Genomic DNA, 52,189 nt, shown 5'->3' on the forward strand with positions numbered 1-52,189 from the left:
ACTCCACCGGCATCGACGCCGGCGACGACGTGATCGTCTACCTCCCCGGCGACGCCGAGGACCTCGCCGTCGCCCTCCACGAGCTGCTGGGCGAGAAGGGCGCCAACCCCCTGCTGCTCACCTACTCCGAGCGCGCCGACCGCGCGTTCCTCCGCAACAGCGACGAGTTCGACACGCCCGACCACGAGCTCGCGATGTACGAGAACGCCGACGCCACCATCATCGCCCGCAGCGGCCCGAACCCCAGCGAGATGGCCGACGTGGACCCCGAGACCACGGCCGCGTACAACCGCGCCCACGACCCCGTGAAGAAGGCGCGACTCGACACCACGTGGTGTCTCACGCAGTACCCCAGCCCGGGCTTCGCCCAGCTTGCGGGCATGAGCACCGAGGCGTACGAGGAGTTCGTCTACGACGCCGTGAGCCTCGACTGGGAGGCCCAGCGGGAGTTCCAGGCGAACCTCGTCGAGATCCTCGACGACGCCAGCGAGGTGCGCATCCGCGCGGGCGAGGAGACCGACGTGACGATGTCGATCGAGGGGAACACCGCCGAGAACGACTACGGGGAGGCGAACCTCCCCGGCGGCGAGGTGTTCACCGCGCCGGTCAAACACAGCGTCGAGGGCGAGGTCCACTTCGACATGCCGCTGTACCGCCAGGGCCGCGAGGTCGAGGGCGTCCGGCTGACGTTCGAGAACGGCAAAGTGACCGAGTTCTCCGCCGAGCGCAACGAGGACGTGCTCCAGGGCGTGTTCGACACCGACGAGGAGGCGCGCTACCTCGGCGAGCTGGGGATCGGGATGAACGACGCCATCGACCAGTTCACCTACAACATGCTGTTCGACGAGAAGATGGGCGAGACGGTCCACATGGCCGTCGGCAGCGCCTACCCCATGTGCGTCGGCGAGGGGAACGAGGTCAACGACAGCGCCGAGCACGTCGACATGATCCTCAACATGAGCGAGGACTCGGTGATCGAGGTCGACGGCGAGGTCGTGCAGGAGGACGGGGAGTTCATCTTCGAGTAATCCGGCCGTCGTGTGGTTTCTGTTGGAGGGCGATATCGCCGTGAAGTTTCGGTGTTTGCCTCGGACAGCGACCGCATCAGCATCTCGTTCGTTGGCAACTTGTGACCGCTGTTTCCAGTCCCCACTCCTCCCCCGCGCTCGCGTCAGTGCGAGCGCGAGGCGTCCACCGCAACTGCACCGTGGCGCGCGACGTGAGCGCGACGGCGCGAACGAGCGTGCGAGGGACGACTGACTGAACGCAGTGAAGGAAGGAGTCGGCTGGGGAGGCTGTGGCCGCGGTGCGGTCCCCAGAGTCCTAGCTTACTCCGCGGTGACGTTCACACTCACGACGACAGTTCCCTCGTCGAACGAGTCGCTGACCACCAGAACACCGCGTTCTCCCTACTGTTCGTCCTCGTCGACGGCCAGCTCGAACTGCTGGTTCTCGACGACCGCGTTCAGCACGACCGACGTGTTCGACTCCCGGATGTCCTCGTCGGTCAGCACCCGCTTGATCCGCTCGTTCATCTCGTCCGTGTCCTCGAACTTCCCGACGGCGACGACGTCGTGGTCGCCGGTGACCTCGTACACCGACACCATCCCGCGGAGGTCGGCGAGGCGGTCGGTGATCTCCGGCAGCGCCGCGCCCTCGACTTTCAGGTGGAGGATCGCCGTCACGTCGTACCCCAGCTCCTGGTAGTTCACGTCGGGGCTGTACCCCTCGATCACGCCGTCGTCCTCCAGATCCTGCAGGTGGTTCGACACCGTCGTCACCGACACGTCGAGCTCCTCGCCCAGGCTCCGGAGACTCGCTCGACCGTTGCCCAGCAGGGAGTTGATCAGGCGCGCATCGAGGTTTTCGTACGTCATGGTAGTTCGCTCGGGGCGGGGCGCCAAGAACTTTACGAACATCCAGTTTTCCGAATCCGGTCTCGGCAGATACACGTTAAGAGGGGAATATTCTTGTAGTATCAGCCTCTCGACCCCGGTAGAGCATGACGGACGAACCAGCTCCGGACGGCGGACTCACCGACGAGGAACGCGACGTTCTCGAACGCATCGACCGCGAGGGGATCGACTTCCTGCGACTCCAGTTCACCGACATCCTGGGCACGGTGAAAAACGTCGCCGTGCCGGCCGACCAGGCCGAGAAGGCGTTCACGGAGGGGATCTACTTCGACGGCTCCTCGATCGAGGGGTTCGTGCGCATCCAGGAGTCGGACATGCGCCTCAAGCCCGACGCGAGCACGTTCTCGGTGCTGCCGTGGCGCGACACCTCCGCGCGACTCATCTGTGACGTGATCAACACGTCGACGGGCGAGCCGTTCGAGGGCGACCCCCGCCACGTGCTGAAGTCCGCTCTCACCCGCGCCGAAGAGATGGGGTACACCGTCAACGCCGCGCCCGAGCCGGAGTTCTTCCTGTTCGAGGAGGACGAGGAGGGGAGGGCGACGACGAAGACGAACGACGCCGGCGGCTACTTCGACCTCGCGCCGAAGGATCTCGCCTCCGACGTGCGCCGGGACATCATCTTCGGGCTCGAGGAGATGGGGTTCGACATCGAGGCGTCCCACCACGAGGTCGCCGAGGGCCAGCACGAGATCAACTTCGAGTACGACGACGCGCTCACGACCGCCGACAACGTCGCGACGTTCCGCACGGTCGTCCGCGCGATCGCCGCCCAGCACGACCTCCACGCGACGTTCATGCCCAAACCGATCCCGAAGATCAACGGCTCGGGGATGCACACCCACATCTCGCTGTTCACCGACGACGGCGAGAACGCGTTCCACGACGGCGACGACGAGTTCGACCTGAGCGAGGCGGCGAAGCAGTTCACCGCCGGCGTCCTCGAACACGCCGAGGCCCTCGCCGCGGTCACCAACCCCACCGTGAACAGCTACAAGCGCCTCGTGCCGGGGTACGAGGCCCCCGTCTACGTCGCGTGGTCCGACCGCAACCGCTCGGCGCTGATCCGCAAGCCCGCGGCGCGCGTGCCCGCGGCCTCCCGCATCGAGGCGCGCTTCCCGGATCCGTCGTGTAACCCCTACCTCGCGCTGGCGGTGCTGATCCACGCCGGCCTCGACGGGATCGAGCAGGAGATGGAGTGTGACGACCCGGTCCGCGAGAACATCTACGAGTTCGACGAGGCCAAACGCGAGGAGTACGGCATCACTACGCTCCCCGCCAACCTCGGCGAGGCCGTCGAGGCGCTGGAGGACGACGAGCTCGTGCTCGACGCGCTCGGCGACCACGTCGCCGAGAAGTTCCTGAAAGCCAAGCAGGCCGAGTACGACGAGTACCGCGTCGACGTCTCCGACTGGGAGATCGACCGCTACCTCGAGAAGTTCTGAGCGCCCCGACCACGACCCTTTTTGCCCGCTGCCGACCGTGAGCCACTCGTGACGCTACTCGTCCCGTTCGACGGCTCGGCGCTCGCCGAGGCCGCGCTGGCCCGCGCGGTGGAGTTCGGCGAGGTGTTCGAGCAGCCGGTGGTCGCGATCGCGGTCGTCCCGCAGGGGAACGACGGGTACGCCCGCGATCGGGGCTGGCTCGAGGCGGGCGAGTCGTTCGACACTGAGACGATCGTCTCGCGGCTGCGCGACCAGGTCGAGGCGCTCGCGCCCGACGCTACGTTCCGCTACGAGCGCGTGCCGCGGGCGGCCCGGGCGGGCACGATCGCCCGCGAGATCCGCCGGACGGCCCGGCGCGTCGAGGCGTCGATCGTGTTCGTCGGGAGCGACAACGCGGGCCGGCTGGTGACGGCGCTGAGCAGCGTCGGCGGCAACGTCGCCGCCGACCAGACGTACGACGTGCTGATCGTCCGCCACACCGGCTAGCGCCGACGATCGGCGCCGCCGACGCCGCGGCGGCGGTGGTTTCACGACGCTGGGGCGCCAACACGGCCGTATGGGCGACGTGACGCTCCGGGAGGCGACCGGCGACGACGCCGCCGCGCTGGCGGCGGCCTACCGAGACGCCTACCGGGCGAACCGCGAGCTCGGCTTCCCCGCGACGGCCGGCGCCGCGACCGCCGAGCAGGTCGCCGAGTGGATCCGCGAGGACCGCGTGTTCGTCGCCGAGAGCGACGGGGAGCTGATCGGCGGCGTCCGCCTCGAACACGTCGACGCCGCCGAGAGCCCCGTCCGGCGAGCCGCCGGCGCCGACGCGACCGTGAAGCTCAGCCGCCTCGGGGTCCGCGAGCGCTGGAAGGGCGAGGGCGTCGGCAGCCGGCTGCTCGAACGCGCCGAGCGCGCCGCGCGGGAGGCGGGCTACGCGGCCGTCTGGCTCACCACCCCCGACGAACACCCGTTCCTGCCCGAGTTCTACCACGCCCACGGCTACGAGGTGATGGGCGACTACCCGCTCTCCGTCCGCGACTACGACGAGGTCGTCATGGAGAAATCACTCGAGTAGCGCGCGCCGGTCGGCCAGCGCCGGCAGCCAGATCACCGCGCCGACCGCCAGCGCCGACCCCAGCGCCGTCAGCGGCAGCGGCAGGTCGCCGACGTAGATCCCGCCCCACGCGGCGCCCAGCACCGCCGCGCCCGGGATCGCGATCCGGATCGGGAGCGGTGGGAGCTCCGTCCCTTCCCGGCGCCACACGACGGCGGCGCCGCGCCGGCGCCGAGGGCGATGGCGGCTTTCAGCGCCTCGTCGGGGTGGGCCGGCGCGAACACGAGCGCCGCGGCGAGCGCCGCGACCCCCAACACCGCGGCGGCGGTGAACGCCCGGTCGGGCCGGGTCCCGGCGACGCGGGCGACCGCGAGCAGCACCGCGCTGCCGGCGACGATCCCCGCGAGCACGTCCGGGAGGTGGTGGACGCCGATGACGAGCCGCGAGAGCGCGACGACGCCGACGACGCTCGCGGCGGCGAGGAGCCGCTTCCGGCGGGTCCAGAGCCGGTCGAGGTAGAGGGCGAGCCCGCCGTAGACGATGGTGCTCGAGGTGGCGTGGCCGCTGGGGAAGCCGAACCCGTCGCCGGTGGCGATGCTCCCGTAGACGCCGTCGAACAGCGCCGGGAGCCACGCCGGCGGCGTCGCCGTCCCCGCGCCGGCGGGGCGGTGGACGCCGAAGAACGTTTTGAGCGCGACCGTCGCCGCGAGCGCACAGATCGCCAGCGCGATCATCGTCGCGCCAGCCCGCCGCGGCTCGGACGCCAGCCGACCGTCGCCGAGCAGGTACAGCAGCGCGAGGCCGCCGAACACGAACCACGCGTCGGCGAGCTGTGTGAGGATCGCGAACAGCAGCGCGACCCAGTCGGGGAGGCCCGCGAGCGCCTCCGTGATCCCCCACCCGTGCATCTACCTGAGTCGCTCCGCGACGCCGCCGGCGGTTCTGACGGCGCCGATGACGCCGCCGAACAGGACGAACAGCACGTAGAGGCCGAGCGTGGAGGTGAACGTGATCAGCATCGCCGCCACGGCCGGCCAGCCGTCGAGCCAGTAGAACGCGCCGAGGCTCAGCACGGTGCCGTACAGGAGGACGAGATACGGCCCCCAGCCGGTGGCTTTCCCCTGGCGCATCCGGGTGCGGACGTACGCCTTCAGGTCGGCCTCCAGCTGCGGCCGGTCGACGGTCCGCTCTTCAACGTCCTCCTCGAAGCCGTCGAGCTCGGACCGGAGCTCCTCGACTTCCTCCGCGAGGTCGGCGACGTCGGGCGCGCCGCGGGGTTCGCGCTCTGCCATGTACACCGAGGCTGGCTCGCGGTGCCCTTGGAACTGCCGGTCGGCAGTCGCCGCGGCGTCGGACAACCCCACGCCCGGGGCGTCGTCGGCGCCCGGAACACGATTCTCGGCGAGCACGACGTTGACCACGGCGCCGAGGATCACGGCGGCGCCGGCGAGGTAGAGCCACGTCACCAGCAGGATCACCCCGCCGACGATGCCGTAGGCGGAGGTGCTGGCGACGCTCGCGTACAGCTGGAACCCCGCCTGCATCGCCGTCCAGACCACGGCGGCGACGACGGTGCCGGGGAGCACCTCCCGGACGGTGACTGAAGTGTCGGGGAACCGGTAGAACAGCGGGAGGAAGGCGGCGGTCAGCAGGATCGGCAGCGAGAGCACGCCCAGCGCCTCGACGACGGCACCGAGATCGAACGCCGCGAACGCGCCGGCCAGCGCGACCATCAGCGTCATCGAGGCGCCGATGCCGACGACGACGACCACCGAGTCGATCACCTGATCGAGCGCCGTGTTCTCGTGTTCGGTGCCGTACACCGCGGCGAAGGCGGTGTCGAGCGCGCGGAACACTTTGAGCGTCCCCCAGAGCAGGAACGCCAGCCCCAGGACGGTCGCGCTCCCCCGCCCGTCGCTCGCGGTGAGCGCGGTTGTGAGAACCTCCTGCCCGCTCGGGGTGAGGAACTGGCTGGTCGACTCGAGCAGGACGGTCGCCAGCTGCTCGCCGCCGACGACGGTGGCGACGATCAGCGCCAGCACCGCCGCGGGGATCAGCGAGACGAACGCGTAGTACGCCACCGCCGCCGCGAGGAACGTGAGCTCCTGCTCCTTCGCGACGACGCCGACGCGCTTGGTCGTCTCGAGGGCGCTCCGGAGGCGTGATTGCACGACAGGGGGTAGGCGAGCGCGTTACAAGAACCCCGTGGCGGGGCGGCCTCGCACCCCACCTGTCGCGTCACTTATTGGTGTTCCTACCCAACACACCACATGGCCATCGCCCGCCACGGGAGCGGCCCCGCCGCCCTCGCCAGCGCGTACGCGTCGCAGGTGCATCCGGTGTTCATGCTCCCGCCGGTCGCGACGGCGCTGTTCGGCGCCGCGCTGGCCGGGGCGTTCGACCCTCGGGTCGCGCTTGTCGCCGCCGGCGCCGCCTTCTTCGCCGTCTACACCGCCCACGTGAAGGACGGCTACGTCGACTTCCACCGCCGCGGCGAGGACGACGACCACCCGCTGACGGTGCGCGGCTGCCGGCTCGGACTCGCCGCGGCGACCGGCGGCTTCCTCGCCTGTCTCGCCGGGCTCGCCGTCCTCGCCGACCCCCTGGCCGCCGCGCTGGCGGCGCCGATGTGGGCGATCGGCTACCTCCACGCGCCGCAGTTCGACACCAACCCCTTGACGACGACGCTGGGCTACCCGGTCGGGATCGGGCTCTGTCTGCTCACCGGCTACGCCGCCCAGACCGGCGGGCTCGCGACGCGACCGCTCGCGCTCGCGGCCGTGCTCGTAACCGTCCTCGCTGGGGTGAAGATCATCGACGACTCGCAGGATTACGACTACGACCGGTCGATCGAGAAGCGGACCGTCGCGGTCGTGCTCGGCCCGGCCAGGTCCCGCTCGCTCGCGGTCGGTCTGCTCGCAGCGGGGCTGTTCGCGGTGGTTCCGCTCGCGATCACCGGCGTGATGCCGCCGAGCGCGCCCGCCGCCAGCCTCGTCTTCGGCGCCGTCGCCGCCGTGGCGGTCCGTCGCGACCCCACGACGGCGACGATGCTGCTCGTTCGCGGGGCGTACCTGTTCCTCGCGGCGCTGCTCGTGGCGGTGTTCTTCGAGCCGCTGGCGGGCGTCCCGCTGCCGGACATCACCGTCCTCGGCCCGTACACCTACCTCGCGACGGAGGTCGTGTTCGGCGCGGTGGCGCTCGCGCTGCTGTACCGGGCCGGCGACGGCGCGCTCCGCCGGGCCGCCAGAACGATCCCGGCGCTGTACCCCGTCGCGTACGTCTGGGACTGGTACACGCTGGAGGTCGGCGTGTTCGCGATCCCGATGCGGACCGGGATCGAACTGCTGGGGATCCCACTAGAGGAGCACATCTTCATGCTCGTGGTGCCGGCGGTGGTGCTGGGCATCCACGAGACCGTCAACCCGCGGGCGGAGTGAGGACGACTCGGTGTCCGGAGTTGGTTCCACACAGCCGCGGCGACGGCTCCGCGGTCGTGACCGCCGTCACTCCCGGTCGCTCGCCGCGGCTGGCTCCGCCGCTTCCCTGATCTCGCTCACGTCCGCGTCCGTCTTGAAGCAGGTCCCCCCGTAGTGCGCCGGGCTCGCCTCGTAGCCGGCGTCCCGGAGGTCGTCGAGGAACGTCTCCAGCTTGTTCGCGGGCGCGCCCCATTGCTTGCAGAGGCGGTGCTGGTCGTAGTGGGTCGGCGTGTCGAGTTCGACCGCGAGCGTGTCGAGCAGGCGACTCACGCGCTTCCACTCGCCCATGTTCGGCGTCACCTCGTCGGCGACGGCGTCGACGAACTCGCGGTCGACGATCGGACCGAGCCAGATCGGCCCCGCGGTCGAACTGCGCGCGGAGCCGCAGTTCGGGCAGTCCTCCGGGGGGTGGGCGATCCGGCCGAACTCGTGTTCGCGGTAGAGGCAGTCCTCGCAGTGGTGGACGAACCCGAGCCACTGGAGCGCCTTGTCCGCCGCGGTGGCCTTGTGGGTGAGTTCGAGGTACGTCCGGGCGTAGTGGCGGGTCGCGTGCGAGCAGATCGGCTCGACCGCCACGTCCCGGCGGGCGGCGACGCGGGAGAGTGCGCCGATCAGCACGCGAAGCCCCATCTCGCGGTGGAAATCCGTGTTCCGCGGGACGGTGTCGTACGTCCGGACGCCGGAGTCGAAGTGGGCGCCACAGAGCGGCGCGGTGTCGGTCGCGGTGACACAGAGCAGCTTTCTGGTGCCGGCGACGGCGGCGTCGGCGAACGGCATCGGCGTCCCGAACGGGTCGAGGTCGACCACGTCGAAGCGCTCGGAGTGCATGAGCACGTTGGCGTCGGACTCGACGGCCTCGCCGGGCAGGTCGTTCAGCGCGAGGTTCTCGCGAGCGAGTTCGACCGCTTCGGGGTCCACGTCGGCGGCGGTCACGTCGTAGCCCGCCTCGGCGGCGCGGGCCGCGCGGACGCCGGTGGCGGTCATCGCGTCGAGGTAGGAGAGCGTGCGGTCCGCCGGGGACTCGGCGCCGACGTTCGCACTGCCGTCGACGCGGCTCTCGTACGCCCGGAGCACCGCCACGGTGAGGTCGCGGTTCAGCTCCATCTCGGGGTTGAAGAACACGGCGTCGCCGGCGCCCTCGCTGCTGCCGTCCCGTGGGTCGGGCGCCTCGACGTCCACGTCGCCCTCGCTGACGCGCATGGCCGACCCTGGTCGGGCGTCGCGGAAAGCGGTTGCGTTCGGGTGGTCCCCGGCGTCGGACGGCCGACGGCGCTTTCCCCGTCGAGTGCCAATCGGTCGCATGGACGTGTTCGTCTACGGCACCCTGACCGAGCCCGAACGGGTCGGCGCCGTCGTCGACTCCTTCGCCTTCCTCGGCGCGGCGGTGCTGTCGGGGCTCCACCCCGTGCAGGGCGAGTACCCCACGCTCGCGCCCGGCGGCGAGACCGGCGGGCGGCTCCTCCGAACCGACGACGTGGGGGCGCTCGACGCCTACGAGGGGGTGAACGAGGGGCTCTACGTCCGGGTTCCGGTGCCGATCGACACAGCCGAGTCCTGCGACGGCGGCCGCGCGGGCGGACTCGACGCGACGGCGGCGGTGTACGTCGGCGACCCGGGACGACTCGGCGTCGACGACGAGGTGACGTGGCCCGGGGCCGGCGACGACGCGGGGTTCGCCGACCGCGTTCGGGCGTACCTGCGCGATCGCGACGTGTGTGTCCGGCCGCAGTGAGCGCCGCCGCGACTCCGACCGGCGGCGTCGACGGTTGGTGACAGTCGGGTTTCACGTACCGAATTCGGTGTCTCGGGCGGTCGTGCGTCGCATTTTCACTTTCACTGCGGTCGGGGTAGCCTTATCCCCGGGGACGCCCAACGGGTGAGTGCACGCAGTGTGACGCGTGCGTTTCCCCCTTTCCCCCCTTTCCCCCTTCGGCCACCGAAACTCCTTAGCGATAGCCGCGGAACCGTCGTGGGTATGCTCTCTCTCGCCGACGTGGAGGCGGCCCGCGACCGCGTGACCGAGGTCGCCCGGGTCACGCCGCTGGAGTACTCCCACAGCTTCTCGCGGATGACCGGCGCCGACGTGCGCCCGAAGCTGGAGACGTTCCAGCGCACCGGCTCGTTCAAGATCCGCGGCGCGACCAACCGCATCGCGACGCTCTCGGAGGCCGAAAAAGACGCGGGCGTGATCACCGCCAGCGCCGGCAACCACGCCCAGGGCGTCGCGCTCGCGGCGACCCGGGCGGGCGTCGACGCCACGATCGTCATGCCCGAGCACGCGCCGATCGCGAAAGTCGAGGCGACCGAGGGGTACGGCGGGCGGGTGATCCTCGCCGGCGACGACTACAACGACGCCCAGGACCGCGCCCACGAGATCGAGGCGGCGGAGGGCCGGACGTACGTCCACGCGTTCGACGACGAGTACGTGATGGCGGGCCAGGGGACGATCGGGCTGGAGATCGCCGAGCAGTGCCCCGAGGTGGAGACGGTCGTCGTCCCCATCGGCGGCGGCGGGCTGATCTCGGGGATCGCGACGGCGCTGAAGGAGACGCTCGACGACGTGCGCGTGGTCGGCGTCCAGGCCGAGGGCGCTTCGAGCGTCGCCCAGTCGCTGGAGAAAGGCGCCCGGCAGGAGATCGAGTCCGTCGACACGATCGCCGACGGGATCGCCACGCGCTCGGTCGGCGAGAAGCCCTGGGAGATCATCCGGGAGCGCGTCGACGAGGTGGTGACCGTCTCGGACAACGAGATCGCGCTGGCGCTGACGTACCTGCTCGAGCGCTCGAAGACGCTAGTCGAGGGCGCCGGCGCGGTGGCGATGGCGGCGGTGCTCGCGGAGGCGTTCGACTACGAGGACGAGGAGACGATCGTCCCGGCGCTCTGTGGCGGCAACATCGACCTCAACGACCTCACCACGGTCGTCGTCCGCGGGCTAGTCCAGATGGGACGGTACATCAAGATCCGGACGGAGCTCAAGGACAACCCCGGCTCGCTGGAGCGCCTCGTCGAGATCATCGCCGACCACAACGCGAACATCTACGGCATCCAGCACGACCGCACCTCCCGCGACGTGGCGATGAACGCCGCGGACGTGGTGATCGACCTCGAGACCCACGGCCACGACCACGTCGACGAGCTGCTCGCCGCGCTGGAGGCCCACGGCTACGAGGTCGAGACGCTCGTCTAGGCGCGCTCGATCTCGTACTCGACGGTCAGGAACGTCCGCCCCAGCAGCCACATCTCGTGGGTGGCGCGGAGCCGGCCGTCGTCGCCGTCCGCAGCGGGCCACACTTCGAAGCGCTGGCCGCCCGGCACCGCGAACGCACCCGCCGGCGTCCGGAGGTAGAGCCCCGGGTCGCCCGGCGGGTCGGTGGTGAGCCGGATCCCCGTCCCGCCTTCTCGCTCGCCGCCGAGCGCGAGGTTCTCCGGTCGCAACACGGTGTCGACGCCGCCGCCCGGGATCGGGACGGCGATGTTCACGAACCCCTCGCCGTCGCGGTGGTGGGTGGCGTACAGCGCGACGAACACCGCCTCCCCCGTCTTGGGGTCGGTGCGGACCCACGACCGCACGTCCTCGCGGGCCGGTTCGGTCGGGTCGGCGCCGACTGCGACGGCGCCGGGCTCCGCGATGTCCAGAAACCGGCTCTCCAGCCGGTGCCACGACTCGTCGCCCGGCCCCGGGAGGTTGAGCTGTTCGATCCGGCTCGTGAGCAGGCTCGCCAGCGCGGCGCCGGTACGGAACGGTCGGTGCCAGCGCGCCCGGTAGCGCATCCCGTACTCGCCGGTCCGCTCGTAGAACCGCCGGATCTCCGGGTCGAGGCGGTCGGGGTCGAACGCCTCGCCCGCGAACTGGGCCACGTCGTCGATCTCGCCGAGGGGCTCGTCGCCGGTGGCCAGCCCCGCGCGCTCGACGAACTCCGGGCCGACGTGCCAGCCCGCGGTGATCGGGGAGAGCGGCACGTCGCGGGCCCGTTCCCGCGCGCGCCGGAGCGCGACGGCGAGGAGGGCGAGCACGGCGACGACGACGCCCGCCACGGCGCGGCGGGCGCGGTCGGGCGTTCGGGTCACAGTCGGCGTTGGCGCGGCATCGTACTTGAAGCGTCGCCCCGCGACGGGTCGGTAGGAATTAAGAGGCCGCCGCCGCCACTCCCGGCCATGAAGGAGACGATCCACACCGACGACGCCCCCGAGGCGGTGGGCGCGTACAGCCAGGCGACGACCAACGGCGAGCTCATGTTCACGGCGGGCCAGATCCCGCTGACCCCCGACGGCGAACTGCTGGACGACGAGGACATCGCGACGCAGGCCGAGCAGTCGCTCTCGAACCTCCAGGCGATCGTCGAGGAGGCCGGCGCGTCGATGGACGACGTGCTGAAGACGACGGTGTTCCTGGCGGATATCGACGACTTCGAGGAGATGAACGAGACGTACGCGAGCTTCTTCGACGACGAGCCGCCGGCCCGCAGCGCCGTCGAGGCCGGTGGCCTCCCGAAGGGCGCCGGCGTCGAGATCGAGGCGGTCGTCAGCGTCGAGTGAGGCCCCGCGTCAAGTCGGCGCTGCTGTGGGGCGTAGTCGGCCTGCTCGCCTTCCTCGTGGCGGTGCAGGGGTACCAGCTCGTGGTCGGCCCGTTCCCGGCGTCGATCCCGGTCGTCGGCGCTATCGCGGTCGGCGTCGGGCTGCTGACGGCCGGCGTCGCGTACGCGACTGAGCACCGACTGCGAACGAAAGGAAGGACTTAACCCGCACAGGGCGGTAGATTCGGCCGAGCCAGGATGGCCGAACGGTAAGGCGCACGCCTGGAAAGCGTGTTCCCTTCCGGGATTCTGGGTTCAAATCCCAGTCCTGGCGCTTCTGTCGACGCCAACCGCGAGCGAAGCGAGCGCTGGCGTCGACGAACGGTAGTCGGATTTGAACACGCGAGTCGCAGCCCGTCGCCGAGTGAAACGAGGCGACCGGAACGTCTCGCAATCGGTTCAAATCCCAGTCCTGGCGTTTTCCGCGGTCAACGTGAGCGAACAGCGCTCGCCCCGCCGACCTTTTTCAGGGAGGGCGAGCGACCGACGCCCGTGTCCCGCCCCCGCCTGATCGCCCTCCTCTCGGTGCTCGTCCTGCTCGCCGGCTGTGCCGGGCCGGCGTCGACGCCGACGCCCGACGAGCCCTCGGTCCTCCGCGACGTGTACGTGACGAACCAGGACGACGTCCCGCACACGGTGGACATCGTGGTACTGCACGACGAGACGGTCGTCCACTGGACGACGCGGAACCTCTCCGCGCGGACCGAACACGCCGTCGACACCGCGCGGGTCGCGCCGCCGGCCATCGCCAACACGACGCGCTCCTACACCGTGCTGATCCGCGTCGACGACGGCACCGACGGCGTCCGGTACGACCTCGACGACCGATCGCTGCCGGCGTGTTACAGCGTCGGCGCCGACATCCGCGACGGAGAGCTCGAGGGGCCGGCGATCGCTCACTGGAACGACGACCTGTACGACTACTGCGGCCGGCCGTCGAACGCGACGGTGGCGGGCTGATCGGCGCCGGGTTCTCAATCGGTGCGGTGGAAGCGCAGCCTCGCCGAGGTCGCGAGGCTGCGGGGAGGAGTGGGGCCGCCAAGCTGCGCCGGACCCCGTGTCCGGCGCACTGCGGTCGCAAGTGGCCGACGAACGAGCCGCTGTCGCGCGGGAACGAGAGCACTACTTCAACCACACACTCCAGCGAACGACCGACGAGCCGAGAAAAACCGACAACCGAAAACGACCGAACCTACTTTTCGATGATGCTCTCCTCGATCTTCTCGCCGAAGTGTCGCCCGCCCGCCTCGTAGTACAGCAGCACCTCGTCGCCGGCTTCCAGATCCGTCACGGCCTTGCGGCCCTCCTTCGTCGACACCTTCACCGTCTCGGCGTTCTGCAGCAGCGTCTCCACCACGTCCGGGCCGTCGTCGGTCTCGACCTCGGCCTGCACCCGAAACATCGGGCGCTTCTCGATCTTCACGCGGCCGACGATCGCCTCGCGGGTGTGGCCCGCAGTGTCGGCGATCTGGACGCGGTCGCCCGACTGGAGCTCGGCGAGGTACTTCGTCTCGCCCTCGGGCGTCCGGACGTAGGCGTGGACCGCGCCGGCGTTCACGCGGAACGGCCGGGAGGCGACGTACGGCGAGTCGGCGGTCTCGCCGTGGACGAAGAACAGTCCCCGCGAGAGCGAGCCGACGAGCATCCCCTCGTCGTCCTCGAGCAGCGACCCCGTGTCGATGCAGACGCGGTCGGCGCCGCCGGTCTCCTCGACCTGCTGGACCTCGGCGTAGCGCAGGTCGAGCCGCTCGCTCTCGCTGCGGTCCCGGACCTCGACCGTCTCGCGGATCACGTCCGGGTCGTCGCTGTCGAGCAGCACGTCGTCGACGCCGATCTCGAGCGTCTCGAACGCGGTCGCCGCCTCGTCGGCGTCGCTCACGCCGGCGACGAGGTTCGTCTCCTCGCCCACGCGGGCGATCAGGTTCTCCAGCGGGATCACCTGCCAGTCGTCGGCGACCACGATCGTGTACTCGGCGTCGCGGGCGGCCTCCTCCGCGAACCCCTCGTAGTCCTCGTCGAACACGCGGACGTACGAGCCCTGGGCGCGGTCGTCCGAGCGCCGCAGCGTCGTCAGGTCCGCCGACCCGGAGAAGTCGGAGGGGAGGTCGACCGTGCCGTCGCCCTCGCCCTCCTTCCCGACGACGTAGATGTCGGGCTCGGTGTCGCGGCTGGCGTCAACGATCTCCTCCTCGTACTCGCCGGCGTCCTTGAACGCGGCGACGTTGACGCTGCCCAGTTCGCGGACGCGGCCCACGTCGGCCTCGTCGACCAGCACCCAGTCCACCCCGGCCTCGAGCCCGGCGGTGATCCGCTGCTTTCGCGCCTCCCAGTCGCCGACCGCGTCGTCGGCTTTCAGCCAGACGGAACGAGTCATGTCCGGGTACTCTCCGGCACGCGGCTTGAACGTGGCGGATGCTGCAGAACGAGTGCGGGATCAGTTCGGCAGGCGGTCCGCGCGCTGGAGCACGACCAGCGCGGCGATGACGACGCCGACGGCGGCCGCGAGGCCGCGGAACGTCGCGACGTAGGGGACGCCCGCCTCCGCCAGCGTGCCGACGAACCACGAGCCGGCGCCTGGGCGAGCATCATCGCGCCGCTGTACACCGCGTAGGCGCTGGCGCGGTTGTGGTCCGGGAACGAGCCCAGCAGCAGCGTGTCGATAGCGGGGTAGATGCTGTGCACCGTGTACCCCAGCGCGACCGACACCGCGAGCAGCGCCGCCGTCCCCGGCGCGAGCGTGAGCGCGAACACGAGCACGACGAACGTCGCGGCCAGCCCGAGCAGGTACGGCGTCCGCGGGAGTCGGTCGGCCAGCCAGCCGCTCACCGTGAACGCCGGGATGCCGGCGACGAACACGAGCGTCAGCGCGTTCCGGGCGACCCCGGCGGGGACGCCGCGGGACTCCATGAACAGCTGGTAGAAGTTGAACACGCCCTGCCACGCGAAGCCGAGTATCCCCATCACGGCGACCCCGAAGAGGATCGTCCGCCACTCGTTGCGGGCCGCGCCGACGAAGTCGCGGTCCTCGGCACCGGCGTCGGGGAGGTCGACGCCGCGGGAGACGACGAACGTTACGACAGTCGTCGCCAGCCCGGCGATCGCGAGCGCGACGAACACCAGTCGCCAGGGCTGGTCGACGGGGAGGTTCAGCGCGACCAGCACCGGCGTCCAGTCGACGGTCGCGCCGACCGCGAGGGTCACCACGGGCGCGGCGACGGCGGCGGCGACCTGGTTGGCGGTGCCGTGGATGCCGATCATCCGCCCGACGCGGGCGGGGAACAGCTCGCTGACCAGCGTGTTGCCGGTGACGAAGTAGAGGCCGGAGGCGACCCCGGCCAGCCCGGCGCCGAGCACGACCAGCGTGACCGTGCCAGCGACGGCGGCCGAGGCGGCGCCGACGGCGAGGACGATTCCCGCCACGAGCACGACCGTCAGCCGGGAGACTTTCGTCAGCAGGTAGCCGGTCGGGATCCGCGGGAGTGCGCTGCCGATCCACGCCGCCGAGGCGGCGAGGCCGGCGGTCGCCTCGCCGACGCCGAAGGTGGCGATGAACACGCTCACCAGCGGCGCCATCACCACCCGCGAGAAGTTCACGAGGAAGGCGTAGCCACAGAGCGCACCGAAGAGGCGAGAGCGAGACACGCCCGTGGTTGCCAGCGGGCGGAGTCAAACGTTCCGAATCCGTGCGGGGTCTTTTTAGCCTCGCCGCCGAAACCCGGGGCCATGAAGAGCACCCGGAAAGGCCTGCGCAGCGACGAACTCTACAAGGACACCTACGAGCGACTCAACTGCGCCGAGTGCGAGCAGACGCTCGCCACCGAGAACTCCCCGGACGAGGTGTACAACGTCCGGAAATGTCCGGACTGCGGGCGCGAGTGGAAGGAACTGCCCTGAACGGCCGTCGACGCCGGCTGCTCGCGACCCTTTCTCGGACACGATCACGGCATGCGCTCCGTACTCGCGACCCGGAGGTCGCGAGTGGTCGCAAGCCGCTGTTGTTCACACACGATCACGGCATGACGCTCCGTTAGCCGAGGCACGGAGGCCTCGGCAGTTCGCGCGCCGTGATCGGTTACGCCTCGATAATCTCGTCGTCCTCGTACTCCGGAACCGTCAGCGACCCGTCCAGCGACACGATCGCGTCGCCGCCGACCTGCACCGTCTGGCCGTCGACGCGCACGCCGACGTAGCCCGGCCGATCGAGGAAGTGCCCCTGCTCGAACGTCATGCGCTCGGGGAACTCGTCGTCGAACGCCGCGAAGTGGTCGAGGTAGGCGCCGCAGGCGCCGGAGGCGGTGCCGGTGACGGGGTCCTCGTCGACGCCGAGGCCGGGGACGAACGCGCGGCCGTGCAGCGTCGAGTCCTGGCTTCGGCCGACGGCGTCGAACGTGAACACGTACACGCCGGCGCAGTCGTGCGCGTCGGCGAGCGCCTCGACGGCGTCCATGTCGGGGTCCATCCCCGAGAGGTGTTCGAGGAAGTTCACCGGGAGGATCAGGAAGGGAAGCCCGGTCGAGGCGTACGCCGGCGGCAGATCCGCGCCCACGTCGGCGAACGCCGCCTCGTCGATCCCCAGCGCGTCGGCGGCGTCGGCGTACGCGAGGTCGACCTCGAACACCTGCGGGGCGTTCTGGGTCATCCACACCGCGCCCGTGTCGGTCACCTGGATGTCGAGCACGCCGACCGCCGTCTCCAGCGTGTGGCTCCCGGCGTCGATGGCGCCGTCGTCGTACAGCGCGCCGTGGGACGCGACGGTCGCGTGCCCGCAGAGGTCGACCTCCTGGGTCGGCGTGAAGTAGCGCACCTTCCGGTCGGCCTCGTCGGAGGGGAGGAGGAAGGCGGTCTCCGACACCGACAGCTCGCGGGCGATCGCCTGCATCTGCTCCTCGCTCAGTCCGGCGGCGTCGGGCACCACGCCGGCGGCGTTGCCGGCAAGCGGCTCCTTGGTGAACGCGTCGACGAGAAGCGTCCGGTAGCTCTCCATGGCCGGAGGTCGGGCCGGGCCGGTTTAGACGTGACGGGGTCCCGAGACCGGCTCAGAGCCCGCCGAGCAGCACCACGAGCGTCAGCGCGACGCCGAGGGCGACGAACGCGACGCCCTCGACCGTCGGGCTGCCGGGCTCGATCGGTTCGAGTTCGGGGCGGTCGGACTCCCCCTCCTCGAGGTCAGCGAGGCTGACGGCCCACTCGTCGTCGCCCGACTCGGTGCTGCGGTCGTCGCTCATCGGTCGAACGGAAGCGGTCGTCGCGGAAAGCCGTTGTGGGTACCGGCTGTCGGCCGGTCGGAGCCGAGTAGTGACACGCCGGGCTAGCCGTCGAAACCCCTTTGTTCGAGTGCCGCGCAAACCAACGCGTGACACGCGGCGTCGACGAGGAGAAACGGGCGACGCTCAAACGGTTCGCGGCGGCCGGCGCCGCGGCCCCGTTCGCCGCGCTGGGCGGCGACAGCGACGCCGCCGGCGGGAGCGACACCCGCGACGCCATCGTCGGCTACGTCGCGGCGACACCCGGCGCCCACTTCTCGAAGCTCCGGGACGACCTCCAGTTGGGGACGGGCGAGACCCAGCACCACGTCGACCGGCTGCTCTCGGAGGGCGCGATCGTCTCCTGGCGCGACGGCGACTACCGCCGCTTCTTCCCGGCCGACCGGTTCACCGCGTTCGAGCGGACCGCGCTGGGCTACCTCAGGCGGTCGACGCCCCGCGGGATGGTGATCGCACTACTCCGGGATCCCGACGCCACGGGCGCCGACCTCGCCGAGCAGCTCGGCGTCTCCCGGGCGACGGTCAGCAGCCACGCCGCCGCGCTGGAGTCGGCCGGCCTGCTCTCCCGCGAGGACGGCTACGCGCTGGAGGAGCCCGAGACGCTGCTGACGCTGCTCGTCCGCTACGCCGACTCCTTCGACGCCGCCGCCGACGCGCTGGCGGCCGACGCCGCCGACCTCATCAGCCACGACCCCTGAGCGGACCTCTCTCCGTGTGGACAGTTCCCAATCGCTAAGGTCGTCGGGCCGTAATCTACGCGCATGCCCGACACAGCCCTGCTCTGGCTGTTGTTGGTGATCCCCGTCGCGATACAGATCCCGCTGCTGCTGTTCATGATGTCCCGGATGGAGATCGACGAGGCGCCGGACCATCTGGGCTCGGAGATCTGGGGCGGCGAGGACGAGGACGGCGCGGCGTACCGCCGACGGCTCTCCGAGAGCGGCCCCGCCGCCGCCCGCGAGGCGAGCGCGGAGGGCGGCACGCTCCGCTGTGGGAACTGCGGGACGGAGAACGATCCGGCCTACCAGTACTGCAGCGGCTGTGCGCGGCGGCTCTGAGCTACTCGGCGCGGGTGACCTTCCACGTCGTGCCCGACGAGTAGCCCCACTTCTCGATCTCGAGGCCGTGGTCGGCGGACAGCAGCGCCCGCATGTTCGCGCCGACCTCCTTGGCGGTCATGTCGAGCTCCTCGGCGACCAGCCGGGACTTGAAGTACGTCCTGTCGCCGGCGGCCTCCCGCAGGTGGTTCAGGATGCGCGCCTGTTTCTCGGAGAGGTCGACCGTCGCCGCTACGCCTGTGCTCATAGCTCAACAGTGGTCCCGTACCCCCTTCAGGCGTTTGGTACGACGGATTAATCCCGCCGCTGTCGTGCGGTTTTCGCACCGAGCACCCACCGCAGGGATGGTCTAGCCCCGCCGACAGGTACGGTCGGCTAACGCCGCGCCCGTCGGCGCCGTCGACCGGCCGGCGACACCGTTCAGAAGCTACTTACACGCGGGAGAGCCAACGTCGACTATGACCAACCCCGCCGACGGAAGCGACGCCGCGGAGCGAGCGGCGGGGGCGGAGCCGACGCTCGACCCGACCGCCGTCGAGGTCAGCGTCGTCCTCCCGGCGTACAACGAGGCCGACAGCATCGAGTCCACGGTCCGGACGACCCTCGACACGCTGGGCGCGTTCCTCAAGCCCGGCACGTACGAGGTGATCGTCGCCGAGGACGGCTGCGAGGACGAGACACCCGCGATCGCCGAGCGCCTCACGGGTGAGATCGCCGCCGTCCGACATTTCCACAGCGACGAGCGGCTGGGCCGCGGCGGCGCGCTGGAGCGCGCGTTCGACGCCGCCCACGGCGAGACGCTGGTGTACTTCGACACCGACCTCGCGACCGACATGCAGCATCTGGAGACGCTGGTGAACAAGGTGCGAAACGGCGACGCCGACGTGGCGACGGGGTCGCGCTGGATGCCGGGCAACGTCGCCGACCGCCCCGCCAAGCGGGGGATCCCCTCGAAGGGGTACAACGGCGCCGTCCGCCTGTTCCTCCGAACCGGGCTGCGGGATCACCAGTGCGGCTTCAAGTCGATCTCCCGGGAGGCGTTCGAGGCGGTCCACGACGACGTGGAGGACCGCCACTGGTTCTGGGACACGGAGCTGCTCGTGCGCGCCCAGCGCGAGGGGTTCCGGGTCGCGGAGTTCCCGGTCGACTGGGAGCCGAAAGGCGACTCGAAAGTCGACCTCGTCCGGGACGTGTTCGGGATGGGGAGCCAGATCGTCCGGACCTGGTGGCAGCTGTCGGTCCAGCCGCGGGTGACCCGCCGGATGACGCTGGCCGCGAGCGCGCTGCTGGTGCTGATCGCGCTGCTGCTCTCGACGCAGTACCTGCCGTTCGGCGAGGTGTTCGACCACATCGGCGACGCCGACCCGACCCTCATCGGCGTCGCGACCGTCGTGTACGCGCTCTCGTGGCCGCTGCGCGGGATGCGCTACCGCGACATCCTCGCCGAGCTGGGGTTCGACGAACGGATCGGCTTCCTCACGGGCGCGGTGTTCATCTCCCAGACGGGCAACCTCGTGTTCCCGGCGCGGGCGGGCGACGCCGTCCGGGCGTACGTGGTGAAGGCGCGGCGGGGGATCCCCTACCCCTCCGGCGTCGCGTCGCTGGCCGCCGAGCGCGTGTTCGACCTGCTGACGATCACCGTGCTCGCGGGGCTGGTGCTGCTGGGCTACGCCGCCATGGGCGAGCTGGCCCGGGTGACGGCGTCGCTCACCGGCGCCTCCGAGAGCGGCCGGATCGCCGTCATCGTCGCGGTCGGCGTCGCCGTGATCGCGATCGCCGCCGTCGCGGGGATCGTGCTCTCGGCGCGCTCGGACCGCAACCGCGTCCGCGGGCTCGTGACGCGGCTCTCCTCGGACTCCTACGCCGACTTCGTCGCCGGCGTGCTGGAGCGGTTCGTCGGCGACGTCCAGCGCGTCGGCGGCAACCCGCGGGCGTTCATGCTCGTCGGCGCCTCGAGCCTCGTGATCTGGACGCTCGACGTGATCACGGCGGCGATCGTGCTGCAGGCGTTCGACACCGGGCTCGGCACCGCGACGCTGCTGACGGTCTGTTTCTTCGCCGTCTCGGTGGGGAACCTCGCGAAGGTGATCCCGCTGACTCCCGGCGGCGTCGGCCTCTACGAGGCAGCGTTCACCCTGCTCGTCGCGGGGCTGACGCCGGTGAGCCCGGCGGTCGCGCTGGGCGCGGCGTTCGTCGATCACTTCCTGAAGAACGCGGTGACGATCGTCGGCGGCGTGATCTCGATGCTCGCGCTGAACGTCTCGCTCACCACCGCGGTGGAGGAGGCCGAGGAGATGGAGGAGGTCGAGGAGCCGGCGTAATCGTCGGCATCTGGACGACTTCGGTCGCTCGCCGACGGCGAGGCCGAGCTGTTGCCAGCGACCGGAGGGAGCGCAGCGAACGGTCGACGTTCAGTAGCGCTCGGTCACGAACGGCCCCATCGCCGCCGCCACGCCGGCCGCGAGCGCGTCGTCGCGGTCGACCACGCCCGCCGACAGCGCGCCCGCCGCGCCCTGCTTTCTCGCCACGTCGTCCTCGCCGAGCACGTCGTCCATCACCGGCCCGAGCTCCTCGCCGGCGGCGACGCGGTCGCCGATGGCGTCGGGGAGCCGGAACGACGGCCCCGAGCCGAGCCCGACCCGCTCGCCGTCGGTCACGGCGACCCACATGATCAGGAACAGCCCGTCCGCCCCCTCGATCTCGGCGACGCCGCCCTCGAGCCCGACGCCGAGCTCGTACTCGCCGGCCGCGAGCGCGTTCGCGGCGCGGTTCTTCGCCCCCGCGACGGTCTCCTCGCGCCCGCGTGGCTGCTCGGAGACGCCCGAGTCGACCGGGACGGCCTCGACTTCGGCGTCGACGGTCGTCTCGACGGCTCGTTCGACCGCGCGTCGCTTCACCGGGTTGCCGCTGCCGACGGCGAGTCGCATGGTCGCGCTGGGTGCCGGGGGACCGTGTCGGTTGCGGATCGACGCCGGCCGCGGCTCAGGCGGCGTCGACGCCGTGCAGGATCGCCGCCAGCCGCTCGACCCCCGCGATCAGGTTCGGGCTCGGCTGGTTGAGCAGCGAGTCGTCGACGACGTGGATCTCGGCGTCGAGCGCCCAGCCGCGCTCCCGGAACGCGTCGGGATCCGCGCGGTCGCCCTTCCCGCAGGGTGGAGGATCACGTAATCGGGGTCGGCGGCGACCACGTCGCCCGACGTCACCTCGCCGGACCGCTCGCCCGGCTCGGCGAACGGGTAGCGCCCGCCGGCGGCGTCGACGGCCTCGGGCACCCAGTTCCCGGCGGCCATCGGCGGGTCGGCCCACTCCTCGCAGTACACCGTCGGCCGCGGCTCGTCGGCGACGGCGGCGCGCACGGCCCGCAGGCGCTCGCGGGCGTCCGCGGCCAGTTCCGCGCCCGCTTCCGGGTGGCCGACCGCGTGCCCGAGCTCCGCGAACCCGTCGACGGCGTCGTCGAGCGTCCCGGGTTCGCTGTGGTGGACTGCGAGCCCGCGCTCGCGGAGCTCGTCGCGGGTCTCGCGCTGGAGCGCGTCGCTGGTGAGCACGAGGTCGGGCTCGAGCGCGTCCACCGCATCGAAATCCGTGTTGAGCCAGCCGCCGACGCGCTCGGGGTCGCGTTCGACCGCCGAGAGGTCGCAGTGGTGGGTCACGCCCACCAGGTCGGCGGCGGCGCCCATCGCCGCCAGCGTCGCGGTCGCGCTCGGCGCCAGCGAGACGAGTCGCATCGGGAGTGGCTGGGGCCCGCCGGCGGAAATACCCCGCGGGCCAGTCCGAACCTGTTTGGTGCCTCGCCACGACCCCCCGAGCGTGTTCGACTCGTTCACCCTCGTCGCCGCCACCGCCGACCTCGACGACGAGCGCGCGGCCCGCGGCGTCGCCGACCTCGTGGAGTTCCGGATGGATCTCGCGGCCGACCCCGCCGGCCAGCTCGCGGCGTACGACGGCGAGCTCCCGCTGCTCGTCACCAACCGCCCGGCGTGGGAGGGCGGCGAGGCCGACGGGGGCGACGCCGAAGCGGAGGCCGCACGGCTCGACGCGCTCGCGACCGCGCTGGAGCACGAGGCCGTCGAAGCGGTCGACCTCGAACTCGCCGCGCTCCGCCGGGAGGAGCGCGCGGTCGCGGTCGCCGAGGGGGCCGCTTCCCGGGGCGTCGAGGTGGTGGTCTCGGTCCACGACTTCGCCGGCACGCCCTCGGAGCGCGCGATGGCGTCGCTCCTCTCGGCCGCGGCGTCGGCGGGCGACGTGGGGAAGCTCGCGGTCACCGCCGAGAGCCGGGCGGACGCGCTGGCGCTGCTGTCGGCGACCCACGCCGTCGACGCCGCGGGCCACCGCGTGGCGACGATGGCGATGGGCGAGGCCGGCCGGCACACCCGCGCGGTCGCGCCGGTGTACGGCTCGAAGATCGGCTACGCGCCCGTTCGCGCCGACGACGCCACCGCGCCCGGGCAGTACGACCTCGAGACGCTCGCGGCTCTCGTCGCCCGCCTCCGTTCGCGGTAGCTCCTCGGCGACCGAACTGGCTGGCTGCGTCGCCGTGTTCACTCCCGTTTACGCGCTTCTGGCGGTTTCTCGGTGCTCCCGAGGCGAGTGCGTCGACCGACGACGTAATGCGCGACGGCGGAGACCCCGAAGGCGGTCGAAACGAACACCCCGCCACCGACCGGACCAAGCGCGGCGAACCCCGGTGTCCCAGTGGTGATGGCGAGCAAGAGCGCGGCGGCGACGCCCGCGAGCCCGACGTAGTAGAGGTTCCACGGGATCTCTCGACTACTGAGCACATCGACGTAGATATCGAGATCTTTCAGGGCGGGCGTTGGCTCGACCAGATGGGCCTCCTCGTCGACCGTGACGATACCTTTCTCCTCCAGTTTCGGGAGATGTGTTCGCTTGAGTGTGCTGTACACGTTACGTCGGTCGTCGTACGTGACCTCTTCCCGGTCGATGTCGAACTCCCACGCCGTGACGTCGATCGACAGCGCAGAGACGTCGACTGGCCCTTCGGCGTGCTTGAGGGCGTGGATGACGAAGCGGCGGCGTCGGTTCGAGAGCGTTTCGAAGATGTCGTCTTCGGACAGCTCTGCGCCCTCCGAGCGGCGTGCGTTCGTGATCGTGTTGATTGCACCCATTCGTCCGAACCTCCTCCAGCCGGCCACTGGCTTCCCCCAGTTCGATGCCGGCGGATTTCGACCGCAACTGTATGAAGGAGTACCATAAATAGGTTAGATAGTTAATCTGTCACTCCCCGTATGGTGAGAGGAGATGGCGTTGCTCGTTTCTTCCTAGAGAGCGATTAACTGCCCTCTGAGTGGCTTTAGACGCCGTTTCCGTCTCGGTATTCGCACGTCACCGATCCGGAAACTTCGTCGAAAGCGGCTTGGGTTTCGGACCTCGCGGCAGCGTCGGCTCGTGGACATCCACGAGACGTGCCTGAGAGAGATCGAGCGAGACCGGACGATCCATCGAGCACAGTCCGCCGACGTATCGAGGATCTCATAACCAAGTATCACTCCCCGTATGGGTTATCCGAGCGCTCCGGGCCCGGGTGTCCGGGCTCCGGGGTGCGAACACAGGTGAGATAACCTATGGAACGACGCAAATTCGTAATCGGACTGGGTGCATTGGCTTCGGGCGCTGCGGCTGCGACGGGCACGGGAGCGTTTACCGCCGCAGAGATCCGTGGACGCGAAGCGAACATCGGTGTCGAGAACGACATGAACAGTCTCATCGGGCTCGCCGCCGGAGACACCGAGTTCGTCACCAACAACGGCGGCGGTGGCGAGAACGAGCTGCTGATCGACTTCAGTTCGGAGGGTGGCGGCGACGGTATCAACCCGAACTCCACGTACCAGGTCGGCGGGCTCGGCGACCTCGACAGCAACAACATCTTCCAGGTCCCCGGTGATCCGACGACGGTTCCCTCGGTCGGCGACGTCGCGATCGACACGACGACGCCGATCACGAGCGAGTACGCGTTCAAGGTGATGAACCAGACGAACAGCGCGAAAGACATCGAAGTCGCCTACGACGCCAACGACGAGCCGTTCCCCGACGACACGCGACTGTTCCTCGTCGCGTACTACTCCGGCGGTAGCAACAGCTCTGAACAGGAGGAGGGGCTCGCCGTCGGTGACTACACGAACGACAACGAGAAGGCTGCCAGCATCATCTTCGACGACGATCAGCAGTACTCCGCGTCCATCGGTTCGGGCGAGGAGTTCTACGTGACGATCCTCGTCGAGGTCGGCGATGCCGCCACGGGCACCGATCTGGGCGGCGAGCTCACCGTTCGTGCGGGGAGTCACGACGACTTCACGAACGCCGACGACTGACCCTGACGCTCACACGAGAACACCATGAATCGACGTGACGTCGTGGTCGGGCTGGGAGGGCTCGTCGGTGCGGGAGCGCTGGCTACCGGAACGGGTGCGTTCAGCGCTGCGGAGGTCTCCCGGCAGGCGAAGATCGAGGTCGTCGACGACAGTGACGGGCTGGTCGGACTGGTCGCGAACGAAGCGATCGCCGGTGTCGGGACGGACAGCGGCGGCGAGTTCACGATCTCGGTCGGCGACGACGACCCAGGAGTGAACGTGAGCTCGGTGTATCAGTTCGGCGCGTTCGTCACTGACGACGACCTGCGCGGGATCACGGGGGAGACGTTCTCCGTGGTCACGGACGACGACCCTTCCGACTTGAGCGACGGCCAGGAGTCGCTGGAATCCGCGTTCGCGATCGTGAACCAGGCGTTGGATGATTTCACCGTCACGATCGACTTCGAACTGAACGACGACGTCGACGGCGGTACAGAGTACGCCTTCGAACTGCAGTCCTCCCGGAACGGTACCGGGAGACGGGAGGGGCTCGCGAAGAGTCCGATAACCGGGCAACTTACGACCGAATTGGCCACTGGCGAATCGATCGGCGTCTCGTTCATCGTCAACGCGCTAGACGGGGTGACCGAGGACGAGATCTCCGGGAGCCTGAGCATCTCGGCGGCGACCGTCTAGCGAGACGCCTTTTTTTCGGGAGGTTTTGTCGGACGGGTAGTGCCAAGAAGGGGTAGCAACGGTTGGGAGCCCATTCGACCGAGCGCGACGAGGCTCTTTCCGAACCACTCTCCTGTCGGCGTCAGGCTCGGCTCCTCGTCGCCGAACCCATGCCGGTGGACACTCCCGACGCCCCGTTGGGTGAACTCCCCCCGGATCACCCGCGACAAGCCGGTTTCCAGAACCCGATACAGAGGGGACCGCTTTTGCCGGCCGGGAACCCACCCCCGGCCATGCCCACCATCGACGAGAAACGCGTGTACGACGAGGCGACGCCGCCCGCGCCGGTGTTCGTCGCCGCCGAGCAGGGGCTCGTGGTCGCCCGGCTCTCCGCCGACACGGTCGGGGAGTTCTCGCTGGCCCGCCGCTGCGTGGCGACGGACGTGGCGGTCGGCCCCGAGGGGACGCTCGCGCTCGCGACCGACGAGTCGGTGCTGGTCGCGCCCGACGCGGACCCGGAACGGCTCCACGAGACCCAGTTCGGCCCGGCGACGGCGGTCTCGGTCGTCGACGGCCCCGAGCGATCGGTCGTCGCCGCCGACCCCGCCGGGGGGATCGCACGGCTCCCGATCCCCGACGGCGGCGTCGATCCGGCGTCGCCGCCCGCGGCCGCCGACTGGGTGCCGCTCGGCTCGGTCGAGGAGGTGCGCGCGGTCGACGGCCGGCTCGTCGCCGCCGCCGACGGCGTCCACCGCGTCACGGCGTCGGGGCTGGACGACGCCGGCCTCGACGACGCCCGGGACGTGGCGGGCCGCGGCGCGCCGCTCGCGGCGACGGCCGACGGGCTGTACGAACTCGGCAACGGCTGGATGCTGGCCCGCGAGGGCGGCCACGCGACGGTCGCGACCGACGGCGAGCGCGCCCACGCCGTCGCCGCCGAGGGAACCGTGCTCGGCCGGGCGTCGGCGGGCGGCGCCTGGGCCGCGCTCGACCTGCCGACCGGTGACGGGATCGCCGACTTCGGCTACACCGACGACGGCGTCGTCGCCGCCACGGCGTCGGGAACCCTGCTGGCGACCGTCGGCGACGGCTGGCGCTCCCGATCGGTCGGCGTGACGGGCGTGCAGTCGATCGCGGCGGGGCCGAAGCCGGCGACCGAGTAGCCCGGCGCCGCGGCCAACGGAAACGTGTTTACCGGCGCGGGCGCGAGCCACCGCCATGATACTCCCGGGTTCGCACTCCCAGTCGCTCTCGGCCCGACTGGCCGAAGCGACCGACCACGACCTCGCGAGCGTGCGATACGAGCGGTTCCCGGACGGCGAGCTCTGTGCGGCGCTCTCGGAGCCCGCCGCCGACGCGCTGGCCGGCGACCACGCGGTCGTCGTCGCGTCGACGCTCACGAGCGACGCCCACCTCGAACTGCTCCAGCTTCAGGACGCCGCCCGCGAGGCCGGCGCCGACGAGGTGACGACGGTGATCCCCTACATGGGCTACGGCCGGCAGGACAAGTCGTTCAAGCCGGGGCAGCCGATCTCGGCGCGGGCGGTCGCCCGCGCGATCTCGACCGGCACCGACCGCGTGCTCCTCGTCTCGCCCCACGAGCCCGCCGTGACGGACTTTTTCGACGCCCCCTGCGAGATCGTCGAGGGCGCCGCGCAGCTGGCCGAGCCACTGCCCGCGGACCTGGACGATCCGGTGTTCGTCTCGCCCGACGAGGGCGCCATCGACGTGGCAGAGCACGCCCGCGACGCCTACGGCGCCGGCGCCGTCGACTACTTCGAGAAGGAGCGCGACTACGATACCGGCGCGGTCGAGATCTCGCCCGGCAACGCCGACGTGGCGGGCCGGGACGTGGTGCTCGTCGACGACATGGTCGCCACGGGGTCGACGATGAGCGAGGCCGTCGACGCGCTCCACGACCGGGAGGTGGGGCGGGTGTTCGTGGTCTGTGTCCACCCGCTGCTGGTCGGCGACGCCCGGACGAAACTCGAGCGCGCCGGGCTGGCGGGCATCTGGGGCACCGACACGGTCGAGCGCGACGTGTCGGCGGTGTCGGTCGCGCCGCTGCTCGCGGACCTGGTCTGAGGATGGCGGCCGGCGACCCCGATTTTCCGGATCCCGACTCCGCGCTCGCGATCGAACCGGACTGTGAGCGCTGTCCGGCGCTCGCCGAGTGCAGGAACCGGATCGCGTGGGGGAACGGCCCCGCCGACGCCGACGTGCTGGTCGTCGGTGAGGCGCCCGGTGCGGGCGTGCCGGACGCCGACCGGTGGCAGGGTGGGAACTGGACCGGCCTCGCCTACACCGCCCAGCACTCCGGCCGGCGGATCCGGGAGACGATGGCCGCCGTGGGCTACCCGGACTCGTTCTACACGAACGCGGTGAAGTGTTTCCCCGCCGACCCCGAGGAGCCGTCGACGAACCGCGAACCGACGGCGGCGGAGCGCGAGAGCTGCCGGGCGCATCTGCGGACGGAGATCGAGCGCGTCGAGCCGGACGCCGTCGTCGCCACCGGGAAGCACGCCACGGCGTCGATGCTCGCGTTCGAGGGCCGGACGGTCGAGGGGTTCGTCGACGGCGTGCTCGACCCGGAACGGCTCGACTCGCTGGGGCTGACGCTGGTGCCGATCCTCCACCCCGCCTACCGGGACATCTGGCTCTCGCGACTGGGGTACGACCGGGCGGCGTACTTGGCGGATCTCGGCGACGTGCTCGACGAGATCGTCGAGGGCTGAGTCCCCATCATCTTCATACGGCGACGACCCCAACGACCGCGCATGGCCGAAGACTGCATCTTCTGTCGCATCGTCGCCGGCGACATCCCCGGCCGGATCGTGGCCGAGACCGACCACGCCGTCGCCTTCCTCGACGCGAACCCGCTGGCGCCGGGGCACACGCTCGTCGTCCCCCGGGAGCACTACGCGCGACTCGACGAGATCCCCGCCGAGGAGGCCGCCGACCTGTTCGCCGCGGTCCACGAGCTCACCGACAGCGTCGAGGGCGCCGTCGACGCCGACGCCGTCTCGATCGGGATCAACGACGGCGAGGCCGCGGGCCAGGAGGTCCCCCACACCCACGTCCACCTCGTCCCACGGTTCGAGGGCGACGGCGGCGGCCCGTTCCACGCGATCAATCCGAACAGCGAGCAGCCGAGCGACGCGGAGCTGGACGAGATCGCCGACGCGATCCGCGACGCGTAGTTCGATTCGTCGCGCGACCCAGTGTTTTTCAGTCGGAACGCGGGAAAGGAACCGTATGGCAGCGACGACCGCGGCGCTCGTCGGCGCGACCGGCGGCGCCGGGACGACCCGGACCTGTCTCGAACTCGCGAGCGTGCTCGCCGCCGCCGGCGACGACGTGGCGGTGCTCGACGCCGCCTACGACACGCAGGGGCTCGCCCGGCGGCTCGCGGGCCGGCTCGACCCCGACGCGACGGCGCTGGTGACCGACATGACCGACCAACCGCTCGCGGCGGGGCTGGTCGAGTTCGCCCCCGACGCCGACCGCGCCGCGCTGGACACCGAGACACTCCCCGAGTCGGGCCGAATCGCCTGTCTCCCGGCCCGGGCGCCGTTCGAGCGCTCCGCGCGGGCGAAGACCGCCGAGGCCGCACAGGAACTGGAAAGCCGGATCGAGGCGGCGGCGACGGAGTTCGACCGCGTCCTGGTCGACACTCCGCCGCTGGGCTCGAACCCCGCGGTCGCGGCCGTCACGGCCGCCGATCGAGTCGCCGTCGTCACCCCAGCCAGCGAGCGTGGCGTCGACGCCGCCCAGACGACCCGGGGCCGGCTGCAGGACGTGGGCACGAGTGCTGACGCCGTCCTCGCCGTCGACCGCGACGGCACCGATTCGTTCCCCGAGGCCGACGCCGACGCGGTGCTCCCGCAGTTCTCCAGGGACACCCCTGCGGCGCTCGAAACCGAGTCGGGCGTCGACGCCGTCACGGCCGCCGCCGACGCCGTGTTCGACCGACAGCTCGAGCTCCAACTCGCAGAGGGCGGCCTGGTGGACCGCGTCGCGTCGCTGGGCGGAAACTGAGTCAGAACAGCTCGTCCACGTCGCCCACGGCGTCGGCGAGGGGGTCCTGCTCTGCGCCCGTGCTCCCTACGTCGGCGACCGCCGCCGAGAGGCCCGGGTCGGGCTCGTGGCTCTCGACGTAGCTCCCGAGCGCGAACTCTGCCTCGCTCGCCCCCGTCAGTTCCACCGCCTCCGCCCGGGTGAGCTCGCCGGCCTGCCAGTCCCGGACGATCTCCCGGGCCATCGGCGACAGCGGCGTCACCCCGGAGACGCCACAGCGGTGCAGCGCCTTCGCGGCCGTCACGGGCGCGATCCCCGCCTCGCGGGCGCTCTCGCCCACGCTGGTGCCCGAGGCGTGGGTCTCGACGACCGTCGCCGCCGCCTCCGGCGTGCAGGGCAGCGCCCCGGTGTGGTCCCGCAGCCGCTCCACCAGGTCGGCGCCGGTCTCGTCGACGGCGGCGACGCCGCGGGCCTCCTGCTCGGCGGTCACCTCGATCCCGGCGGCGATCTCCTCGAGGCTCATACGCGACCGTTCCACGCGCGATAGTTTAAGAGTTTTCTCGATTGAACCATCTCCCGTTCGTCGCTGTCGAAGAACCTACCGGTAACCGGTACGTTCGACCGACGGGATCGGGCCCGAACGACCGCTGGCCACCCGGGTTTATGTATCCGATCGGGAGCGAGTTCCGAGTATGAGCACGACGCGTGCTACCGGCTGTCCCGAGTGCGACGGGCGACTGACCGCCGACGGCGACGAGACCGTCTGTGAGGGCTGCGGGCTGGTCGTCTCGACCGACCGGCTCGACCGCGGCCCCGAGTGGCGCAGCTTCGACGACGACGACCGCAACCCGGCTCGCTGCGGTGCGCCGCTGACGCGCTCCCGACACGACCGCGGGCTGTCCACGGAGATCGGGCGCTCCGGGCGCGGGAAGAACCGCAAGTGGTCGCGGCTGCGCCGCCAGCACCGCCGGACCCAGATCCGGTCGAAGCGCGAGCGCAACCAGGTGTACGGGTTCACCGAGATCCGGCGGCTGATGGGCGCGCTGTCGCTGCCGGACCGCATCCGCGACCAGGCGTGTTCGCTGTTCGAGTCCGCGCAGGCCGAGGACCTGCTGCGCGGGCGCTCGATCGAGGGGTTCGCGAGCGCGGCGGTGTACGCCGCCTGCCGGGTCGCGGGCGTCTCGCGCACGACCGACGAGATGCTGGAGGCCGCGAAGGCGACCGCCGACGAGCACCGCGCGGCGTACGACGCGATGAACCGCGAGCTCGGGCTCCCGGTGTCGGCGGCCGACCCCGCGGAGTTCGTCGCGCGGTTCGCGAGCGAACTCGACCTCGGGCAGCCGGTCCGTCGACGCGCCCGCGACCTCGCGGCGCAGGCGGTCGACTCGGGGCACGCGAACGGGCGCAACCCGAGCGGCGTCGCGGCGGGGGCGATCTACCTCGCGGCCCGCCGGGAGGGCGAGGCGGTCACGCAGGCCGAGGCGGCCGAGGTGGCGGACGTGACCCCGGTGACGGTGCGGACGACGTACCAGGCGCTGCGGGACTGAGCTCGGCGCTTCGTTTCACGCGCGTTCGATCCGCTCGGCCAGTGACGCGACCGCGGCCGCCGGCTCGCTCTCGGGGGCGGCGTCGACGATCGGCGCCTCGGCCTCGATCGAGCGCCCCAGCCGCGGGTCCGCGGGAACCGACTCGACGGGCGCACCGAGCGTCGACCGAACCGTCGGCGTGGGCGGCTCGTCGACGACGCGGTTGAGCGCGACCGCGGCGAGCGGGGCGTCGAGCTCGCGGGCGAGTTCGCGGGTTCGCAGTGCGTCCGCGAGCGCGAACGGCTCCGGCGCGGCGACGAGCACGGCGGCGTCGGCGACCGCGAGCGGGACGCCCACGTCCGCGCGCAGCCCCGCGGGGCAGTCGATCACGAGCGTCCCGTGCTCGCGCTCGACCGCCGCGAGCGCGTCACCCAGTTCCGACACGTCGGCGGCCCGGGCCCCCGCGAGCGAACGGCCGCAGGGGAGTACCGTCACGGGACCGGCCTGTACCGCCTCGGGGGCCGCGGCCCGGCCCGCCAACACGTCGTGCAGCGTCGGCCCGCGGTCGGCCGGGAGGTTCGCCATCCCGAGGTCGCCGTCGACGGCGACCGCCCCCAGCGCGGCCGCGAGGTTGTACGCCACCGTCGACTTGCCGACGCCGCCCTTCCCGCTCGCGACCGCGACGATCACGACAGCCTCCGGAGCGCCTCGGTCGGCGGCGCCGCCGCGGCCGCGCGGTCGGCGAGCGCGCTCGCAGTTCGGGCCAGCGCGCGCAGCTCCCGCGCGTCGCGTCGAGATCGGCCGCGAGCGACTCGATACCCCGGACGCCGCCGTTCGCGGTGACCAGCGCCGTCGCCTCCGTGACGCCGGCGGCACTCAGCGCCTCCGCGGTCCGGATCCGGCTCCGCGAGCGATCGAGGCGGGCGGCGAGTTCCTCGGGCGACGTGTCGATCGCTGGTTCGCCGGTCGCTGGTTCGCCGGTCGCTAACTCGTTGCTCACTGACTCGCTGGTGCCCGCTTCCTCCGGCGGTTCGGCGTCGTCGGGCGCCGGCTCTGCTCGGCCCTCACCCAGCACCGCCCGGGGCGGGCGATGGTCGCCGAGTTCGCGGACGGCGGTCTCGGGGCTCTCCCCCGCCGCGTCCCCCGCCGCCGCCGTGACCTCGTCGACGACGACCGGCGGGTCGGCCGGCGGTGCCGGGCAGGCGTACCCCACCGCGACGCGCTCGCCCGCGGGGACCACCGTCGTCGTTCCCTCGCGGTCCCAGCCGGCCTCCGGAACCCCGTGCCGGCGCGGCGGGAGCACGGGGCCGTCGAGCCGGTTGCGGAGGCGGACGCGGCGGTCGGTCGCGCGCTCGTTCCGGAGGCGGGCGTGGACCAGCGTCACCGGGCCGGCCGCCTCCTGACTCCAGTCGAGCTCCATCGGCGGGGCTGGCGCGCGATCACTGAAAACGTCCGGGGGTCAGACCCGGATCACTGGCACGTCGAGCGCGCTCGCGGCGGCCGACGCGCCCGCGAAGCGGTCTGTGGCGTCGACGACCGGTGCGTCGAGATGGGCGATCCGGATCGCCGCCAGCGCGGCCGTCACCTCGCAGCCGGCGACCTCCAGGGGCTCCGTCGACAGCGTCGCCTCGCCCGGCACGGCGTCGACGGCGTCGTCGAACGGCTCCCGGACGCGAGTCGCCAGCGCGCGCCGGGCGTCCCGACGCCGGTTGGCGACACGGTCCTGCAGGCGGAGTCGTCGCTCGCGAGCCTCCCGGGCCTCGCGGGCGCGGCGCTGTGCCTCCTCGTGAGCCTGCCGGGCGGCGACCAGCTCGGTTTCGGCCTCCGAAAGCCGGCGGGTGGCCTCGCCGAGCGCGGCCTCGGCCTCCGTCGTGTCGGCGCCCAGCTCCCGCCGGCTCTGGAGCCGGCCGCGTGCGGTCGCGACTTCCTCGCGGAGGCGTTCGACCTCGGTGCCGGCGTCGGCGAGGCGACGACGGGTGGCGTCGGTGTCGACCGATTCGACCGAGAGCTCACGGAGCGCCCGCTCGGCCGCGGCGAGCTCGCGTTCGACCGCGGGGCGGTGGCCCCGCGAGCGTGCGGCGGCGACGACGCGATCCAGCGCGTCCGTGCCGTCGCCGGGCGAACAGAGCCGCCCCCACCACCGCGACGGCGTCGGGCAGTCGACGGTCACCCGCGTGGAGCTCCCCCGTATCGCGGCCCGGATCGTCTCGGCGTCGACGCCCGCGGCTCGGAGGTCGACCGCCCGGCCGTCGCCGAGGAGCCGACCGCCACCGTCGCGGACGGCGACCCCCATCAGAGCTCCCGGCCCCGCATCGCCGCCGGCTCCGGGTGGTCGGTCCCCGCGGCGAACTTCGCGTACGGCGTGCTCGGCTGCTCGCGTGCCGCGTAGGCCGTCGCCGCCTCGCGGACCGGTTCGGGGACCGACTCGTACTCGTTCAGTGGTCGCGTGCGCTCGATCTGCACGTCGCCGCCGTGTTTCTCCCGCAGTCGCAGCGCGAGGAAGGCGCCGAACTCGGTGTCGGCAAGCAGCGCCGCCCGCCCGAACTGGCGGACGGTGGCCGCCTCGTGGCTCCGGCAGACGTTCCGTAGACTCGTCCGTGCCTCACGGGAGTACGTCGCGACCAGCAGCATTCGTTCGCTGCTTACGAGGAAATGAATTAAAGTTTGCGTGTGCGAACGTTCCGCTCGCCCGTCTCGTCGACCTCGACGACCGCGTCCATCAGCCCCGTCAGCACCTCGACCGTCTGCTGGTCGTGGGCCTCGGGGTCCATGTGGAAGTGGGCGAAGGCGTCGACGGTCGCCAGTCGGCCGGTGATGATGTGGAGGAACTCGTAGGCGGTCTCGAGTTCGACGTACTGCAGCAGCGCGGTCAGGGAGTCGAAGCAGACGACGGTCCGGTTGTCGTTCTCCGCCCAGTCGGTGAGGAACTCGGTGATGCGGATTCCCAGCCCGGTGAGGTCGTTCGGGCTGGTCACCGTCTCGATGGGGGCGTTCGTCTCCGGGAGCGAGGGGCCGCCGCCCGCGGCGCCGGCGTCGGCGGCGACCGATCGGGTGGAGTCCTCGACGCTCACGATCCCCATCTCCGCCGGCTGGCCGTCGGCGTGGTCGCGCCAGCGGCGGAGCTGCTGGTCGGGGGATTTGGTGAACGACACCCAGAGCACGTTCGTGTCGTCGGCCGCGTCGGGGTGGAGCAGCTGCGTACAGTTCTCCTCGTCGGCGAACGAGGAGTTGAGGAGCAGCGTGCTGTTCGCTCCTGCCAGGCGATCCGGTAGCGTCTCGGCTGTCTGCGTTGCTGTCACGGCCGGGCCTCTACTACCCTATTAGCTGGTACTATCAAAGTCTTTTCGACTTTTCAACTCTGAGAACGATCAGAGCGGCTCGACTTCGAACGCCGCGTCGGCGGCGTCGCTGAGCGATCGCACCCGCGATCTCGCTGTCTCGGCGTCGGGGGCGACGACGACGACGCCGTCGACGGGCTCGTCCCCGTGGGCGCGGTACGGCCGCCGCGCCTCGGCCTCGAACTCGGTGGCGTAGCTCTGCAGCACCGACTGCACGCGCCGCTGGGTGGTCGCGAGGTCGGCCTCGCCGTCCTCGAACGCCCGCAGCGCCTCCTCGACGTTGCGCAGCGCGGAGATGTGGTCCACGTCGGTCGGTGGTGGTGGGCCCTCCACCAAAAGTTTCCCGAGCGAGGCGGGTCGACATAGTCACGGCAACGCGTTCCGAGCGCCGAGCCGACGCTCGGCGCCGGTCACGAGCCGTAATTGGTGTTACACAGCCACGGCAACGCGCTCCGCGGTCGCGCGACGAAGCGCGCGACAGGTCGCTAGCCGTGGCTGGCTACGTCGTCCGGAGATGACCCTGAACGGGCTCGTACAGCTCGCCCTTCTTCCGGAGGCTCTCGATCTCCTTCTCGGCTTTCTCCTCGTCCATGCCGATCTCGCCGGCGCGGTCGAGCACCTCCTCGATCGGCGCGCCCTCGTCGTACTCCTCCTCGATGTCGCCGATGAGCGCCTTTACGCTCTTGATGCGGTCGCGCTGGGACTTGCTGGTGCCCGTCTCGACCACGTCGCGTCGAACTCGCCGGTCTCGGGGTCGACGCCGATGTCCTCCAGGCTGTTCCGGACGACCCCGATCACCTTCTCGGCGTCCTGCTCCTCGACGGTGTCCGAGAGCCGGACCCGCGCGGAGGCTTCCGCCAGCCGCACGAGCGCCTCCAGCTTCCGGGCGGTGACGGGGACGGGGGCGTCCTCGTCGGCGCCCTTCGAGCGCAGGTCGACGTAGAACTCCTCGATGGCCTCTTTCGCTTCGTCGGACATCGTGGGGTAGACGTTGCGCTTGGCGTAGGCGATGTACTTCCGCAGGAGCTCGGTGTCGATGTCCGGCGCGACCTCCTCGGTGACGTTCTCGACCTCCTCGGCGGTGTACTCGGAGTTGGGGACCTGCTCGCGCTGGGTGTGGAGCTCGCCGGCGTAGTTCGTCTTCAGGATGTGCTCGGCCAGCCGGCTGTCGTGCTCGGGGTCGGGCTGGTCGGTGACGGTGAAGATCAGGTCGAACCGCGAGATCAGCGCGGGCTCTAAGTCGATCTGCTCGCCGATCGGCTCGTACTGGTCGAACCGACCGTACTTCGGGTTCGCGGCGCCGAGCAGCGAACAGCGGCTCTTCAGGGTGGCGTTGATCCCGGCCTTCGACACCGAGATCTTCTGCTGTTCGAGCCCCTCGTGCATCGCCGAGCGGTCCCCCGAGTCCATCTTGTCCAGCTCGTCGATGGCGGCGATCCCTTTGTCCGCGAGCACGAGCGCGCCCGCTTCGAGCGTCCACTGCTGACCGTCGCCGAAGTCGTCGCGTACCGCCGCGGCGGTGTTGTGCGTGACGAGACCGTTCCCGAGGAAGTTGTGCGTCTCGGGCACCGTCAGGTCGAACACTTCTTTCTCGCCAGTGTCCTCCGCAGCGACGACTTCGTCCCAGACGAGGTCGGCCTCGACAGCCTCCTCGACGATCGGTTCCACGTCGCCGAGGTCACGGTCGCCGAGCATCTCCCTCGCGCGGGCCCGGCTCGGGTTGTCCCCGCGGTTGAGGTTCTGGTAGAACGGGCCGCCAGCACCGTCGGCACGGAGGAGTGCGTCCCCGACCGGGAGTCGCTCCCCCCGGCGGGGGGCGTCCACGACGATCTCCGAGAGTGCTTCGGATTTCGTGGTCGAACGGAAGCCGATCTCCTCGGCGAACGTGTCCAGTTCCGTGCCGTAGATCGCGAGGTGGGTCTGTACGGAGGTGGACTCGATCTCGTGGCCGTCGGCGCGCTCGTACGTCCCGCGTCGGTCGCGATCGCGCGTCCGCGAACGGACACCATAGGTCTCGAGCATCAACTGGACCTGCTCGGCGAGCCGTGAGCAGACGGTCGAGAACTGAACGCTCGAACCACCGTCGTCACGGCCACAGACCGACCCGTCGGCGTCGAACAGCCCGCGCAGGAACGCGTCGGCGTGTTCTGCGGTCGTGAGTCGCGGATCGAGTGCGATGTCGTCTTTCGGCGACTCGACGCCGAGGTTGCTGAAGAAGCGAGCGACGGTCGCGCTGTGTAGACGGATACAGGGGACGCGGTCGTCCTGATACTCGATCTCCGGGCGCTTGTCGAACGTCTCGGCCATGATCTCCGCGGCTTCCCGGAGCAGTTCCTCGTCGCTGTTCGAGATCCGGACCTGGCCGCGGTTTCCACCGCGCCGCGAGACCATCACGTCGCCGTCGCCGAACACCAGCCCGACGAGGTACATGAGGTCCGCGTCGAAACGCTCGGGGATAGTGACACCGCCGCCGTGCCTGAGCATCGCCCGCTCGATGTCGATATCCTCGCGCTTGGCGCCGATCGCGTCGAGCACCGTGTCGAGGCGGTCCTGCGGCAGGTGGCGGTTCCGTAGTGAGTCGTAGACGAAGTCTTCCGTGAGATCGAGCGCCGCGGCCGCGTCCCGAAGGGTTCCGAACTCCTCCCGGAGGCCGTCGACGAGCATCGTCGCCGACTCGTCGCTGGGTTTCAGTTTCTCCTCGGTGAACTCGACGAACGATATCGGATCGGGCGACGTTCGTTCGACGTTCGTGTACGACGGGACAGCGACGTGATCGCCGGCGCCGATCTCCGAGATCTCCTTCCACTCGAACCCGTCGGCGCCACAGACGAGCAGGGGCGTGTTCGTCGACGCCTCGATCTCCTTCCCGTGGGCCGTCTCGACACGCCGGCAGGGCTTCTCGGGCATCCGCCAGACGTGAGAGCTTTCGGCGGTTTCGACCGTTCCGTCGTCCCGGTTGTACGTGTAGAGATCGCGCTCCATCGGCGCCGCCGTTTCCTCGTCGACCGGCTCGGGATGCTGATCGGCCGCGAGCTCACGGATAGGCGTGAACCCGTCGGTGGTGTGAATCAGCGTGTCGCCGGTGACACACAGGCCCGCCGCGGACGATCCTTTGCCGGAGGTGTAGACGGATCTGGGGGCGACCTGTTCGACATATGATATCATCTGGGACTTACCAGTACCAGGGTCCCCTATCAGCAGCAGGTGGAGGTCCCCCCGAATCCGCGAGCCGTCCGGGAGATGCTTCGTCACGCCGGAGAACAGCTGCAGCACCATCGCGAGCTTCTCCTGCTCGTAACCGTAGATCGCGGGGGCGATGGAGCCGACCATCTTCTCGTAGATCTCGGGGTCGTTCGAGAGTTCGACGATCTCCGCGATGTCGTCGTCGGTGATGTCCATGTCCTCGAACTCCTCGTCCTCGATCTCGATGGTCACCCCGTCCATGTACAGGTCGAACAGGGCGGTCTTCTCCTGGCCCTGGGTGACCTGCTCGATGTGGAGCACGCCCGTGACCGTCACGTGGTCGCCGGCGGTCACGTCGCCGGTCACGTCGTCCTCGATGTCGACGTCGATGCTCTGGGGCGTCTCGCCGCCGCGCAGCCCCTCGGGGCTCTCCTGCACCCGGAGCTTCTGGGAGTCGACGAACTCCGACTGGTCGTGGTTGACGGAGAACGGCCCCTGGCGCTCACAGCCCTGGCACTCGTGAGGCTCCTGGAACCCGCCGTCGCTCTGGGGGATGTAGCTCATCGTCCCGCAGCGCTGGCACTCGAAGGCGGCCTCGGTCACCTTCGGGCGCACGTCGGTCGCCTTGCGGATGATCCCCTGGACCGCGATCAGCGAGCCGATGTGGTCGTCCTGCACTCGGAGGTCCCGGATGTCGACGGTCTGCTCGCTGGGGAGCCCGCGGATGCGGACGTGGGCCTGCCCGAGGCTCACGTCCGCCGGCAGGTCGTACAGCCGGAGCGCCTCCTCGGCGTACTCCCGCATCTGTTCGGGCTTCGCGAGGTAGTCCTCCGCGAGATCCCGGTCGAACGTGAACAGGTCGTTGTAGTCGACGTAGAGCGAGCGGCGCTCGTTGGGGTACTCCTGCGCGAGCCGCCCCACCTCCTCCCGGTAGTAGTTCCGGTAGAACTGGATGAACCGCTCGGTGAGCTCCTGGTTCCCCGTCTGAGCCATCTTACCTCCCTTATCTCCCTCATCGGTTAAGGGTTATCGGCTCTGCAACCAGTGGGCCGGACCCGTCACCACGCTTGAACGTTTGGGTTCCGGAGAAAGCTTTATCTCTCCCGCCTGCGTGTGTGAGATTGTCATGGCCATCAGTGCCGAAGACCTGCGCCGGAAAACCGGCTTCGAGCGCGTGCTCTCGTGGTTCGAGACCGAGGACGAGGAGGTCGAAGCCGCGACCGCGTACAAGGCGCTCGAGGACGAGTACCTCTACTGAGGCGTCCGCTCGCCCGGCCCCGCGAGCGACGACGTAGCCTGCCGTTTCTCACCCGTACACCGACACGTCCGAGCCGCGCTCTTCCATCATCTCGGCGGCCCGGTCGGCCCAGTCCGTGAAGTGGAACCCGGCGGCGACGACCAGCGCCATCCAGACGTAGGTGGCGCCGATGCCGACGTAGGCGCCGAGGGCGCCCCAGCCCAGCACGACGCCGAGCAGAAACGTCAGCCCCAACTGGAGGCCGAACACGCCGCTGGTGCGGGCGACGAGGGGGATGCGGGTCTCGCTGGCCCCCTGGAGCCCGCCCGAGAGCACCGAGAACACCACCAAGGCGGCGCCGCAGATCCCGTACACCTGCGCGAACGCGACCGCATAGTCGACCGTGTCGGGGTTGCCGGTGAACAGCGAGACGAACGTGTCCGCGGCGAACACGAGGCCGACGCCGACGCTGCCGACCGTGAGCAGGCCGAGACCCGCGACCGCCCACCCCTCGAAGCGCGCGCCGCCGGCGTCGCCCTCGCCGAGCCGCTGGCCGACGACGACGCTGGCGGCGACGTTGTAGCCGCGCGAGAGCGGTCCCGTCACCTGCTGGTACATCCGGCGGCCGATCTGGAACCCGGCGTTGACCGGCTGGCCGAAGCCGAGCAGGATCGCGTTGAACGGGAACTCCGCGGCCGTCGAGGCGAACCCCTCGGCGATCTTCGGCGCGCTGACGACGACCAGCTGTTTGGCGATGATCCAGTCCTCCGGCAGGGCGAAGGAGGCCTCCGACCAGTCGGTCCAGATCGCCAGACAGAGCATCGACGCGGTGAACACGTTCGCGGCCGCGGTGGCGAGGCCGACGCCGACGATCTTGAGCCGCGGGATCCCCAGCGGCGCGAACCCCAGCCCGAACGCGAGGCTGCCGAGGATGTTCAGCCCGTTGGCGACGACGTTGACGTACATCGGCGTCCGGGTGTCGCCGGTGCCCTGCAGCGCCCGGGCGGCGATGAGCGCGACGTGGCGCGCGGGCGCGGTGGCGAAGATGATCGCGAGGTACGTCGACCCCAGCGCCACCACGCGCCCGAGGTTCTCGACGTCCTGCCCCGCGCCGAACACCCGGATCGCCGGCTCGCTCAGGAAGAACCCCAGCAGCACGAACGGCACCCCCAGCAGCGCACCGAGCAGGATCCCCTGGGTGATCGCCTCGTCGCGGTTGGCGTCGGCGGCGGCGCCGCTGTCCTGCGAGGAGAGCGCGATGGTGCCGCCGCCGAGGCCGAGGCCGATCCGCAGCGGCAGCCGGGCGTAGAGGTCGGCGAGCCCGATGGCGACGACGCTCGCGGGGTTGAACGTCGCGGTGACGACGATGTCGACGGTCCGCATCAGCGTGCGGAACGTCTGCTCGGCCATCACCGGCCACGCCAGCGAGATCACCCGCTTCCAGACCGCGCGGACGCGGGGCCAGTCCATGTCCCGAGGCTCTCGCGGGCGGGGTTTGACGCTGACGGAAGCGGCCACCCAGTCGCCGGGGCCGGCCGGATCCGGAGCCGCACAGTGAGTGGCGTCGTCCACAGCTTACGACGCCGACAGTCGGTGGCGTGTCCACAGCTTACGACGCCGACAGTCGGTGGCGTCGTCCACAGCTTACGACGCAGACAGTCGGTGGCGTTTTGCCCCGTGGCTCCTGAACCCCATCCGTGTCCGAGGAGGACTGGCGCGACCGGCTCGCCGAGGCGGGTGAGCTCACCCCCGAGATAGCCGGCGCCATCCTCGACGCCCACGGCGACCGCGGCTCCCGCGCCATCGAGGCGGTCTCGGAGGGCCGGGTGAAGGAGTACCGCGACTTCACCGTCGTCGTCGGCCACGAGGACGAGTACGTGATCGAGGACGACGGCTGCACCTGCGCGGACTCGGCGTACAACATCGACAGCGAGGCGGGCGAGCGCTGCTGGCACGTGCTCGCGGTCGCCATCGCCGAGCGTATCGGCGCCGTCGACCACCACGACATGTGGTACTCCGACGTGCGGGAGTTCATCTGACCCGGCCGAACCGGGAACGTTTAGACCGTCGGCTCACTACGTTCCTGTATGCCGGACTGTCCGTTAGCCGACGACTGCCCCAGCTTCTCCGAGCGAATCGAGGGCATGGGCTGTCAGCACTACGGCGATCGCGGGGGTGCCGAGTGGTGCAACCATTACGACATGCCCATCGACGAGCTCAAAGAGCAGCCGGTGAAGCCGGGCGAGGAGGTCGTCGTCGACGTGACGGACATCCACGAGAGCGGCGCGGGGGTCGGCCGGACCGACGACGGGTTCATCGTCCTCATCGACGGGCTCCTGCCGGACTGCCGGGCGCGGGTCCGCATCGACCGGGTGAAATCCAGCCACGCCACGGCGAAGAAAGTCGTCGAGAAGATGCCCCTCGAGGAGGCGGAGGAGGACGGCGACGGGTTGGAGGAGGACCCCGTCGAGCCCGACGACGACGACGGCCGACCCAGTCGCGCCGACCGCGAGCGGCTCGGCTCCCGCGACAACTTCTGGGGCGGCGACGGCGCCTGAGTCGGTCCACGCCGGACGCAGCTATTTACTGCTGGACGGGGAACGTCTACGTGATGCCTGAGGAACAACTGTTCAAAACCGAGGAGTCCCGTTCGCGCGCGGAGATCGCCGACGCGCTCGTCGCCGCGGCCGAGGAGATCGAGTCCGGAACCGTCACGCTCGGGAGCGGGACCGACACGCAGGAGGTCACCGTCCCCGAGTCGTCGCAGTTCGAGGTGGAGCTCGAGCGGCTCACCGACTCCGAGACCGGCGAGCAGCGCTACGAGCTCGAGTACGAGGTGCGGTGGACCGAGTAAACCGCCACGAACTGTAGGTTTTTCTGCCGCCAGCGCTCACTCCCCTCCATGAGTGACGGCGACGCCGAGAACCCGCGGGGCGATCCGCCGGCCGGCGGCGAGTCGGACGACTCCGCCGCCGGCGGCGACGGGTCCGGGAGCCCGCCCGCGTCGGACGGCAGCGTCGACGCCGACGAACTGCTCGCACAGTCGGGGTTCGACGCCGACAGCAACGTGCTCACCCGCCGGCAGGCGGAGGTGCTCGCACTCCGGGAGCAGGGGTTGCGCCAGTCGGTGATCGCCGACCGGCTCGGCACCTCCCGGGCGAACGTCTCGAGCGTCGAGGCCAGCGCCCGCGAGAACGTCCGGAAGGCCCGCGAGACGGTCTCGTTCGCGGAGGCGCTCTCGGCGCCGGTCCAGATCCGGGTCGAGAACGGCACCGACCTCTACGACGTGCCCGAGGAGGTGTACGACGCCTGCGACGAGGCGGGCGTGAAGGTGGGGTACGCGGCGCCGGAGCTGATGAAGATCGTCAGCGACGCCGCGGGCGACGCGATCCACGGCCGGGAGGTGCGGGCGGAGCTGCTCGTCGGCGTCACCAGCGACGGGCAGGTCCGCGTGCGCCGGACCTACGAGGAGTAGCTCAGAACGCGTCGCGGTCGGCCAGCAGGGAGACCAGTTCTCGCACGCGCCCGGCGTCGTCTTTCGGCACCACCAGCACGCGGTCGTCGTAGGCGACGACCGCCAGCCCCGACACCCCGACCAGCGAGACGTGTTTGTCGTCGCTCGCGACCACGTTGTCCGCGGCGTCGACGGCGGTGTACGCCCCGAGCGCGACGTTGCCGTCCTCGTCCGGCGCCAGCACGCGGTCGAGCGCGTCCCACGTGCCGAGGTCGTCCCACGCGAAGTCGGCGTCGACGACGGCGACGCCCTCGGCGCGCTCGAACACCGCGTAGTCGACCGACACCGGTTCGACCGCGTCGAACCCCGCCTCGGGGTCGCCCGCCGCGAGCGCGTCGACCAGCGGCGCGAGCGGGGAGTCCGCCGCGGCGTCGAGGAAGCTCTCGGGCGTCCACGCGAACATGCCGCTGTTCCAGCGGTAGCCCGCGTCGACGTACGCCCGGGCGGTCTCAGCGTCGGGCTTCTCGTGGAACGTCACGACCTCGTGGAACGCGACGCCGTCGGCCTCCCGCGCGGCGCCGGGCTCGACGTAGCCGTAGCCGGTCTCGGGCCGGTCGGGCGTGACGCCGAAGGTGACGAGCCGGCCGGTGTCGGCGGCGACCCGGGCGCCGTCGGTCATCGCCGCCCGGAACGCGTCGTCGTCGTCGACGTGGTGGTCGCTCGGGAGCGCGAGGACCACGAGCGGCTCGTCGGCGTCGCCGTACCGCTCCCGGATCCGGTGGGTCGCGTACGTCAGCGCCGGGCCGGTGTCCTTCCCGTCGGGTTCGACCAGGACCTCGGCCTCGGGCGCGTGCTCGCCGATCTCGTCGGCGAACTCGGGCCGGGTGGCGACGACCGTCTCGTCGGCGAAGCCGGCGCGGTCGACGGTCCGGGCGAGCAGCGAGCGGTCGCCGCCGACGGGGAGGAACTGCTTGGGCCGGTCGGCCCTGCTGGCGGGGTAGAGTCGCGAGCCGATGCCGCCCGCGAGGACGAGCGCGACGGTTTTCACAGCCGGACGTGTCGCCGGACGGTGTTCAACCCCCGGGTCTCACCACGTCTCGACGACGCCCTCGCGCACGTCCTCGGCACAGCCCCGGCAGTCCGGGTGGTCGGCGTCGAAGCAGGCCGGTCGTCCCTCGGCGTCGACCTCGACGGCGCGGCGGTCGGCGTGGCGCCGGCAGACGAGCTTCGCCCGGCCCTGCTCGTCGGTCGGGAGGTCGAACTCGGCGGGCGCACGCCCCGTCTCGTACGCCTCGCGGGCCTCCTCGAACTGCTTGCCCGCGTTCCGGAGCTTCGTCCGGATGAACCGTTCGAGGCGGTCGTCCATGGCGGACCGTGGCGGGCCGGACCCAAAGAGCCGTCGCCCCGGCGCGTCGACGCCCCCGGCGCGTTCACGCGCCTGGGTTCGAAAGCCCCTCACGTCGACACCCGGGCCGCTCGACGTTTCAGTTCCACCCCGGTGGCGGAATCTTAAATACCGTTAGGAACCAACCAGCGTACGCCTCCCAACGAAACACAGGCGGAGGCAGGCAACCATGAGCGAACTCGAGTCACACGCAGCGGCGATAGCCGAACAGTTCTCGGACCACCTAGACATCACCCAGGAGGACGTCGAGGAGCGCCTCGAGACCCTGGTGGAGGAGTACCGCGTCCCCCTCGACGAGGCCCGGCGCAGCGTCGAGAGTCAGTACCTCGACGAGGCCGACCTCGAGCGCGAGGAGCTCGGCAGCGGCGACAGCGAGCTCGTCCAGCTGGGCGACATCGACGAGGACGAGCAGTGGATCGACCTCCGCGTGAAGGTCGCGGATCTCTGGGAGCCCGGCCACGAGTCCATCGCGCAGGTGGGCCTGCTGGGCGACGAGAGCGGGACGATGAAGTTCGTCGCGTTCGACACCTCGGACCTCCCCGAACTGGAGGAGGGGGCGAGCTACGCCCTCTCGAACGTCGTCACCGACGAGTACGAGGGGAGCTTCTCGGTGAAGCTCAACAGGACGACCACGATCACCGAACTCGACGAGGAGGTCGAGGTCGGCGACGACGCCGTCACCGTCGAGGGCGCGCTGGTCGACGTGCAGTCCGGCTCCGGGCTGATCAAGCGCTGCCCCGAGGACGACTGCACGCGCGTGCTCCAGAACGGTCGCTGCTCCGAGCACGGCCAGGTCGACGGCGAGTTCGACCTCCGGATCAAGGCCGTGCTGGACGACGGCCAGTCGGTCCACGAAGTCATCTTCGACAAGGAGACCACCGAGGAACTGACCGGGATCGACCTCGAGGAGGCCAAGCAGATGGCCACCGACGCCCTCGACACGACCGTCGTCGTCGAGGAGATGCAGGGCGACCTGCTGGGCCACTACTTCGAGGTGTCCGGCCCCGTGTTCGGGCGCTACGTGCTCGTCGACGCGTTCGAGCGCCTGGACGGGCCGGCCGATCCCGAGAGCGCGCTGATCAAAGCGAGGTCGATCTAAATGTCCGCAAACGCCCCCATGCGCGAAGTCGCACGCCGCGTCTTCGCCGCCGAGTTCAACGACGCCAGCCACACGTTCAAGGAGTCCGACGACGAGCGCGCCCCGGCCTACCAGCTGCTCCCGACGGGGGAGAAGGCCAACCGCGTGTTCTTCGTCGGCACCCTGACCGAGAAGGAGGACATCGGCGAGGACAACGAGTACTGGCGGGGTCGCATCGTCGACCCGACGGGGACGTTCTTCGTCTACGCTGGCCAGTACCAGCCCGAGGCCGCCTCCACGCTGCGTGATCTCGAACCGCCTGCCTACGTCGCGGTCGTCGGCAAGCCGCGAACGTACGAGACCGACGACGGCAACGTGAACGTCTCGGTCCGCCCCGAGTCGATCACGGTCGTCGACGCCGCGACCCGGGACCGCTGGGTCGTCGAGACCGCCGAACGCACGGTCGAGCGCGTCGCCGCCTTCGACGACGAAGGGAACGAGTACGCCCGGATGGCCGCGGACCGCTACGACGCCGACCCCGACCGCTACCGCGAGGCCGCCGTCGAGGCGCTCCGCGGGATGGACGAGGACGGCGAGGCCGACGAGCAGGCCGAACCGACCGCGTAGTCCGGCCACCCGGTCTTTCGAGTTCTTTTCAGCCCGGACAGCGCAGTCCGAACCGGTAGCGGCTAAGTGAGTCGGGACACACGGGCGGGTATGGACAGCCGTGCCCGCGCCGAGAGAATCGCCCGAGAGCGACGCGCCCGACCCGCGGAGCGCCGATGCGCGTAGCCGTCGTCGGCGGCGGCGCCGTCGGCGTCACCGCGGCCCACGACCTCGCACGGGGCGGCGCCGACGTGCGCCTCTACGAGCGCGACGAGGAGCTGGGCGACGACCGGACCCGCCCCCGCGACCGGATCGAGGGGAGCTCCCACCGCGCGGCGGGCGTGCTCGCGCCGCGGCCGACCGACGCCGTCGGCGCCGAGATCGCGAGCCGGGCGATGGACCGCTTCGAGTGGCTGAGCGAGCGCGACCACCGGTTCTCGGTCGAAGCCACGCCGCAGGTGACCCTCGTCGACGCCGACGCCGAGCGGAAGCAGGCCGCGCTCCGCGAGCAGATCGACGCCGCCCGGGAACAGGGCGTCGACGTGGCCTGCCACGAGCCCGCGGCGATCGCCGACCGGTTTCCCGAACTCGACCTCTCGGGGGTCGGCCTCGCAGCCGTGACCGAGCGCGCGGCGTACGCCACGCCGGGGCCGGGCGCGTACGTCGCGGCGATGGCCGACCGCGCGCGCGACGTCGGCGTCGACTGCTGGACGGGCGTCGAGGCGGGCGTCTCCCACCGCGGCGACGGCCCCCGGGTCGACGGCGAGCGCTTCGACGCCGTCGTCGTCGCCGGCGGCGGCTGGACCAAGCGCGTGCTGGCGCCGACGGGGATCCAGCTCCCGCTCAAACCGTACCGCGTGCAGGCGCTCGTCTCCGAGGGAGAGTACGACGGGCCGATGGTGCTCGACACCGACGCCGGCGTCTACTTCCGCCCGCACCCGGAGGGGCTGCTCGCGGGCGACGGCACCGTCCCCGAGGAGTGCGACCCGGACGGCTGGGAGCCCCGCGGCGACGACTGGTTCGTCGACGGCGCCGTCGACGCCGTGGCGAGCCGGACCGGCCACGACGCCGGCGCCGACGCCGCGTGGGCCGGCATCGCGACGGCGACGCCCGACCACGAGCCGCTGCTGGGCGAGGTGGAGTCGGACCTCTACGTCGCGACCGGCTGGCAGGGCCACGGGTTCCTCCGGGCGCCCGCGACGGGCGAGGCGCTCGCGAAGCAGGTGCTCGGGGAGCGCGAGCCGATCGAGAAGTACGCCCCCTCGCGGTTCGAGGGGGTGCCCGAGTTCGCCGTCGAAGAAGGGATGTCGCTGTAGATTACGCCTCGTCGCCGTCCGGGGCGTCCTCGCCCCCGATCTCCGCCTCGTCCTCGGGCTCCGTTTCGTCCTCGCCCTCGGCGTCCAGCGGCACGTCGGTCGCGTCGGCGTCCTTCGGGATGCGGACCTTGAGCGTCCCGTTCTCGGTGAGCGTCGCGTCGGCGCCGCCGGCGTCGACGATGGCGTCCGGCGGGAGGCGTGCCCGCCCGGAGAGCGCCAGCCCGCGGCCGGGGAACCGCGTCTCGAACTCCTCGTGGAACGCCCGGAAGCGGTCGGCCCGCACCTGCACCTCGCCGTCGACGAACCGCACCTGCACGTCCGAGGGCTCGACGCCGGGCGCGTCGAACACGACGAGGTAGGCGTCCTCGCTCTCCAGCAGGTCGTACGGCAGCGGCTTGCGCTCCTGCACGCGGCTCACGCCGCGGCCGACACGCTCCATCACCGCGTCGACGGCCGAGCCGCCGATATCGCCGAGCTTCGTCATAGCTCGATCGCCTCCAGGCAGTCGGTCCCCCCACACAGCGGACAGGAGAGATCCGCGACGGAGTGGTCGTCGGCGATGTCGTACGTGTAGTGGTTCTCAAACATGTCGAGCTCGCAGTCGTCGCTCGTACACTTGACCTCCTTCGTGGCGGGCATCGTACCCGGTCGTTCGGGCGCCGGCGGCTTAAACGGGGCGGGCACCGGGTCGTTTCGAGCGGTGTCTGTGCCCCCAGCCGGCTCCTGCGCGGCGCAAGGCCGAAACCGTCGGCCGCCCAACTGGGCGTATGGCCAAGCCGCGGCTGGTGTACGACGACGACTGCGGGTTCTGTACGTGGTGTGCCGCCGTCGGCGCGCGCTACGGCGACGTGGAGCCGGTCGCGTTCTCGGCGCTGTCGCCCGACCAGCGAGCCCGCCTCCCCGAGAACTGGCGGGAGTCGACGCACCTGCTGACCGACGACGCCGTCTACTCCGCGGGCGCCGCCGTCCAGGGCGTGCTGGTCCGGATGAGCGTCCTCTTCGTGCCGGTGTTCTGGCTGCTGGAGAAGCTACCGGGGTACGACCGGCTGCGCGAGTGGTGCTACCGGTGGGGCGCGAACCGCCGGGCGCGGTGGGGGAAGCTCGTCAGCCGCGAGTCGCTATAACTCGTCGCGGACCGCCGCCAGCACGCTCCGGCAGGTCGCGCGGTCCCGCAGCGGCGCGCCGGCGAGATACTCCGAGAGCAGCTCCCGGACGAGCAGCAGCGCCTCGCGGTCGAGCCGGAGCGGCTCGTCGCCCTCGAGCGCGTCGAGCAGCTCGAGCGCGGCCGCGGGTTTCCCCTCCATCGCCGGCTCCTCCTCGTCGGCCGAGTCGGGGAACCCCCCGTCGTCGGCCGCCGGCTCCGTCGTGTCGTCCGTCCGTTCGTCGAGATACTGCAGGAGGGCTGCGTGGAGCACCCACTGCTCCTCGTCGCCGAGATCGAGGCGGGCACCGTCGTCGTGTTTCGGATCGGCCATCGGCCTTGTCGACTCTCTTTCGGCCAGACGGGTATAGTTACGCATCGGTTACACCCCCCGTTCGTTCCGGAGCGACCCGAGCCGGTCGCGGATCGAGGCGGCGAGGCGCCGCGCACGGCGGGCGACGGCCTGGGCCGAGTCCCGATCCCCGCGCTGGAGGTGGAGCGATCGGAGGTAGGAGAGCCCGTTACAGAGCGTCAGCGCCTCGCGGCGCCGATCGAACCCCGCGGGGAGCGGCCGGACCGACTCGTACGCCTCGCGGAACGCCGCCTCCGGCACGTCGTGGTCGACGCCGGGGCCGAACACGGGGAGGACGGTCCGCAGGTAGTCCCACTCCGCCGGCGCCGCGAGGGCGTGCTCGAAGTCGATGACTGCGGCGACTGTCCCGCCGGTTTCGAGCCCCACGTGCTCCCCGAAGTAGTTGCCGTGACACAGCACCGCGTCGCCCGCGGCGTCGAACAGGTCGCGGTGCTCGCGCACCCACCCCAGCACGTCCCGCGCCAGCTCGCCGTAGCCCACGCCGTCGAGGAACCGGGCGCGCCGCTCCAGGAGTGCGATCAGCGTGTCGCTCCAGCACGGGTTCGACTCGACCGGGGGCGTCGTCGGGTCGTCGACGGCGCTCGCCGGCCGGAGGCGACCGGGCCAGCCGATCTCGGCCGTCTCGGCGTGCAGCGTCGCCAGCCCCCGACCGAGCGCCCGGATCCGAGCCTCGTCGCACGTCGGTGTTCCGTCCGGAACTGCGTCGACCCAGCGCGCCACGAAGTGGTCGTCGCCGACGGCGAGCAGTTCGGGCACGGGGACGCTCGTGGATTCGGCGACGTACCGCATCGCCGCCGCCTCGCGGCCGAGGGTGGCCTCCGGGTGGGTTTCGAGCTTACAGACCGCGCGCTCGCCCCGGAACCGGACCTCGTAGGTGACGTGCGGGCGGACGCGGTGGAGTTCGCGAACGATTCCGTACTGGTCGGTGTGGGCCGATAGGGCGCTGTGAACGTCGGTTTCGGTCATGGTGAGCGCCGCGTGACGGGCGGCGGCCGGCCGGGACGGTGCAGCGGCTCCGGCCGGGAGAAGACGGGTTGGTAATTAGTGATACTGCATAAGTAGTTTCTGTTTTACGGAACTCCTGTGACCCCTGGTTGTTGACTCCAGTAACAGCATCTCGTTCGTTGACCACTTGCGACCGCAGTTTGCCGGACACAGGGTCCGGCACAGCACGGAGTCCCCACCCCTCCCCCCGCGGCCGGCGACCGCTGCCGGCCGCGAGGCGTCCACCACCACCGCACTGCGGTCGCGGTCGGCACGAAGCGGTCGCGCCTCCGTGCGCGATCCAAGCGCGAGGGACGACCGACTGAGCGGAGCGAAGGAGGGAGCCGGCTGGGGAGGCCTGAGGGCTGTGCCGGGCGGTGCGGTCGCAAGTTGTCTAGCTCACTCCGCGGTGATGTTCACATCGCTATCAGCGAAATCCAGTCAACGACGGCCCCACCAGAACGGGAAAACTGGTTACTCGTAGGCCGGGATCCCCGTCAGATCCTCGCCGAGAATCAGCGTGTGGATGTCGTGGGTGCCCTCGTACGTGTACACCGTCTCCAGGTTCGCCATGTGCCGCATCGGCGAGTGGTCGGCGACGATCCCGTTACCGCCGAGCATCTCCCGCGCCACCGGCGCCTGCTCGCGGGCCATCCGGACGTTGTTGCGCTTCGCCATCGAGACGTGCTGGGGCCGGAGGTCGCCGCGCTCCTTCAGTTCGGCGAGGCGGTAGGCCAGCAGCTGGGCGGTGGTGATCTGGGTCGCCATCTCCGCCAGCTTCTGCTGCTGGAGCTGGAATCGCCCGATCGGGCCGCCGAACTGCTCTCGGTCGGTGGCGTACTGGCGGGCGGTCTCGAAGCAGTCCCGCGCGGCGCCGACGGCGCCCCAGGCAATCCCGTAGCGCGCCTGGGTGAGACAGGAGAGCGGGCCCTTCATCCCCTCGACGTTCGGCAGGACGGCGTCCTCCGGCACGTGCACGTCCTGCAGGCTGATCTCGCCGGTGATCGACGCCCGCAGCGAGAGCTTCTCGTCGATCTTGTTCGTCGTCACGCCGTCGCGGTCCGTCTCGACGAGGAACCCGCGGACCGGGGTGCCCTCCGCGGAGCGGTCCTTCGCCCAGACGACCGCCACGTCGGCGATCGGTGAGTTGGTGATCCACGTCTTCGAGCCGTTGAGCACGTACTCGCCGCCCTCCTTCACGGCGTGGGTCTCCATCGCGCTGGGGTTCGAGCCGTGTTCCGGCTCCGTGAGCCCGAAGCAGCCGACCGCCTCGCCGGCGCCGAGGTCGGGCAGCCAGCGCTCCTTCTGCTCCTCGCTGCCGAACGCATGGATCGGGTACATCACCAGCGCGCCCTGCACGGAGGCCATCGAGCGCAGGCCGGAGTCACACGCCTCGAGCTCCTGCATCAGCAGGCCGTACGCGGTCTCGGAGACGTTCGGCGAGCCGTACCCCTCGAGGTTGGGCGCGTAGAAGCCGAGCTCGCCCATCTCCTCGATCAGCTCCGTGGGGAACGTGCCGTCGATCCAGTGCTGGCCGATGTCGTCCCGAACCTCCTCCTCGACGAAGCGACGCGCGGTGTCACGGATCAGCCGCTCCTCCTCGTCGAGGTCGCCCTCCAGTCCGACGTAGTCGAGCATAGTGGTACTGCGGTACAAGGGGGCAAAAGGGGTTCGCTATCCCCGGCCGCTACGCGCTGGCTTCCTCGGCGGCGACCCGCTCGGCGTACCGCGTGAAGTTCTCGAACAGCCGCTTAGTCTCGCAGGCGGCCTCGTAGTTGGCGGGCGTGATCTCGTCGAGCACGGCGTCGACGCGCTCGTCGCCGACGCTGTCGCGCTTGTCCTCGGTCACCTCGCGGGCGGTCTCGACGTCGTACTCGGGGTGGAACTGCACGCCCCAGGCGTGTCCCGCGCGGAACGCGTGGACGCCGTAGTCGTTCTCCGCGAGCAGCGCCGCCTCGGGCGGCAGGTCGACGACGGTGTCGCCGTGGGTGGTGAACGCGAGGAACGCCTCGCCCAGCCCGTCGAGCAGTTCGTCGTCGGCGGCCTCGGGGCGGCGCTCGATCTCGTTGTAGCCGATCTCGAACCCGTCCATCCCCGCGACGCGGCCGCCCAGCGCCTCCGCGAGCACCTGGTGGCCGTAACAGACGCCGAGGATCGGGATCCCGCGCTCGTGGGCCTCGGCGACCCAGTCGACCAGCGGCGGGATCCACGCCTCGTCCCAGTAGACGGACGCGCGGGAGCCAGTGACGACGACGCCGTCGAACGCGTGGTCGGCGGGGAGTTGGCCGTCGGTCACGTCGAACTCTGCGAGGTCGCGTCGAGCTCGCGCCGGAAGTTGCGACTGGTGTTCTCGTCGCCGTGGGCCGCGTGCAGCAGCGCGAAGCGAAGCCTGCTCATGGCTACAGGTGGGTGACGCCGCGAAAAGACGCTTTCGGGGGTTCAGGCGTCGCCGTCTTCCGAGACCAGCCGCCACGAGTCGCCATCGCGTTCGAGGTAGCCGCGGTGGACCATCTCCTCGAGCACCTCCTCCAGCCGGTCCGGCTGGGCGATCTCCATCTCGATCCGGTTGATCCCGTGGTGCTCCGCGAGCAGGCCGCGGATCTCCTCCTCGTCGAACGTCTCGCCGCCGTCCTCCTGGGCCATCGCGCCGGAGATCAGGTCGACCATGTCCTCGATGAAGTTCCACGGGTACACCATCCACGTCCACTCCGAGAGGTACTCACCGACGTAATCGGGCTCGAACTCGGAGGTGCCCAGCAGCTGGAGCGTCGCG

General features: G+C 70.8%; 62 protein-coding genes, 1 tRNA gene and 3 pseudogenes (1 of these 66 cut by a window edge). 33 read left to right on the plus strand and 33 right to left on the minus strand.

Going from position 1 to position 52,189, the window contains the following annotated elements:
* A partial coding sequence (locus ACP95_RS07625; RefSeq protein WP_154018493.1) for an aminopeptidase occupies nt 1–1,028 on the plus strand: 1,028 nt, incomplete at its 5' end.
* Nucleotides 1,029–1,409: 381 nt separating this feature from the next.
* Here ACP95_RS07625 and lrp read toward each other — a convergent pair.
* Nucleotides 1,410–1,877: an HTH-type transcriptional regulator Lrp gene (lrp, locus tag ACP95_RS07630; protein ID WP_049980633.1), complete on the minus strand. Its 468-nt coding sequence runs from the start codon at nt 1,875–1,877 to the stop codon at nt 1,410–1,412.
* Between the two features lie 125 nt (nt 1,878–2,002).
* Here lrp and glnA point away from each other — a divergent pair, with 125 nt between their 5' ends.
* From glnA to ACP95_RS07645, 3 genes are all read left to right on the plus strand, one after another.
* Nucleotides 2,003–3,361 carry a type I glutamate--ammonia ligase gene (gene glnA / locus ACP95_RS07635; RefSeq protein ID WP_049980634.1) on the plus strand — a complete coding sequence of 453 codons (1,359 nt, stop codon included), beginning with the start codon at nt 2,003–2,005 and terminating at the stop codon, nt 3,359–3,361.
* A gap of 48 nt (nt 3,362–3,409) precedes the next feature.
* Nucleotides 3,410–3,847 (plus strand): universal stress protein, encoded by a 438-nt coding sequence (locus ACP95_RS07640; protein WP_049980635.1) that lies wholly within the window; start codon nt 3,410–3,412, stop codon nt 3,845–3,847.
* Between the two features lie 70 nt (nt 3,848–3,917).
* Nucleotides 3,918–4,424 (plus strand): GNAT family N-acetyltransferase, encoded by a 507-nt coding sequence (locus ACP95_RS07645; RefSeq protein ID WP_202593799.1) that lies wholly within the window; start codon nt 3,918–3,920, stop codon nt 4,422–4,424.
* Here the strand turns inward: ACP95_RS07645 and ACP95_RS16460 are convergent.
* Genes ACP95_RS16460 through ACP95_RS07655 form a run of 3 tightly spaced genes read right to left on the minus strand, consistent with a single transcriptional unit; the run spans nt 4,413 to nt 6,574 of the window.
* Nucleotides 4,413–4,547, minus strand: coding sequence for a hypothetical protein (locus ACP95_RS16460; protein ID WP_272913169.1), 135 nt, complete (start codon nt 4,545–4,547; stop codon nt 4,413–4,415). The two genes, ACP95_RS07645 and ACP95_RS16460, sit on opposite strands and share 12 nt — an antisense overlap.
* Nucleotides 4,493–5,311: a phosphatase PAP2 family protein gene (locus tag ACP95_RS07650; RefSeq protein ID WP_049980636.1), complete on the minus strand. Its 819-nt coding sequence runs from the start codon at nt 5,309–5,311 to the stop codon at nt 4,493–4,495. Before ACP95_RS07650 ends, ACP95_RS16460 begins: the two co-directional genes overlap by 55 nt.
* On the minus strand, nt 5,312–6,574 hold the full coding sequence (locus ACP95_RS07655; RefSeq protein ID WP_049980637.1) for a YihY/virulence factor BrkB family protein: 1,263 nt from the start codon (nt 6,572–6,574) through the stop codon (nt 5,312–5,314).
* A 99-nt stretch (nt 6,575–6,673) separates the two neighbouring features.
* On the opposite strand from ACP95_RS07655, the gene ACP95_RS07660 reads away from it, so the two are divergent.
* Nucleotides 6,674–7,840: a lycopene cyclase domain-containing protein gene (locus tag ACP95_RS07660; RefSeq protein WP_049980638.1), complete on the plus strand. Its 1,167-nt coding sequence runs from the start codon at nt 6,674–6,676 to the stop codon at nt 7,838–7,840.
* Between the two features lie 66 nt (nt 7,841–7,906).
* Here ACP95_RS07660 and ACP95_RS07665 read toward each other — a convergent pair whose 3' ends face one another.
* Nucleotides 7,907–9,079 (minus strand): tRNA (guanine(26)-N(2))-dimethyltransferase, encoded by a 1,173-nt coding sequence (locus ACP95_RS07665; protein WP_049980639.1) that lies wholly within the window; start codon nt 9,077–9,079, stop codon nt 7,907–7,909.
* A gap of 100 nt (nt 9,080–9,179) precedes the next feature.
* Between ACP95_RS07665 and ACP95_RS07670 the strand changes: the two genes are divergently transcribed.
* Both ACP95_RS07670 and ilvA read left to right on the plus strand, forming a co-directional pair.
* Entirely contained in the window at nt 9,180–9,611 is a 432-nt protein-coding gene (locus ACP95_RS07670) for a gamma-glutamylcyclotransferase family protein (protein ID WP_049980640.1), read from the plus strand.
* 243 nt (nt 9,612–9,854) lie between these two features.
* Nucleotides 9,855–11,066 carry a threonine ammonia-lyase gene (ilvA, locus tag ACP95_RS07675; protein WP_049980641.1) on the plus strand — a complete coding sequence of 404 codons (1,212 nt, stop codon included), beginning with the start codon at nt 9,855–9,857 and terminating at the stop codon, nt 11,064–11,066.
* On the opposite strand, the gene ACP95_RS07680 is transcribed toward ilvA, so the two are convergent.
* A complete protein-coding gene (locus ACP95_RS07680) occupies nt 11,063–11,947 on the minus strand; it encodes a hypothetical protein (protein ID WP_049980642.1) in 885 nt (294 codons plus the stop codon). The genes ilvA and ACP95_RS07680 overlap by 4 nt on opposite strands.
* 87 nt (nt 11,948–12,034) lie before the next feature.
* Between ACP95_RS07680 and ACP95_RS07685 the strand changes: the two genes are divergently transcribed.
* The 4 genes from ACP95_RS07685 (at nt 12,035) to ACP95_RS07700 (ending at nt 13,413) form a co-directional block, all read left to right on the plus strand.
* Nucleotides 12,035–12,415: a Rid family detoxifying hydrolase gene (locus ACP95_RS07685; protein ID WP_049980643.1), complete on the plus strand. Its 381-nt coding sequence runs from the start codon at nt 12,035–12,037 to the stop codon at nt 12,413–12,415.
* Entirely contained in the window at nt 12,412–12,618 is a 207-nt protein-coding gene (locus tag ACP95_RS07690; protein ID WP_049980644.1) for a hypothetical protein, read from the plus strand. The genes ACP95_RS07685 and ACP95_RS07690 overlap by 4 nt, the downstream gene beginning before the upstream one ends.
* A 27-nt stretch (nt 12,619–12,645) precedes the next feature.
* Nucleotides 12,646–12,727, plus strand: a tRNA-Ser gene (locus ACP95_RS07695).
* Between the two features lie 218 nt (nt 12,728–12,945).
* Entirely contained in the window at nt 12,946–13,413 is a 468-nt protein-coding gene (locus ACP95_RS07700) for a hypothetical protein (protein WP_049980645.1), read from the plus strand.
* 232 nt (nt 13,414–13,645) lie between these two features.
* On the opposite strand, the gene ACP95_RS07705 is transcribed toward ACP95_RS07700, so the two are convergent.
* The gene (locus ACP95_RS07705) at nt 13,646–14,827 is read right to left on the minus strand and encodes a 3-dehydroquinate synthase II (RefSeq protein WP_049980646.1); all 1,182 of its coding nucleotides are present in this window, start codon (nt 14,825–14,827) and stop codon (nt 13,646–13,648) included.
* Nucleotides 14,824–16,095 carry an MFS transporter gene (locus ACP95_RS07710; RefSeq protein ID WP_321162998.1) on the minus strand — a complete coding sequence of 424 codons (1,272 nt, stop codon included), beginning with the start codon at nt 16,093–16,095 and terminating at the stop codon, nt 14,824–14,826. The genes ACP95_RS07705 and ACP95_RS07710 overlap by 4 nt, the downstream gene beginning before the upstream one ends.
* A gap of 81 nt (nt 16,096–16,176) precedes the next feature.
* Here ACP95_RS07710 and ACP95_RS16090 point away from each other — a divergent pair, with 81 nt between their 5' ends.
* Nucleotides 16,177–16,347 (plus strand): HVO_0758 family zinc finger protein, encoded by a 171-nt coding sequence (locus ACP95_RS16090; protein WP_202593800.1) that lies wholly within the window; start codon nt 16,177–16,179, stop codon nt 16,345–16,347.
* Nucleotides 16,348–16,525: 178 nt separating this feature from the next.
* On the opposite strand, the gene ACP95_RS07715 is transcribed toward ACP95_RS16090, so the two are convergent.
* On the minus strand, nt 16,526–17,437 hold the full coding sequence (locus ACP95_RS07715; protein WP_049980647.1) for a PhzF family phenazine biosynthesis protein: 912 nt from the start codon (nt 17,435–17,437) through the stop codon (nt 16,526–16,528).
* 52 nt (nt 17,438–17,489) lie between these two features.
* Nucleotides 17,490–17,678: a DUF7312 domain-containing protein gene (locus ACP95_RS07720; RefSeq protein WP_049980648.1), complete on the minus strand. Its 189-nt coding sequence runs from the start codon at nt 17,676–17,678 to the stop codon at nt 17,490–17,492.
* Between the two features lie 128 nt (nt 17,679–17,806).
* Between ACP95_RS07720 and ACP95_RS07725 the strand changes: the two genes are divergently transcribed.
* Together ACP95_RS07725 and ACP95_RS07730 are read left to right on the plus strand one after the other, a co-directional pair.
* Nucleotides 17,807–18,415 (plus strand): winged helix-turn-helix transcriptional regulator, encoded by a 609-nt coding sequence (locus tag ACP95_RS07725; protein WP_049980649.1) that lies wholly within the window; start codon nt 17,807–17,809, stop codon nt 18,413–18,415.
* Between the two features lie 63 nt (nt 18,416–18,478).
* Nucleotides 18,479–18,775, plus strand: coding sequence for a DUF7577 domain-containing protein (locus tag ACP95_RS07730; protein WP_049980650.1), 297 nt, complete (start codon nt 18,479–18,481; stop codon nt 18,773–18,775).
* Nucleotide 18,776: 1 nt separating this feature from the next.
* On the opposite strand, the gene ACP95_RS07735 is transcribed toward ACP95_RS07730, so the two are convergent.
* Nucleotides 18,777–19,022: a DUF7123 family protein gene (locus tag ACP95_RS07735; protein ID WP_049980651.1), complete on the minus strand. Its 246-nt coding sequence runs from the start codon at nt 19,020–19,022 to the stop codon at nt 18,777–18,779.
* A 211-nt stretch (nt 19,023–19,233) separates the two neighbouring features.
* Between ACP95_RS07735 and ACP95_RS07740 the strand changes: the two genes are divergently transcribed.
* The gene (locus tag ACP95_RS07740) at nt 19,234–21,096 is read left to right on the plus strand and encodes a flippase-like domain-containing protein (protein ID WP_082224622.1); all 1,863 of its coding nucleotides are present in this window, start codon (nt 19,234–19,236) and stop codon (nt 21,094–21,096) included.
* 90 nt (nt 21,097–21,186) lie between these two features.
* Here ACP95_RS07740 and yjjX read toward each other — a convergent pair whose 3' ends face one another.
* Both yjjX and ACP95_RS07750 read right to left on the minus strand, forming a co-directional pair.
* On the minus strand, nt 21,187–21,702 hold the full coding sequence (gene yjjX, locus ACP95_RS07745; RefSeq protein ID WP_049980652.1) for an inosine/xanthosine triphosphatase: 516 nt from the start codon (nt 21,700–21,702) through the stop codon (nt 21,187–21,189).
* Nucleotides 21,703–21,757: 55 nt separating this feature from the next.
* A pseudogene (locus tag ACP95_RS07750) lies at nt 21,758–22,500 on the minus strand (cobalamin-binding protein).
* A gap of 82 nt (nt 22,501–22,582) precedes the next feature.
* Between ACP95_RS07750 and ACP95_RS07755 the strand changes: the two are divergent.
* The gene (locus ACP95_RS07755; RefSeq protein WP_049980653.1) at nt 22,583–23,275 is read left to right on the plus strand and encodes a type I 3-dehydroquinate dehydratase; all 693 of its coding nucleotides are present in this window, start codon (nt 22,583–22,585) and stop codon (nt 23,273–23,275) included.
* 38 nt (nt 23,276–23,313) lie between these two features.
* On the opposite strand, the gene ACP95_RS07760 is transcribed toward ACP95_RS07755, so the two are convergent.
* Entirely contained in the window at nt 23,314–23,901 is a 588-nt protein-coding gene (locus ACP95_RS07760) for a DUF7344 domain-containing protein (RefSeq protein ID WP_049980654.1), read from the minus strand.
* Nucleotides 23,902–24,486: 585 nt separating this feature from the next.
* On the opposite strand from ACP95_RS07760, the gene ACP95_RS16325 reads away from it, so the two are divergent.
* From ACP95_RS16325 to ACP95_RS07795, 7 genes are all read left to right on the plus strand, one after another.
* Complete coding sequence (locus ACP95_RS16325; RefSeq protein WP_237560419.1) at nt 24,487–25,104, plus strand: hypothetical protein; 618 nt, start codon at nt 24,487–24,489, stop codon at nt 25,102–25,104.
* Between the two features lie 24 nt (nt 25,105–25,128).
* Complete coding sequence (locus tag ACP95_RS07770) at nt 25,129–25,779, plus strand: hypothetical protein (RefSeq protein ID WP_049980655.1); 651 nt, start codon at nt 25,129–25,131, stop codon at nt 25,777–25,779.
* Between the two features lie 272 nt (nt 25,780–26,051).
* Nucleotides 26,052–26,921, plus strand: a complete 870-nt coding sequence (locus ACP95_RS07775; RefSeq protein ID WP_049980656.1) for an HVO_0234 family beta-propeller protein — start codon at nt 26,052–26,054, stop codon at nt 26,919–26,921.
* 55 nt (nt 26,922–26,976) lie between these two features.
* Nucleotides 26,977–27,843, plus strand: a complete 867-nt coding sequence (gene prs, locus ACP95_RS07780) for a ribose-phosphate diphosphokinase (RefSeq protein WP_049980657.1) — start codon at nt 26,977–26,979, stop codon at nt 27,841–27,843.
* Between the two features lie 2 nt (nt 27,844–27,845).
* A complete protein-coding gene (locus tag ACP95_RS07785; RefSeq protein WP_049980658.1) occupies nt 27,846–28,493 on the plus strand; it encodes a uracil-DNA glycosylase in 648 nt (215 codons plus the stop codon).
* A 42-nt stretch (nt 28,494–28,535) separates the two neighbouring features.
* Nucleotides 28,536–28,958, plus strand: a complete 423-nt coding sequence (locus ACP95_RS07790) for an HIT family protein (RefSeq protein WP_049980659.1) — start codon at nt 28,536–28,538, stop codon at nt 28,956–28,958.
* A 55-nt stretch (nt 28,959–29,013) separates the two neighbouring features.
* Nucleotides 29,014–29,796 (plus strand): AAA family ATPase, encoded by a 783-nt coding sequence (locus ACP95_RS07795; RefSeq protein ID WP_049980660.1) that lies wholly within the window; start codon nt 29,014–29,016, stop codon nt 29,794–29,796.
* Between the two features lies 1 nt (nt 29,797).
* On the opposite strand, the gene ACP95_RS07800 is transcribed toward ACP95_RS07795, so the two are convergent.
* On the minus strand, nt 29,798–30,298 hold the full coding sequence (locus ACP95_RS07800; protein ID WP_049980661.1) for a DUF7858 family protein: 501 nt from the start codon (nt 30,296–30,298) through the stop codon (nt 29,798–29,800).
* Between the two features lie 169 nt (nt 30,299–30,467).
* Between ACP95_RS07800 and ACP95_RS07805 the strand changes: the two genes are divergently transcribed.
* Entirely contained in the window at nt 30,468–31,322 is an 855-nt protein-coding gene (locus ACP95_RS07805; protein WP_049980662.1) for a transcription initiation factor IIB, read from the plus strand.
* 15 nt (nt 31,323–31,337) lie between these two features.
* On the opposite strand, the gene ACP95_RS07810 is transcribed toward ACP95_RS07805, so the two are convergent.
* The 8 genes and pseudogenes from ACP95_RS07810 to ACP95_RS07835 all read right to left on the minus strand — a co-directional run bounded on the left by ACP95_RS07810 (nt 31,338) and on the right by ACP95_RS07835 (nt 38,815).
* Nucleotides 31,338–31,991, minus strand: coding sequence for a P-loop NTPase (locus ACP95_RS07810; protein WP_049980663.1), 654 nt, complete (start codon nt 31,989–31,991; stop codon nt 31,338–31,340).
* Nucleotides 31,992–32,433: 442 nt separating this feature from the next.
* Nucleotides 32,434–32,721: pseudogene (locus ACP95_RS16685) on the minus strand (DUF7857 domain-containing protein); the annotation flags it as partial.
* A gap of 39 nt (nt 32,722–32,760) precedes the next feature.
* The gene (locus ACP95_RS07815; protein WP_049980664.1) at nt 32,761–33,594 is read right to left on the minus strand and encodes a DUF7856 family protein; all 834 of its coding nucleotides are present in this window, start codon (nt 33,592–33,594) and stop codon (nt 32,761–32,763) included.
* A complete protein-coding gene (locus ACP95_RS07820; protein ID WP_049980665.1) occupies nt 33,594–33,932 on the minus strand; it encodes a DUF7855 family protein in 339 nt (112 codons plus the stop codon). Before ACP95_RS07820 ends, ACP95_RS07815 begins: the two co-directional genes overlap by 1 nt.
* 26 nt (nt 33,933–33,958) lie before the next feature.
* Nucleotides 33,959–34,600: a DUF7504 family protein gene (locus ACP95_RS07825; protein WP_202593801.1), complete on the minus strand. Its 642-nt coding sequence runs from the start codon at nt 34,598–34,600 to the stop codon at nt 33,959–33,961.
* Nucleotides 34,601–34,669: 69 nt separating this feature from the next.
* A complete protein-coding gene (locus tag ACP95_RS07830; RefSeq protein WP_049980666.1) occupies nt 34,670–34,945 on the minus strand; it encodes a DUF7854 family protein in 276 nt (91 codons plus the stop codon).
* 193 nt (nt 34,946–35,138) lie between these two features.
* A complete protein-coding gene (locus tag ACP95_RS16330; RefSeq protein ID WP_237560420.1) occupies nt 35,139–35,366 on the minus strand; it encodes a hypothetical protein in 228 nt (75 codons plus the stop codon).
* The gene (locus ACP95_RS07835; RefSeq protein WP_237560421.1) at nt 35,315–38,815 is read right to left on the minus strand and encodes an LAGLIDADG family homing endonuclease; all 3,501 of its coding nucleotides are present in this window, start codon (nt 38,813–38,815) and stop codon (nt 35,315–35,317) included. Before ACP95_RS07835 ends, ACP95_RS16330 begins: the two co-directional genes overlap by 52 nt.
* 133 nt (nt 38,816–38,948) lie before the next feature.
* On the opposite strand from ACP95_RS07835, the gene ACP95_RS16465 reads away from it, so the two are divergent.
* Nucleotides 38,949–39,080: a hypothetical protein gene (locus tag ACP95_RS16465; RefSeq protein ID WP_255458115.1), complete on the plus strand. Its 132-nt coding sequence runs from the start codon at nt 38,949–38,951 to the stop codon at nt 39,078–39,080.
* Nucleotides 39,081–39,128: 48 nt separating this feature from the next.
* Here ACP95_RS16465 and ACP95_RS07840 read toward each other — a convergent pair whose 3' ends face one another.
* Entirely contained in the window at nt 39,129–40,529 is a 1,401-nt protein-coding gene (locus ACP95_RS07840) for an MATE family efflux transporter (protein WP_049980667.1), read from the minus strand.
* 227 nt (nt 40,530–40,756) lie between these two features.
* Here ACP95_RS07840 and ACP95_RS07845 point away from each other — a divergent pair, with 227 nt between their 5' ends.
* Genes ACP95_RS07845 through ACP95_RS07860 form a run of 4 tightly spaced genes read left to right on the plus strand, consistent with a single transcriptional unit; the run spans nt 40,757 to nt 42,534 of the window.
* The gene (locus ACP95_RS07845) at nt 40,757–41,098 is read left to right on the plus strand and encodes an SWIM zinc finger family protein (RefSeq protein WP_049980668.1); all 342 of its coding nucleotides are present in this window, start codon (nt 40,757–40,759) and stop codon (nt 41,096–41,098) included.
* Nucleotides 41,099–41,146: 48 nt separating this feature from the next.
* Nucleotides 41,147–41,617: a TRAM domain-containing protein gene (locus ACP95_RS07850; RefSeq protein ID WP_049980669.1), complete on the plus strand. Its 471-nt coding sequence runs from the start codon at nt 41,147–41,149 to the stop codon at nt 41,615–41,617.
* A 53-nt stretch (nt 41,618–41,670) separates the two neighbouring features.
* The gene (locus ACP95_RS07855; protein WP_049980670.1) at nt 41,671–41,913 is read left to right on the plus strand and encodes an amphi-Trp domain-containing protein; all 243 of its coding nucleotides are present in this window, start codon (nt 41,671–41,673) and stop codon (nt 41,911–41,913) included.
* A 48-nt stretch (nt 41,914–41,961) separates the two neighbouring features.
* Nucleotides 41,962–42,534, plus strand: coding sequence for a Tfx family DNA-binding protein (locus ACP95_RS07860; RefSeq protein ID WP_082224623.1), 573 nt, complete (start codon nt 41,962–41,964; stop codon nt 42,532–42,534).
* A gap of 1 nt (nt 42,535) precedes the next feature.
* Here ACP95_RS07860 and ACP95_RS07865 read toward each other — a convergent pair whose 3' ends face one another.
* Nucleotides 42,536–43,561 (minus strand): mannose-1-phosphate guanylyltransferase, encoded by a 1,026-nt coding sequence (locus ACP95_RS07865; RefSeq protein ID WP_049980671.1) that lies wholly within the window; start codon nt 43,559–43,561, stop codon nt 42,536–42,538.
* Between the two features lie 39 nt (nt 43,562–43,600).
* The gene (locus tag ACP95_RS07870) at nt 43,601–43,879 is read right to left on the minus strand and encodes a DUF7091 family protein (RefSeq protein WP_049980672.1); all 279 of its coding nucleotides are present in this window, start codon (nt 43,877–43,879) and stop codon (nt 43,601–43,603) included.
* A gap of 208 nt (nt 43,880–44,087) precedes the next feature.
* On the opposite strand from ACP95_RS07870, the gene ACP95_RS07875 reads away from it, so the two are divergent.
* The 3 genes from ACP95_RS07875 to ACP95_RS07885 all read left to right on the plus strand — a co-directional run bounded on the left by ACP95_RS07875 (nt 44,088) and on the right by ACP95_RS07885 (nt 46,918).
* Complete coding sequence (locus ACP95_RS07875) at nt 44,088–45,017, plus strand: replication factor A (RefSeq protein WP_049980673.1); 930 nt, start codon at nt 44,088–44,090, stop codon at nt 45,015–45,017.
* Nucleotides 45,018–45,623: an RPA family protein gene (locus tag ACP95_RS07880; RefSeq protein WP_049980674.1), complete on the plus strand. Its 606-nt coding sequence runs from the start codon at nt 45,018–45,020 to the stop codon at nt 45,621–45,623.
* A 155-nt stretch (nt 45,624–45,778) separates the two neighbouring features.
* Nucleotides 45,779–46,918 carry an NAD(P)/FAD-dependent oxidoreductase gene (locus ACP95_RS07885; RefSeq protein ID WP_049980675.1) on the plus strand — a complete coding sequence of 380 codons (1,140 nt, stop codon included), beginning with the start codon at nt 45,779–45,781 and terminating at the stop codon, nt 46,916–46,918.
* A gap of 1 nt (nt 46,919) precedes the next feature.
* On the opposite strand, the gene ACP95_RS07890 is transcribed toward ACP95_RS07885, so the two are convergent.
* Nucleotides 46,920–47,402 (minus strand): Hsp20/alpha crystallin family protein, encoded by a 483-nt coding sequence (locus ACP95_RS07890; RefSeq protein ID WP_049980676.1) that lies wholly within the window; start codon nt 47,400–47,402, stop codon nt 46,920–46,922.
* A complete protein-coding gene (locus tag ACP95_RS16095) occupies nt 47,399–47,557 on the minus strand; it encodes a DUF7559 family protein (protein WP_202593802.1) in 159 nt (52 codons plus the stop codon). Before ACP95_RS16095 ends, ACP95_RS07890 begins: the two co-directional genes overlap by 4 nt.
* 128 nt (nt 47,558–47,685) lie before the next feature.
* On the opposite strand from ACP95_RS16095, the gene ACP95_RS07895 reads away from it, so the two are divergent.
* The gene (locus tag ACP95_RS07895) at nt 47,686–48,042 is read left to right on the plus strand and encodes a DCC1-like thiol-disulfide oxidoreductase family protein (protein ID WP_049980677.1); all 357 of its coding nucleotides are present in this window, start codon (nt 47,686–47,688) and stop codon (nt 48,040–48,042) included.
* Here ACP95_RS07895 and ACP95_RS07900 read toward each other — a convergent pair.
* The 5 genes and pseudogenes from ACP95_RS07900 to ACP95_RS07920 all read right to left on the minus strand — a co-directional run.
* Nucleotides 48,037–48,393, minus strand: a complete 357-nt coding sequence (locus ACP95_RS07900) for a DUF7853 family protein (protein WP_049980678.1) — start codon at nt 48,391–48,393, stop codon at nt 48,037–48,039. The genes ACP95_RS07895 and ACP95_RS07900 overlap by 6 nt on opposite strands.
* Before the next feature lie 48 nt (nt 48,394–48,441).
* Nucleotides 48,442–49,398, minus strand: coding sequence for a phosphotransferase family protein (locus ACP95_RS07905; protein WP_049980679.1), 957 nt, complete (start codon nt 49,396–49,398; stop codon nt 48,442–48,444).
* A gap of 492 nt (nt 49,399–49,890) precedes the next feature.
* Nucleotides 49,891–51,054, minus strand: a complete 1,164-nt coding sequence (locus tag ACP95_RS07910; RefSeq protein WP_049980680.1) for an acyl-CoA dehydrogenase family protein — start codon at nt 51,052–51,054, stop codon at nt 49,891–49,893.
* 49 nt (nt 51,055–51,103) lie between these two features.
* Nucleotides 51,104–51,813 (minus strand): annotated as a pseudogene (locus tag ACP95_RS07915) (type 1 glutamine amidotransferase).
* A gap of 42 nt (nt 51,814–51,855) precedes the next feature.
* Nucleotides 51,856–52,189, minus strand: partial view of a phosphoribosyltransferase gene (locus tag ACP95_RS07920; protein ID WP_049980681.1) — the final stretch only. 377 nt of this gene lie beyond the right edge of the window; 334 of the gene's 711 nt are visible here — the last part of the coding sequence; the start codon falls outside the window, past its right edge; its stop codon occupies nt 51,856–51,858.

Source organism: Halolamina rubra, from assembly GCF_000739555.1.
Classification (GTDB): Archaea; Halobacteriota; Halobacteria; order Halobacteriales; family Haloferacaceae; genus Halolamina; species Halolamina rubra.

Excerpts from the sequence above, each read along its gene's own strand:
- ACP95_RS07820 (WP_049980665.1), bottom strand. The coding sequence starts at position 33,932 with ATGCTGCTGGTCGCGACGTACTCCCGTGAGGCACGGACGAGTCTACGG.
- ACP95_RS07715 (WP_049980647.1), bottom strand. The coding sequence starts at position 17,437 with ATGGAGAGCTACCGGACGCTTCTCGTCGACGCGTTCACCAAGGAGCCG.
- ACP95_RS07730 (WP_049980650.1), top strand. The coding sequence starts at position 18,479 with ATGCCCGACACAGCCCTGCTCTGGCTGTTGTTGGTGATCCCCGTCGCG.
- ACP95_RS07685 (WP_049980643.1), top strand. The coding sequence starts at position 12,035 with ATGAAGGAGACGATCCACACCGACGACGCCCCCGAGGCGGTGGGCGCG.
- ACP95_RS07805 (WP_049980662.1), top strand. The coding sequence starts at position 30,468 with ATGAGCACGACGCGTGCTACCGGCTGTCCCGAGTGCGACGGGCGACTG.
- ACP95_RS07660 (WP_049980638.1), top strand. The coding sequence starts at position 6,674 with ATGGCCATCGCCCGCCACGGGAGCGGCCCCGCCGCCCTCGCCAGCGCG.
- ACP95_RS07870 (WP_049980672.1), bottom strand. The coding sequence starts at position 43,879 with ATGGACGACCGCCTCGAACGGTTCATCCGGACGAAGCTCCGGAACGCG.
- ACP95_RS07775 (WP_049980656.1), top strand. The coding sequence starts at position 26,052 with ATGCCCACCATCGACGAGAAACGCGTGTACGACGAGGCGACGCCGCCC.
- ACP95_RS07735 (WP_049980651.1), bottom strand. The coding sequence starts at position 19,022 with ATGAGCACAGGCGTAGCGGCGACGGTCGACCTCTCCGAGAAACAGGCG.
- ACP95_RS07885 (WP_049980675.1), top strand. The coding sequence starts at position 45,779 with ATGCGCGTAGCCGTCGTCGGCGGCGGCGCCGTCGGCGTCACCGCGGCC.
- ACP95_RS07910 (WP_049980680.1), bottom strand. The coding sequence starts at position 51,054 with ATGCTCGACTACGTCGGACTGGAGGGCGACCTCGACGAGGAGGAGCGG.
- ACP95_RS07895 (WP_049980677.1), top strand. The coding sequence starts at position 47,686 with ATGGCCAAGCCGCGGCTGGTGTACGACGACGACTGCGGGTTCTGTACG.
- ACP95_RS07800 (WP_049980661.1), bottom strand. The coding sequence starts at position 30,298 with ATGAGCCTCGAGGAGATCGCCGCCGGGATCGAGGTGACCGCCGAGCAG.
- ACP95_RS07665 (WP_049980639.1), bottom strand. The coding sequence starts at position 9,079 with ATGCGCGTCAGCGAGGGCGACGTGGACGTCGAGGCGCCCGACCCACGG.
- ACP95_RS07785 (WP_049980658.1), top strand. The coding sequence starts at position 27,846 with ATGGCGGCCGGCGACCCCGATTTTCCGGATCCCGACTCCGCGCTCGCG.
- ACP95_RS16095 (WP_202593802.1), bottom strand. The coding sequence starts at position 47,557 with ATGCCCGCCACGAAGGAGGTCAAGTGTACGAGCGACGACTGCGAGCTC.
- ACP95_RS07855 (WP_049980670.1), top strand. The coding sequence starts at position 41,671 with ATGCCTGAGGAACAACTGTTCAAAACCGAGGAGTCCCGTTCGCGCGCG.
- ACP95_RS16090 (WP_202593800.1), top strand. The coding sequence starts at position 16,177 with ATGAAGAGCACCCGGAAAGGCCTGCGCAGCGACGAACTCTACAAGGAC.
- ACP95_RS07875 (WP_049980673.1), top strand. The coding sequence starts at position 44,088 with ATGAGCGAACTCGAGTCACACGCAGCGGCGATAGCCGAACAGTTCTCG.
- prs (WP_049980657.1), top strand. The coding sequence starts at position 26,977 with ATGATACTCCCGGGTTCGCACTCCCAGTCGCTCTCGGCCCGACTGGCC.
- ACP95_RS07760 (WP_049980654.1), bottom strand. The coding sequence starts at position 23,901 with ATGGGTGCAATCAACACGATCACGAACGCACGCCGCTCGGAGGGCGCA.
- ACP95_RS07815 (WP_049980664.1), bottom strand. The coding sequence starts at position 33,594 with ATGGGGGTCGCCGTCCGCGACGGTGGCGGTCGGCTCCTCGGCGACGGC.
- ACP95_RS07740 (WP_082224622.1), top strand. The coding sequence starts at position 19,234 with ATGACCAACCCCGCCGACGGAAGCGACGCCGCGGAGCGAGCGGCGGGG.
- lrp (WP_049980633.1), bottom strand. The coding sequence starts at position 1,877 with ATGACGTACGAAAACCTCGATGCGCGCCTGATCAACTCCCTGCTGGGC.
- ACP95_RS16325 (WP_237560419.1), top strand. The coding sequence starts at position 24,487 with ATGAACAGTCTCATCGGGCTCGCCGCCGGAGACACCGAGTTCGTCACC.
- ACP95_RS07890 (WP_049980676.1), bottom strand. The coding sequence starts at position 47,402 with ATGACGAAGCTCGGCGATATCGGCGGCTCGGCCGTCGACGCGGTGATG.
- ACP95_RS07790 (WP_049980659.1), top strand. The coding sequence starts at position 28,536 with ATGGCCGAAGACTGCATCTTCTGTCGCATCGTCGCCGGCGACATCCCC.
- ACP95_RS07860 (WP_082224623.1), top strand. The coding sequence starts at position 41,962 with ATGAGTGACGGCGACGCCGAGAACCCGCGGGGCGATCCGCCGGCCGGC.
- ACP95_RS07670 (WP_049980640.1), top strand. The coding sequence starts at position 9,180 with ATGGACGTGTTCGTCTACGGCACCCTGACCGAGCCCGAACGGGTCGGC.
- ACP95_RS07840 (WP_049980667.1), bottom strand. The coding sequence starts at position 40,529 with ATGGACTGGCCCCGCGTCCGCGCGGTCTGGAAGCGGGTGATCTCGCTG.
- ACP95_RS07770 (WP_049980655.1), top strand. The coding sequence starts at position 25,129 with ATGAATCGACGTGACGTCGTGGTCGGGCTGGGAGGGCTCGTCGGTGCG.
- ACP95_RS07900 (WP_049980678.1), bottom strand. The coding sequence starts at position 48,393 with ATGGCCGATCCGAAACACGACGACGGTGCCCGCCTCGATCTCGGCGAC.
- ACP95_RS16465 (WP_255458115.1), top strand. The coding sequence starts at position 38,949 with ATGGCCATCAGTGCCGAAGACCTGCGCCGGAAAACCGGCTTCGAGCGC.
- ACP95_RS07880 (WP_049980674.1), top strand. The coding sequence starts at position 45,018 with ATGTCCGCAAACGCCCCCATGCGCGAAGTCGCACGCCGCGTCTTCGCC.
- ACP95_RS07705 (WP_049980646.1), bottom strand. The coding sequence starts at position 14,827 with ATGACTCGTTCCGTCTGGCTGAAAGCCGACGACGCGGTCGGCGACTGG.
- ilvA (WP_049980641.1), top strand. The coding sequence starts at position 9,855 with ATGCTCTCTCTCGCCGACGTGGAGGCGGCCCGCGACCGCGTGACCGAG.
- ACP95_RS07795 (WP_049980660.1), top strand. The coding sequence starts at position 29,014 with ATGGCAGCGACGACCGCGGCGCTCGTCGGCGCGACCGGCGGCGCCGGG.
- glnA (WP_049980634.1), top strand. The coding sequence starts at position 2,003 with ATGACGGACGAACCAGCTCCGGACGGCGGACTCACCGACGAGGAACGC.
- ACP95_RS07645 (WP_202593799.1), top strand. The coding sequence starts at position 3,918 with ATGGGCGACGTGACGCTCCGGGAGGCGACCGGCGACGACGCCGCCGCG.
- yjjX (WP_049980652.1), bottom strand. The coding sequence starts at position 21,702 with ATGCGACTCGCCGTCGGCAGCGGCAACCCGGTGAAGCGACGCGCGGTC.
- ACP95_RS07720 (WP_049980648.1), bottom strand. The coding sequence starts at position 17,678 with ATGAGCGACGACCGCAGCACCGAGTCGGGCGACGACGAGTGGGCCGTC.
- ACP95_RS07905 (WP_049980679.1), bottom strand. The coding sequence starts at position 49,398 with ATGACCGAAACCGACGTTCACAGCGCCCTATCGGCCCACACCGACCAG.
- ACP95_RS07650 (WP_049980636.1), bottom strand. The coding sequence starts at position 5,311 with ATGCACGGGTGGGGGATCACGGAGGCGCTCGCGGGCCTCCCCGACTGG.
- ACP95_RS07850 (WP_049980669.1), top strand. The coding sequence starts at position 41,147 with ATGCCGGACTGTCCGTTAGCCGACGACTGCCCCAGCTTCTCCGAGCGA.
- ACP95_RS07835 (WP_237560421.1), bottom strand. The coding sequence starts at position 38,815 with ATGGCTCAGACGGGGAACCAGGAGCTCACCGAGCGGTTCATCCAGTTC.